54 protein-coding genes and 2 tRNA genes (1 of these 56 running past the window's edge) are annotated in these 57,536 nt (G+C 56.8%); 29 read left to right on the forward strand and 27 right to left on the reverse strand.

What is annotated here, in order from left to right; genetic code table 11:
- Positions 1 to 155 (reverse strand): transposase (locus tag G518_RS35910; RefSeq protein WP_036595315.1); only part of this gene is annotated, 155 nt, incomplete at its 3' end.
- Between the two features lie 119 nt (positions 156 to 274).
- Entirely contained in the window at positions 275 to 742 is a 468-nt protein-coding gene (locus G518_RS0119005; RefSeq protein WP_036595317.1) for an EVE domain-containing protein, read from the reverse strand.
- Positions 743 to 777: 35 nt separating this feature from the next.
- Here G518_RS0119005 and G518_RS0119010 point away from each other — a divergent pair, with 35 nt between their 5' ends.
- Positions 778 to 1,809, forward strand: coding sequence for a serine/threonine protein kinase (locus G518_RS0119010; protein WP_028603896.1), 1,032 nt, complete (start codon positions 778 to 780; stop codon positions 1,807 to 1,809).
- A gap of 414 nt (positions 1,810 to 2,223) precedes the next feature.
- Here G518_RS0119010 and ntrC read toward each other — a convergent pair whose 3' ends face one another.
- The 5 genes from ntrC to G518_RS0119035 form a co-directional block, all read right to left on the reverse strand.
- A complete protein-coding gene (gene ntrC / locus G518_RS0119015) occupies positions 2,224 to 3,762 on the reverse strand; it encodes a nitrogen regulation protein NR(I) (RefSeq protein WP_028603897.1) in 1,539 nt (512 codons plus the stop codon).
- Between the two features lie 30 nt (positions 3,763 to 3,792).
- Positions 3,793 to 4,881 (reverse strand): nitrogen regulation protein NR(II), encoded by a 1,089-nt coding sequence (glnL, locus tag G518_RS0119020; protein WP_028603898.1) that lies wholly within the window; start codon positions 4,879 to 4,881, stop codon positions 3,793 to 3,795.
- A 327-nt stretch (positions 4,882 to 5,208) separates the two neighbouring features.
- The gene (locus tag G518_RS0119025) at positions 5,209 to 5,730 is read right to left on the reverse strand and encodes a hypothetical protein (protein ID WP_028603899.1); all 522 of its coding nucleotides are present in this window, start codon (positions 5,728 to 5,730) and stop codon (positions 5,209 to 5,211) included.
- Positions 5,731 to 5,877: 147 nt separating this feature from the next.
- Positions 5,878 to 7,293: a type I glutamate--ammonia ligase gene (glnA, locus tag G518_RS0119030; RefSeq protein ID WP_028603900.1), complete on the reverse strand. Its 1,416-nt coding sequence runs from the start codon at positions 7,291 to 7,293 to the stop codon at positions 5,878 to 5,880.
- A gap of 250 nt (positions 7,294 to 7,543) precedes the next feature.
- Positions 7,544 to 8,362, reverse strand: a complete 819-nt coding sequence (locus tag G518_RS0119035) for a competence/damage-inducible protein A (RefSeq protein WP_028603901.1) — start codon at positions 8,360 to 8,362, stop codon at positions 7,544 to 7,546.
- Between the two features lie 161 nt (positions 8,363 to 8,523).
- Between G518_RS0119035 and G518_RS0119040 the strand changes: the two genes are divergently transcribed.
- From G518_RS0119040 to G518_RS0119075, 8 genes are all read left to right on the forward strand, one after another.
- On the forward strand, positions 8,524 to 9,657 hold the full coding sequence (locus tag G518_RS0119040) for an efflux RND transporter periplasmic adaptor subunit (RefSeq protein ID WP_028603902.1): 1,134 nt from the start codon (positions 8,524 to 8,526) through the stop codon (positions 9,655 to 9,657).
- 63 nt (positions 9,658 to 9,720) lie between these two features.
- Positions 9,721 to 12,918 (forward strand): efflux RND transporter permease subunit, encoded by a 3,198-nt coding sequence (locus tag G518_RS0119045; RefSeq protein ID WP_028603903.1) that lies wholly within the window; start codon positions 9,721 to 9,723, stop codon positions 12,916 to 12,918.
- Positions 12,919 to 13,150: 232 nt separating this feature from the next.
- On the forward strand, positions 13,151 to 13,828 hold the full coding sequence (locus G518_RS0119050; protein WP_028603904.1) for a protein-L-isoaspartate O-methyltransferase family protein: 678 nt from the start codon (positions 13,151 to 13,153) through the stop codon (positions 13,826 to 13,828).
- A 29-nt stretch (positions 13,829 to 13,857) separates the two neighbouring features.
- A complete protein-coding gene (locus tag G518_RS0119055; RefSeq protein WP_028603905.1) occupies positions 13,858 to 14,199 on the forward strand; it encodes a rhodanese-like domain-containing protein in 342 nt (113 codons plus the stop codon).
- Positions 14,200 to 14,227: 28 nt separating this feature from the next.
- The gene (locus G518_RS0119060) at positions 14,228 to 15,586 is read left to right on the forward strand and encodes a TolC family outer membrane protein (protein ID WP_028603906.1); all 1,359 of its coding nucleotides are present in this window, start codon (positions 14,228 to 14,230) and stop codon (positions 15,584 to 15,586) included.
- A gap of 167 nt (positions 15,587 to 15,753) precedes the next feature.
- On the forward strand, positions 15,754 to 16,308 hold the full coding sequence (locus tag G518_RS0119065; protein ID WP_028603907.1) for an Ig-like domain-containing protein: 555 nt from the start codon (positions 15,754 to 15,756) through the stop codon (positions 16,306 to 16,308).
- Between the two features lie 43 nt (positions 16,309 to 16,351).
- The gene (locus G518_RS0119070) at positions 16,352 to 17,548 is read left to right on the forward strand and encodes a glycosyltransferase family protein (protein WP_028603908.1); all 1,197 of its coding nucleotides are present in this window, start codon (positions 16,352 to 16,354) and stop codon (positions 17,546 to 17,548) included.
- Positions 17,541 to 18,425 carry a glycosyltransferase gene (locus G518_RS0119075; RefSeq protein WP_028603909.1) on the forward strand — a complete coding sequence of 295 codons (885 nt, stop codon included), beginning with the start codon at positions 17,541 to 17,543 and terminating at the stop codon, positions 18,423 to 18,425. The genes G518_RS0119070 and G518_RS0119075 overlap by 8 nt, the downstream gene beginning before the upstream one ends.
- On the opposite strand, the gene G518_RS0119080 is transcribed toward G518_RS0119075, so the two are convergent.
- Complete coding sequence (locus G518_RS0119080; RefSeq protein ID WP_028603910.1) at positions 18,415 to 19,185, reverse strand: glycosyltransferase family A protein; 771 nt, start codon at positions 19,183 to 19,185, stop codon at positions 18,415 to 18,417. The two genes, G518_RS0119075 and G518_RS0119080, sit on opposite strands and share 11 nt — an antisense overlap.
- Before the next feature lie 18 nt (positions 19,186 to 19,203).
- On the opposite strand from G518_RS0119080, the gene G518_RS0119085 reads away from it, so the two are divergent.
- Both G518_RS0119085 and G518_RS0119090 read left to right on the forward strand, forming a co-directional pair.
- Positions 19,204 to 20,004, forward strand: a complete 801-nt coding sequence (locus G518_RS0119085; RefSeq protein WP_028603911.1) for a glycosyltransferase family 2 protein — start codon at positions 19,204 to 19,206, stop codon at positions 20,002 to 20,004.
- A complete protein-coding gene (locus G518_RS0119090) occupies positions 20,001 to 20,645 on the forward strand; it encodes a Rossmann-fold NAD(P)-binding domain-containing protein (protein WP_028603912.1) in 645 nt (214 codons plus the stop codon). Before G518_RS0119085 ends, G518_RS0119090 begins: the two co-directional genes overlap by 4 nt.
- A gap of 21 nt (positions 20,646 to 20,666) precedes the next feature.
- Here the strand turns inward: G518_RS0119090 and G518_RS0119095 are convergent, their stop codons facing one another.
- From G518_RS0119095 to G518_RS0119110, 4 genes are all read right to left on the reverse strand, one after another.
- Positions 20,667 to 21,296: an exosortase H-associated membrane protein gene (locus tag G518_RS0119095; RefSeq protein ID WP_028603913.1), complete on the reverse strand. Its 630-nt coding sequence runs from the start codon at positions 21,294 to 21,296 to the stop codon at positions 20,667 to 20,669.
- The gene (gene xrtH / locus G518_RS0119100) at positions 21,296 to 21,805 is read right to left on the reverse strand and encodes an exosortase H (protein WP_028603914.1); all 510 of its coding nucleotides are present in this window, start codon (positions 21,803 to 21,805) and stop codon (positions 21,296 to 21,298) included. Before xrtH ends, G518_RS0119095 begins: the two co-directional genes overlap by 1 nt.
- A gap of 325 nt (positions 21,806 to 22,130) precedes the next feature.
- Entirely contained in the window at positions 22,131 to 23,390 is a 1,260-nt protein-coding gene (locus G518_RS0119105; RefSeq protein WP_028603915.1) for a 3-deoxy-D-manno-octulosonic acid transferase, read from the reverse strand.
- Positions 23,391 to 23,485: 95 nt separating this feature from the next.
- Entirely contained in the window at positions 23,486 to 24,874 is a 1,389-nt protein-coding gene (locus G518_RS0119110) for a phosphomannomutase/phosphoglucomutase (protein ID WP_028603916.1), read from the reverse strand.
- Between the two features lie 210 nt (positions 24,875 to 25,084).
- Here G518_RS0119110 and G518_RS0119115 point away from each other — a divergent pair, with 210 nt between their 5' ends.
- The gene (locus tag G518_RS0119115; RefSeq protein WP_028603917.1) at positions 25,085 to 26,002 is read left to right on the forward strand and encodes a DMT family transporter; all 918 of its coding nucleotides are present in this window, start codon (positions 25,085 to 25,087) and stop codon (positions 26,000 to 26,002) included.
- Positions 26,003 to 26,008: 6 nt separating this feature from the next.
- On the opposite strand, the gene G518_RS0119120 is transcribed toward G518_RS0119115, so the two are convergent.
- The 3 genes from G518_RS0119120 to G518_RS38655 form a co-directional block, all read right to left on the reverse strand.
- Complete coding sequence (locus G518_RS0119120) at positions 26,009 to 26,641, reverse strand: riboflavin synthase (protein WP_028603918.1); 633 nt, start codon at positions 26,639 to 26,641, stop codon at positions 26,009 to 26,011.
- 227 nt (positions 26,642 to 26,868) lie between these two features.
- Entirely contained in the window at positions 26,869 to 27,840 is a 972-nt protein-coding gene (locus G518_RS0119125) for a helix-turn-helix transcriptional regulator (RefSeq protein ID WP_028603919.1), read from the reverse strand.
- Positions 27,841 to 27,899: 59 nt separating this feature from the next.
- The gene (locus G518_RS38655) at positions 27,900 to 28,856 is read right to left on the reverse strand and encodes a helix-turn-helix domain-containing protein (RefSeq protein WP_169457970.1); all 957 of its coding nucleotides are present in this window, start codon (positions 28,854 to 28,856) and stop codon (positions 27,900 to 27,902) included.
- Positions 28,857 to 29,023: 167 nt separating this feature from the next.
- Here G518_RS38655 and G518_RS0119135 point away from each other — a divergent pair, with 167 nt between their 5' ends.
- From G518_RS0119135 to G518_RS0119155, 5 genes are all read left to right on the forward strand, one after another.
- Positions 29,024 to 31,222, forward strand: a complete 2,199-nt coding sequence (locus G518_RS0119135) for an IPTL-CTERM sorting domain-containing protein (RefSeq protein ID WP_028603920.1) — start codon at positions 29,024 to 29,026, stop codon at positions 31,220 to 31,222.
- Between the two features lie 92 nt (positions 31,223 to 31,314).
- Complete coding sequence (locus G518_RS35920; RefSeq protein ID WP_051237040.1) at positions 31,315 to 34,179, forward strand: IPTL-CTERM sorting domain-containing protein; 2,865 nt, start codon at positions 31,315 to 31,317, stop codon at positions 34,177 to 34,179.
- Between the two features lie 21 nt (positions 34,180 to 34,200).
- The gene (locus G518_RS0119145) at positions 34,201 to 34,950 is read left to right on the forward strand and encodes a hemerythrin domain-containing protein (RefSeq protein WP_051237042.1); all 750 of its coding nucleotides are present in this window, start codon (positions 34,201 to 34,203) and stop codon (positions 34,948 to 34,950) included.
- Positions 34,951 to 35,148: 198 nt separating this feature from the next.
- Positions 35,149 to 35,673: a pyridoxamine 5'-phosphate oxidase family protein gene (locus G518_RS0119150; protein ID WP_028603922.1), complete on the forward strand. Its 525-nt coding sequence runs from the start codon at positions 35,149 to 35,151 to the stop codon at positions 35,671 to 35,673.
- Positions 35,674 to 35,695: 22 nt separating this feature from the next.
- Positions 35,696 to 35,772: transfer RNA gene (locus G518_RS0119155), tRNA-Ile, on the forward strand.
- A 283-nt stretch (positions 35,773 to 36,055) separates the two neighbouring features.
- Here the strand turns inward: G518_RS0119155 and G518_RS0119160 are convergent.
- Positions 36,056 to 36,355 (reverse strand): addiction module antidote protein, encoded by a 300-nt coding sequence (locus G518_RS0119160; RefSeq protein ID WP_036595319.1) that lies wholly within the window; start codon positions 36,353 to 36,355, stop codon positions 36,056 to 36,058.
- 2 nt (positions 36,356 to 36,357) lie between these two features.
- Positions 36,358 to 36,510 carry a hypothetical protein gene (locus G518_RS41460; RefSeq protein WP_342663777.1) on the reverse strand — a complete coding sequence of 51 codons (153 nt, stop codon included), beginning with the start codon at positions 36,508 to 36,510 and terminating at the stop codon, positions 36,358 to 36,360.
- Between the two features lie 620 nt (positions 36,511 to 37,130).
- Between G518_RS41460 and G518_RS0119175 the strand changes: the two genes are divergently transcribed.
- From G518_RS0119175 to G518_RS0119230, 12 genes are all read left to right on the forward strand, one after another.
- Complete coding sequence (locus tag G518_RS0119175; RefSeq protein WP_036595320.1) at positions 37,131 to 37,511, forward strand: DUF1090 domain-containing protein; 381 nt, start codon at positions 37,131 to 37,133, stop codon at positions 37,509 to 37,511.
- A gap of 142 nt (positions 37,512 to 37,653) precedes the next feature.
- Positions 37,654 to 37,730: transfer RNA gene (locus G518_RS0119180), tRNA-Arg, on the forward strand.
- 203 nt (positions 37,731 to 37,933) lie between these two features.
- Positions 37,934 to 38,800 carry a hypothetical protein gene (locus G518_RS0119185; RefSeq protein WP_156909463.1) on the forward strand — a complete coding sequence of 289 codons (867 nt, stop codon included), beginning with the start codon at positions 37,934 to 37,936 and terminating at the stop codon, positions 38,798 to 38,800.
- Positions 38,801 to 38,849: 49 nt separating this feature from the next.
- Positions 38,850 to 39,203 carry a helix-turn-helix transcriptional regulator gene (locus tag G518_RS40705; protein ID WP_211231743.1) on the forward strand — a complete coding sequence of 118 codons (354 nt, stop codon included), beginning with the start codon at positions 38,850 to 38,852 and terminating at the stop codon, positions 39,201 to 39,203.
- Positions 39,200 to 40,189: a hypothetical protein gene (locus tag G518_RS0119195; RefSeq protein WP_028603926.1), complete on the forward strand. Its 990-nt coding sequence runs from the start codon at positions 39,200 to 39,202 to the stop codon at positions 40,187 to 40,189. Before G518_RS40705 ends, G518_RS0119195 begins: the two co-directional genes overlap by 4 nt.
- Positions 40,190 to 40,394: 205 nt before the next feature.
- Positions 40,395 to 41,267 (forward strand): DUF5131 family protein, encoded by an 873-nt coding sequence (locus tag G518_RS0119200; RefSeq protein ID WP_028603927.1) that lies wholly within the window; start codon positions 40,395 to 40,397, stop codon positions 41,265 to 41,267.
- A gap of 315 nt (positions 41,268 to 41,582) precedes the next feature.
- Entirely contained in the window at positions 41,583 to 42,950 is a 1,368-nt protein-coding gene (locus G518_RS0119205; protein ID WP_156909464.1) for a hypothetical protein, read from the forward strand.
- 298 nt (positions 42,951 to 43,248) lie between these two features.
- On the forward strand, positions 43,249 to 43,440 hold the full coding sequence (locus G518_RS0119210) for a hypothetical protein (RefSeq protein WP_028603929.1): 192 nt from the start codon (positions 43,249 to 43,251) through the stop codon (positions 43,438 to 43,440).
- A gap of 38 nt (positions 43,441 to 43,478) precedes the next feature.
- On the forward strand, positions 43,479 to 43,781 hold the full coding sequence (locus tag G518_RS0119215; RefSeq protein WP_028603930.1) for a type II toxin-antitoxin system MqsR family toxin: 303 nt from the start codon (positions 43,479 to 43,481) through the stop codon (positions 43,779 to 43,781).
- A 2-nt stretch (positions 43,782 to 43,783) separates the two neighbouring features.
- A complete protein-coding gene (locus G518_RS0119220) occupies positions 43,784 to 44,185 on the forward strand; it encodes a type II toxin-antitoxin system MqsA family antitoxin (RefSeq protein WP_028603931.1) in 402 nt (133 codons plus the stop codon).
- 35 nt (positions 44,186 to 44,220) lie between these two features.
- Complete coding sequence (locus G518_RS35935) at positions 44,221 to 44,508, forward strand: helix-turn-helix domain-containing protein (RefSeq protein ID WP_051237046.1); 288 nt, start codon at positions 44,221 to 44,223, stop codon at positions 44,506 to 44,508.
- 7 nt (positions 44,509 to 44,515) lie between these two features.
- The gene (locus G518_RS0119230) at positions 44,516 to 44,707 is read left to right on the forward strand and encodes a hypothetical protein (protein ID WP_028603932.1); all 192 of its coding nucleotides are present in this window, start codon (positions 44,516 to 44,518) and stop codon (positions 44,705 to 44,707) included.
- On the opposite strand, the gene G518_RS0119235 is transcribed toward G518_RS0119230, so the two are convergent.
- From G518_RS0119235 to hsdR, 10 genes are all read right to left on the reverse strand, one after another.
- Entirely contained in the window at positions 44,694 to 45,695 is a 1,002-nt protein-coding gene (locus G518_RS0119235) for a site-specific integrase (RefSeq protein WP_028603933.1), read from the reverse strand. The genes G518_RS0119230 and G518_RS0119235 overlap by 14 nt on opposite strands.
- 288 nt (positions 45,696 to 45,983) lie before the next feature.
- Complete coding sequence (locus tag G518_RS0119240) at positions 45,984 to 46,529, reverse strand: hypothetical protein (RefSeq protein WP_028603934.1); 546 nt, start codon at positions 46,527 to 46,529, stop codon at positions 45,984 to 45,986.
- On the reverse strand, positions 46,526 to 47,062 hold the full coding sequence (locus G518_RS35940) for a DUF6933 domain-containing protein (RefSeq protein WP_051237047.1): 537 nt from the start codon (positions 47,060 to 47,062) through the stop codon (positions 46,526 to 46,528). The genes G518_RS0119240 and G518_RS35940 overlap by 4 nt, the downstream gene beginning before the upstream one ends.
- A 12-nt stretch (positions 47,063 to 47,074) precedes the next feature.
- Positions 47,075 to 49,075, reverse strand: a complete 2,001-nt coding sequence (locus G518_RS0119250; RefSeq protein WP_028603935.1) for a hypothetical protein — start codon at positions 49,073 to 49,075, stop codon at positions 47,075 to 47,077.
- Between the two features lie 31 nt (positions 49,076 to 49,106).
- Positions 49,107 to 50,804 carry an ATP-binding protein gene (locus G518_RS0119255; RefSeq protein WP_028603936.1) on the reverse strand — a complete coding sequence of 566 codons (1,698 nt, stop codon included), beginning with the start codon at positions 50,802 to 50,804 and terminating at the stop codon, positions 49,107 to 49,109.
- Positions 50,801 to 52,078 (reverse strand): SIR2 family protein, encoded by a 1,278-nt coding sequence (locus tag G518_RS0119260; protein ID WP_028603937.1) that lies wholly within the window; start codon positions 52,076 to 52,078, stop codon positions 50,801 to 50,803. Before G518_RS0119260 ends, G518_RS0119255 begins: the two co-directional genes overlap by 4 nt.
- A 20-nt stretch (positions 52,079 to 52,098) precedes the next feature.
- Entirely contained in the window at positions 52,099 to 53,238 is a 1,140-nt protein-coding gene (locus G518_RS0119265; RefSeq protein WP_036595322.1) for a restriction endonuclease subunit S domain-containing protein, read from the reverse strand.
- On the reverse strand, positions 53,235 to 54,764 hold the full coding sequence (locus G518_RS0119270) for a class I SAM-dependent DNA methyltransferase (protein WP_028603939.1): 1,530 nt from the start codon (positions 54,762 to 54,764) through the stop codon (positions 53,235 to 53,237). The genes G518_RS0119265 and G518_RS0119270 overlap by 4 nt, the downstream gene beginning before the upstream one ends.
- Positions 54,765 to 54,774: 10 nt before the next feature.
- Entirely contained in the window at positions 54,775 to 55,794 is a 1,020-nt protein-coding gene (locus G518_RS0119275) for a restriction endonuclease (protein WP_028603940.1), read from the reverse strand.
- 7 nt (positions 55,795 to 55,801) lie between these two features.
- A protein-coding gene (gene hsdR, locus G518_RS0119280) for an EcoAI/FtnUII family type I restriction enzme subunit R (protein ID WP_051237052.1) crosses the window boundary here: on the reverse strand, positions 55,802 to 57,536 show its 3' portion. The gene runs 680 nt beyond the window's last position; only the last 1,735 of its 2,415 coding nucleotides appear in the window; its start codon lies beyond the right edge, outside the window; its stop codon occupies positions 55,802 to 55,804.

The following is a 57,536-nucleotide window of genomic DNA, read 5'->3' on the forward strand; positions in this document are numbered from 1 at the left end:
GCTTCATATTGATCGAGCCAGCGCCTGACGGCGCTATCAGTCAGCTCCATATCACGGCAGACCTGAGACACGCTCAGGTGCTGCTCTCGAATCATCTTGACGATCTGCAGCTTAAACGCCGCGTCGAACGATCGCCTAGTCTTGGCTTTGGTCATTTCTATTCCTGTGAGACATTGATTTCCCTCATCGGGATGTCTTTCGAAATTAGACCAGCACACAGACCCGACCGCTCCCAAGGGGAAGGAGCTCAGCCCCGCCTTGCGCAATTTCAGCACTACGCCAGTTGTGCCATAACCGCCTCCCACTCGTCCCCCGTCACAGGCGTAATGGACAAGCGATTCCCCCGTTGCAACACCCGCATGCTCTCAAGTGCGGGCACGTCGCGCATTTCGGCAAGACTAAGGAGACGAGTCTTGCGTAGTGCCTGCACGTCCAGAAGCAGCCAGCGCGGCGCCTCTCTTTTGGAGGCTTTATCGTAATAGGCCGACTGCGGATCAAACTGGGTGGGGTCCGTTCGTGTTGCGGATGCCACGCGGGCGATGCCTGCGATGCCTGGCTCCGGACAGCTCGAATGGTAAAAAATCACGCCATCGCCCACTCGCATGGCGTCACGCATGAAATTGCGCGCCTGGTAATTGCGCACACCGGTCCAAGGTACGGTCTGATCCGGCGCGGCGAGGGCATCATCGATAGAACAGTCTTCGGGTTCGGACTTCATCAGCCAGTATTGAGGTGCGGTCATGAGAGTGATTTTGCCTCTGCACCGACAATACGGGAATGCTCGATGTCATTCACCCCTTCGCCACGCTCACGCCTGATTTCGTACTCGACGCCCTCTCCTCTTTGGGGCTGGTTGGCGATGGCCGCCTGATGACGCTTAATTCCTATGAAAACCGCGTTTACCTTGCTCACTTGGAGTCTGGAACCCCGTTCGCTGATGAGCACCGTGCCGTGGTGCTCAAGTTCTATCGGCCGGGCCGCTGGACTATGGCGCAGATCAGCGAAGAGCATGACTTCACGTTGGAGTTGATTGCCGCGGAGGTGCCCGTGGTAGGGCCTCTCACCATGGATGGGCGTACCTTGCATGAATACGAAGGCTTTCATTTCAGCGTCAGCCCTAGGCGCGGCGGGCGCTCTCCAGAGCTAGGGGATGGTGAAACGCTGGAATGGATTGGCCGTTTTATGGCGCGACTTCATCAGGTTGGCTCGCGAGCCCCTTTTGTTCATCGGCCTGCGGTGGATATGGCCAGCTACGGCACCGAGCCACGCGAATGGTTGTTGGCGCAGAACCGGCTTCCGCTGGAAGTAGAGCGCGCTTGGGCGGATATCAGTCAGCAAGCCCTGGACGCAGTAGCAAGCTTTGATGGACTGGGTGGCGCGGGCGCCGGGCAGATAAGGTCGCTGCGCCTGCATGCGGATTGCCATGCGGGCAACATTCTTTGGACCCCCATTGACCAGCCGGGCGCTGGCCCCCACTTCGTGGATATGGACGACTGCCGCAGCGGGCCGGCAGTGCAAGATCTATGGATGCTGCTGAGCGGTGAGCGGTCTGAGCGACAGCAGCAACTCGGCGCCCTGATCGACGGATACGAGCAAATGCGTGAGTTCGATCGCCGCGAGCTGGCACTGATCGAGCCGCTTCGCACCCTGAGGCTGATTCATTACAGCGCATGGGTGGCCAGGCGCTGGGAAGACCCCGCGTTCCCGGCTGCTTTCAACGGCTTTGGCACTCCTGACTACTGGCGCGGACAGATCCACACACTGACCGAGCAGCTTGAGGCGATGGAGGAGACACCTTTGGTGGCCTAAAGGGGGAAAGAGCCCCCACGCTCCCCGCTTCGCGAGGTTCGCTGCCCCCCGAGGGGGTGCATTTTTGTTTTGGGGCGGCCCGGCAACAAAAACAAACGCCCCCACGCTCCCCGCTTCGCGAGGTTCGCTGCCCCCCGAGGGGGTGCATTTTTGTTTTGGGGCGGCCCGGCAACAAAAACAAACGCCCCCACGCTCCCCGCTTCGCGAGGTTCGCTACCCCCCGAGGGGGCGCATTTTTGTTTTGGGGCGGCCCGGCAACAAAAACAAACGCCCCCACGCTCCCCGCTTCGCGAGGTTCGCTGCCCCCCGAGGGGGTGCATTTTTGTTTTGGGGCGGCCCGGCAACAAAAACAAACGCCCCCACGCTCCCCGCTTCGCGAGGTTCTCTAGCCCCGCGCGCAGGCGAGGATCCGTCTCAGTTCAACCCCAGCTCCTGGATTTTCCGTGTGATGGTGTTGCGGCCAATACCTAGCTTTTGTGCGGCTTCTATGCGGCGCCCTCGCGTGTCAGCCAGGGCTGCCTTGATCAGCGAGATTTCAGCGCGGCCCATCAGCCTATCCCACACATCCTGCTGCCCAGAAGCCAATAGCGCGGTAGCTTCATCCTGAAGACCGCGTTCCCAGGCAGTTAGCTGGTGAGGTTGTTCAACGCCAGGGGCGGGCATCGCGGCATCTGATGGCGCCACGACCTCCACACCCAAGGCAGGTTCGAATACGTCCGGTTCGGCTTTGGAAAAAGCGACGGGAGCCGCAAGTACTCCAGGCAAAACAGACGATGTGGCCTCTTGCACCTCCGGCGGCAAATCCTTGGCCTCTATGACCTGCGCAGGCGCCATCACGGTGAGCCAGTGGCAAATGTTCTCCAATTGCCGCACATTGCCCGGAAAACTGAAATCGGTGAGTCTGGCCAGCGCGGGCTCGGAAATGCGCTTGGGCTCCACACCGAGCTGGCGCGCGCCAACCACGAGGAAGTGCCGCGTGAGATCAGGAATATCTTCCCGCCGCTCCCGCAGCGCAGGCAGCCGAAGGCGGATCACGTTCAGACGGTGAAACAAATCCTCCCGGAAAACGCCCTCGCGCACTCGCCGCTCCAGATCCTGGTGGGTGGCAGCCACCACGCGCACATTGGATTTAACAGCGCTGTGTCCGCCAACCCTGTAGAACTGCCCATCAGACAACACCCGCAAAAGGCGCGTCTGCAAATCGAACGGCATATCGCCGATCTCATCCAGAAACAGTGTCCCGCCATCAGCTTGCTCAAAACGCCCGCGCCGCGAGGTTTGCGCGCCTGTGAAGGCGCCGCGCTCGTGGCCGAACAATTCGCTTTCCAGCAGATCTTTGGGGATGGCAGCGGTGTTTATAGCCACGAATGGCCCCTTGGCACGAGGCGAATGCTTGTGCAAGGCACGCGCCACCAACTCCTTGCCGCTACCGGATTCGCCAGTGATCAGAACGGTGACATTGCTCTGCGACAGGCGGCCAATAGCGCGGAACACATCCTGCATAGCAGGTGCCTGGCCTAACATTTCGGGCGCTTGAGCATGCTGCAAGTCAGCGACCTCTTCCCTCACGCTTTCCTCTACGGCGCGGCGAATAAGCTCCACCGCCTTGGGAACGTCGAAAGGCTTTGGCAGGTACTCAAAGGCACGGCCTTGAAAAGCTGAAACCGCGCTATCCAGATCGGAGAACGCGGTCATGATGATCACCGGCAAGCCCGGCTGGCGCTCTTTGACTTTCTCCAGCAACTCGAGGCCAGAGCCTCCAGGCATGCGAATGTCGCTCACCAGAACCTGCGGGCCTTCGGAACCATCGCCAGCCGCAGCTTCGTTGTCCATGGCGGCGAGCACATCACGGGCATTGGTGAAGGAGCGTGTGGGCAGGTCCTCACGCGCGAGCGCTTTCTCCAGCACGAAGCGGATAGAGGGGTCATCATCAACAATCCAGATCGGCTTCATACATCGACTCCTCTTATTCATGCATTCGGTCTAAGGCAACGGAATCAAAATCTTGAAATCCGTGCGGCCCGGAACGCTTTCGAGTTCGATCAAGCCGTGGTGCTGCTGCACGAAAGTCTGTGCGAGCGTCAATCCCAATCCACTGCCACCGTCTCGTCCAGTCACCAGAGGAAGGAACACACGGTCCTTGATCGAATCCGGTACGCCCGGTCCGTTATCTATGACATGCAATTCCAGTGCCAACCGGTAGCGCTGCTTACCCACGGTCACCTGGCGCGCCACCCGAGTGCGCAGCACGATCTGGGCATCTCCACTGGTGACCATGCGCTCGGAGAGCACTTGAGCTGCATTGTGGGCAATGTTGAGCAATGCTTGAATCAACTGCTCCTGATCGCCCCGCAAACTGGGAATGGACGTGTCGTAGTCACGCACGACCGACAGCCCGTTGGGGAACTCGGCCACGATCAACGAGCGCACCCTCTCGCACACTTCGTGAATATTCACATCCCCCACCACTTGCGGGTGCCTGTGTGGTGCCAGTAGCCTATCTACCAGCGTCTGCAACCTATCTGCCTCACGGATGATGACCTGGGTGTATTCACTCAGTTCGGGCGCCGCCATCTCCATTTCCAGCAGTTGAGCCGCACCGCGGATGCCGCCTAATGGGTTCTTTATCTCATGCGCCAGGTTACGAAACAACTCCTTGTTGGCGCGCACCTGATCGGCTTGGCGCTCCTCCCGCTCCTGCCGAACCTGCAGTTCCTGGGGGAGCAATTGAGCAATCAGCTCGCCCTTGCGCTCAGTTGGCGCAACGATCACATGAACGGGCAGCATATCGGCGTGTGCCTTGCCGTGGCGCTTGAGCTGTGCGTCGTAGCGCAAAGCGGCGAAGGCGTTCTCCCGGGAACCCGCCAAAGCATGCTGCAGCGCAGAGGGCTCGGCAAAATAGTCCTGAAAAAACGTGCCCTCTATGCTGCGCCAGGAAAGGCCCACAGCGTCTTCAAGAGCAGCATTGGCAAACATGACCTGCCCATCATCCGACAGTACCGCCACCAAAATGGCGAGTTGGTCGAACGCCTGGAAGCGGGCGGGATGGGGTCTGTGAGAAGGGGCCGTCATGGTCTTGACTGATCTGGAGTTAGGGTTCCGTTCGGGAACAAGTTGTGCATTTGGGCCGAGGAGTCGGGATGATCTGCAAGGCGCTCATCGTGCGGTGTAGCCCAGCTACAGGAGCGATTTGCAACGCAGCAGATCGCCCGAATCCGATGGAGCAAATGTGCAATTTTTTCCGAATGAGCCCACAAAGCCTGTGAGATACCCAGCTAGCGGCCATGCCCGGCGAACACACCGGCACTCCCCCGCCCTAAAGCTGCAGGAAACGGCGTTCTTCATGCAGCCAGCGCTTTGTCGTGAGGTAATTAGACGCTTAGGCCTATTTTCCAGGCGCTATTTGAGCCGGCTGAGTTCGCGCTTCAAACCCTCTAAATCGCTCTGGTTTCTTTCCATGGAAGCCTTCATCTCTGCCACACGATCCAGGTATTTCTGGTAGTTACGCGCTTCACCGCCAATTTTTTCGGGTTCACCATTGTTGTACTCCTTGACCAACTCAGCCTGGCGCGCTTCAGTGCGACGAAGCTCTTGCTCAAGAATGACTTTGGCATCCGCATCTCTGGCCCTCTGCTCAGGCGAGGCTGTGCGAGAGGCGGCAGGCGGAGCACTCACCACGCGCGGGTTTGCCCCAGAGGCAGGGGGTGGCGCCGCGGGCGCTGGCGCGGGGGCCGCAGGTGCTGTGCCCATCACCACGGTGACGTTGCCACCCTCCACCACCTTGCAATCCTTGCGGTTGCCAATGCGGTTGGTGTATTCGTTGCCGCAGCGGTAAATGCGGTCTTGTGCCGAGGCGGGCGCCATAGCCAGCCAGCCAGTGGCAGCGACCACAACGGATGCCAGCAGCCAAGCAGTTTTCATTTCAAAATTTCCATTTCGCTCACAGGGAGGCCAAGGGAGCCTCAGTACAAGTATCCATCAATAGACCCAGTTGACCAAGCAGCGTTCCGCATACCAAAAAAAAAGGTGGCCTAGGCCACCTTTTTTATCCAAGCCGTGTCGAATCGATCACAGTGAATAATACATGTCGTACTCAACCGGGCTCACATTGGTGCGAATACGGGTGACTTCCGTCATCTTCAGCTCGATATAGGCGTCCAGCATGCCGTCGGTGAAAACGCCGCCTTTGGTCAGGAAGGCGCGGTCTTTATCCAGCTCTTCCAGTGCCTGATCGAGGCTGTGGCACACAGTAGGCACCAGTTTATCTTCCTCTGGAGGAAGATGGTACAGATCCTTCGTGGCGGCTTCGCCTGGATGGATTTTGTTCTCGATGCCATCCAGACCCGCCATCAGCAGTGCGGAGAAGCACAGGTATGGGTTGGCCATTGGATCAGGGAAACGGGCCTCGATGCGGCGCGCCTTGTCGCTCATCACGTGTGGAATACGGATTGAAGCGGAGCGGTTGCGGCTGGAGTAGGCCAGCTTGACCGGTGCTTCAAAGTGCGGAACCAAACGCTTGTAGCTGTTGGTGGAAGGGTTGGTAATGGCGTTGAGTGCGCGAGCGTGCTTGATGATGCCGCCAATGTAGTGAAGCGCAGTGTCAGACAAACCGGCGTAGCCTTTGCCTGCAAACAGGTTCTTGCCGCCCTTCCAGATGGACTGGTGCACGTGCATGCCGCTGCCGTTGTCGCCGTGATAAGGCTTTGGCATGAAAGTGGCGGTCTTGCCGTATGAATCGGCAACGTTCCACACCACGTATTTCAGCAATTGCGTCCAATCGGCACGTTGCACCAGGGTGGAGAATTTGGTGCCCAGCTCCATTTGGCCAGCGCCAGCTACCTCGTGGTGGAACACTTCTACGGGTACACCCAGGGCTTCCAGAACCAGCGACATCTCGGCGCGCATGTCGTGCGTGCTGTCAACCGGAGGTACGGGGAAATAGCCGCCTTTGGTGGTGGGGCGATGGCCGCGGTTGCCGCCTTCCAGTTCGCTACCGGAGTTCCAAGGAGCTTCGTATTCTTCGATCTTGAAGAAGCTGTGGCCTGGTTCAGTGCTCCAACGCACACCATCAAAAACGAAAAACTCAGGCTCAGGACCGAAATAGGCCGTGTCACCCACGCCAGATGCCTTCAGGTAGGCCTCTGCGCGCCGGGCAATGGAGCGTGGGTCGCGGTCGTAGGCTTTGCCGTCACCTGGTTCCAGAACGTCACACGTCAGGAGCAGCGTGGGTTCTTCGAAGAAAGGATCGATGTTGGCGGTGTTGGGATCGGGCATGAGCAACATGTCTGAAGCTTCAATACCTTTCCAGCCGGCAATGGAGGAGCCATCGAAAGCATGGCCATCGCTGAACTTTTCTTCGTCGAAATGCGAAACTGGCACTGTGACGTGCTGTTCCTTGCCACGGGTATCGGTGAAACGGAAGTCAACGAACTTGACTTCGTTTTCCTTCACCATTTTCATGACGTCTGCGACGGTCTTGGCCATCAGGCTCTCCTATTTGGGCTAGTGGTTGTAAAAAAAGCTAATCAGAGGGAACGCAGGTTCCATGCCAGTGCATTCGATGCACTGGATAAAGGCAGCATTGTGCCTTCGAGAAGGGAGGGACAGAGCCTTCTGCCCCTTCAGATTCGAAATAAACCGCCTGAAACCGGATGACTCAAAATGGGGCATAACCCAAAAATAATGCACCATTTTGGTGAATTCACGCAAACGCACAAATTTGGTGCAGTTTTCGTTATCGCACGATTTCTGGGCCGTAGCGCAAACCAAAGGGTGCGAGCCACTCCCTCAAGTCGGCATAAGCAGGGTCAACCGCATCCAGTGGACCCTTTACCCCCAAATCAATATGCGGCCCAAATTGAGGATGGTCCACACTGGGCAAACTGAATACCTTCACCAGCGGGTGGGCCGCTTCCACCCGCTCCATGACGGGCGTGAGGCTGGCTTCCATGGCACCAAAGATGATGACCGATTTTTCCTGCCAGCCGCCCAGGTGAAACCAGTCAGCGTAGTGGGTATCCAGGGCCCAAGCCATCATCGGCCAGGCCATGACGGGAAAGCCAGGTGTGAAATGGACTGTGCCGCCGCCCGGCCCATCGCAGCTGAAACCAGGGATCTTGTTATAGGGATTAGGGATGATGCGCGCACCGACTGGGAACACCCCCATGTTGAGCCGGTGGACGTTGTCGTCTCGCTCTGGCTCGTAGGCGATACCTTTTTCCAGCGCTGTGTCCCGCATGCGCTCCTGAATCAAGGCTTTTGCCTCGGGATGCAAGGCGAGTGGGACACCCAACGCCGCGGCAGCGCATTGGCGCGTGTGATCATCGGGCGTAGCCCCAATGCCGCCTGTGCTGAACACGACGTCAGCAGAAGTGAATGCACGCACAAGCGCTGCGGTGATGCGCTCACGCTCGTCACCCACGTACTCTGCCCACGCCAGATGAAGCCCGCGCTCACCCAGAAGTTCAATCAGCTTGGGCAGGTGTTTATCGACACGTTTGCCGGAGAGAATTTCGTCACCGATGACGATAAGGCCAATTTTGCGAGGAGTCATGGCATGCATTATGGAAGTTTGTGGTGGCCGCGCGCCAGGGATTCATAATCGCGGCTATCTCCGGAGCATTCGGGCTTGTACACCATGCATATTTCAATCATTGCCCCAGCGGCGATGGCCAAGAGTTGGCACGTAGACCATCACATGCAGATTCACTCCCTATGACGCGGCGCGGACGTTGGGTGCTAGCAGCCGTTCTGCTGGCGGTACTGGTGATGCTCGCACTGGGTTGGCGTGGATGGGCGGCCCGGCAGGCTACCAAGCAGCAAGCGCAGGCGGCCATCGTCAAAGAACCGGTGATTGATCTGACAGCTGTCGATATAGCAACGGCACGCATGCGCGAGATCAGCACCGGCGTGCCAGTGTCTGGTGCACTCAAGGCGGTCAAAACCGCCGTGGTCAAGGCACGCGTTCCGGGCGAATTGCAAGGGCTCACCGTGCGTGAAGGCGACACCGTGACCGCAGGCCAGGTCATAGCCCGGATCGAGCCGGGCGAATACTCCCAAAGAGTGCGCCAGGCAGAGCAACAGGCCGATGCGGCGCGCGCTCAGGTAGACATTACTCAGCGACAGTACGACAACAATGCCGCTTTGGTGAACCAGGGGTTTATCTCCCGAACCGCGCTGGACACCTCTATGGCCAACCTCAATGCGGCCAAATCCAGCCATGGAGCGGCCTTGGCCGCCGCAGAAGTGGCTCGCAAGTCCGTCTCCGACACCGTGTTGCGCGCGCCGATAAGTGGCCAGGTCTCCCAGCGGCTGGCACAGCCCGGCGAACGGGTCGCCCCGGAAGCGCGCATTGTGGAGATCGTTGATGTGAGTCAGCTTGAACTCGAAGCTGCTTTGAGCCCCGCCGATTCCGTAGCCGTGCGCATGGGCCAGACGGCCAGCCTGGCGATAGAGGGCGTTGCCCATTCCGTGCAGGCCACGGTAGCGCGCATCAACCCCTCCACTCAGGCAGGTAGCCGCAGCGTCCTGATCTACCTGAAAGTGCAGCCCACACCGGGATTGCGCCAGGGACTCTTCGCACAGGGGCAGTTGGCGACTGAGCTCCAAACCGTATTGGCGGTTCCTCTCTCCGCAGTGCGCACGGACAAGCCATTGCCATACGTGCAAATGGTGGAGAACGAGCGGATCGCGCACCGCACCGTGGAAACCGGCGCACGTGGTGCGGTCGATAAAGAAACAGTGGTGGCGGTCAAGGGCTTGGCTGAGGGGGCCCTGGTGCTGCGAGGCGCGGCTGGTGCGCTTCGTGAGGGCACCGCAGTTCGTATGGCGGCAAGCGCACGACCATGAGTCTGGTGCAAAAAAGGCCTGGCGGCGCCCATTTCCCGCCCATGTTCTAGAAACGCTTGATTCATGTGGTTCACCAAAGTCAGCCTTAAGAACCCGGTATTTGCCACCATGGTGATGCTGGCGTTTGTGGTGATGGGCCTGTTCGCACTCCAGCGTCTACAGGTCGATCAATTTCCAAACATTGATTTCCCGGTGGTGGTGGTCACCACCGAGTATCCGGGCGCCTCTCCCGCCATCATCGAGAGCGAGGTCACCAAGAAAATCGAGGAGAGCGTCAACTCGATTGCCGGCATTAATGCGCTCACTTCGCGCAGCTACGAGGGGCTGTCGGTGGTGATCATCGAGTTCCAGCTGCATATTGAAGGGCGCAAGGCTGCGGACGACGTACGAGAAAAAATTGGCCAGGTTCGGCCGCTACTGCGCGACGAAGTGAAAGAGCCGCGCGTGCTGCGTTTCGATCCCGCGAGCCGGGCCATTTGGTCGCTGGCCGTACTCCCTGATGCCAAGGACGGACAGCGTGCGCCCTCCCCTGTGGAGCTGACCAACTGGGCCGATCAGGTACTGAAAAAACGCCTGGAGAATGTTCGCGGGGTCGGTGCGGTGAGTATCGTGGGCGGAGCCAAGCGCGAGATCAACATCTACCTTAACCCACGAGCGATGGAGTCGTTCGGAATTACCGCTGATCAGGTCAGCGCCGCAGTTCGCGGGGAAAACCAGGATCTCCCGCTAGGGGCGCTTCGCTCGTCTGCCCAGGAAATCACAGTACAGCTCGATGGCCGCATGCAGAGGCCGGAAGACTTCGGCCGCATCATCGTGGCACGCCGTGGTGGCGCCGCAGGTCAAACTGGTGGGGGTTCACCGGTTTTCCTGAATCAAGTCGCGTCCGTGCACGACGGCGCACAGGAACTGGAAACACTGGCGCTCTACAACGGCCAGCGCACTCTGCTCATGTCAGTGCAGAAAGCGCAAGACGAAAACACCATTCGAGTGGTGGACGGGCTCTACCAGACCGTGGCGGCCATGAAGGGGGAAATACCGCCCGGAGTGCGGCTGGAACCCATTAGCGATGCCTCGCGCCCTATCAGGGTGGCAGTGGAAAACGTACGCCAAACCTTGATAGAAGGCGCGGTGCTGACCGTGCTGATCGTGTTCCTGTTCCTCAACTCCTGGCGATCCACCGTGATCACGGGGCTGACCCTGCCGATCTCGATCATTGGCACGTTCTTCTTCATGCAAGCCTTCGGGTTCACGTTGAACATGATTACGCTGATGGCGCTGAGCCTCTGCGTGGGCCTGCTCATAGATGACGCCATTGTGGTGCGCGAGAACATCGTGCGGCACGTTCAGATGGGCAAGGACTCCTTTACGGCGTCTATGGAAGGTACGCAGGAAATTGGCTTGGCGGTATTGGCCACTACGCTCTCGATCGTGGCGGTTTTCCTGCCTATAGGTTTCATGGGCGGGATCATCGGCAAGTTTTTCCACGAGTTTGGACTCACCATCGTGGCCGCTGTGATGATCTCCATGTTCGTCAGCTTCACGCTCGACCCCATGCTTTCCAGCATTTGGCATGACCCGAGCATCCATGGACACGGAAAAGCGAAAGAACGACCTGCCACCTTCTACGACAAGACCATTGGCCGCGTGACCGGTTGGTTCGATCGTGCAACAGACCGCCTGATCGAGCTCTATCAGCACATACTGCGCTGGTCGCTGCACCACAAACTGATGACCTTGCTGCTAGGAGTCGGGATTTTTGTTGGCAGTGTGGTTCTGGTGCCCATGCTGGGCACTGAGTTCGTGCCCAAAGCCGACTTCTCTGAAACCACCGTCGCTTTCTACACGCCTCAAGGCTCCTCCCTGGAAGCCACCGAGGCCAAGACCCGGCAAGTAGTGGAAATTGTGCAAAGTTTCCCTGAGGTGCGCTATACGCTCGCCACACTCAATACGGGTGCAGCTCAAGGAAAGACCAATGCCAGCGTCTACATACGGCTGACGAACCGCGATCAGCGCCAGCGAAGCGCGGAGCAGATCGCTGCCGCTTTGCGTGAGCGTCTGCGGCAAGTACCGGGCATAACGGTCACGCAAGCAGGGCTGCTGGAGCCGGTGGGTGGGCAAAAGCAGATCGAATTTTCGCTGCAGGGGCCAGATCAGGCCGAATTGGAGCGGCTGGCTGCACCGGTTTTGGCCAAGCTGCGCGCCATCCCGGGCTTGGTCGATCTGGATTCCAGCGTGAAGCCCAACAAGCCCACCGTTGATGTGCAAGTACGGCGCGAAGCTGCGTCCGAACTGGGCGTGAGCCTGGCTCAACTTGCCGGCCCCCTGCGCACACTGGTCGCTGGCCAGACGGTTGGCAACTGGCGTGCGCCAAACGATCAGACTTACGACGTCAACGTGCGCTTGGCACCGGACGCGCGCACGACCCCCCAGGATCTGGAGCGCATGCCGCTTGTCATTGGCACCAACGCGGATGGCACCGCCCGCATCGTGAGGCTGAACCAGGTAGCCAACCTGCGCGAAGCCACCGGCACCAACCAGATCAACCGGCGCGACATGATGCGTGAGGTACAGATCACCGCCAACGTTTACGGCAGATCCGCCGGTGAAGTGTCTGGGGATATCCGCACTGTTCTGGATGCCACAGCCTTCGCACCAGGCTACCGCTATCAGTTCGGTGGTTCCACCAAAAATATGCAGGAGTCGTTCACCTATGCCGTGCAAGCCCTCGCGATGGCGGTCATCTTCATCTACATGATCCTGGCCAGCCAATTCAAGAGCTTCCTGCAACCCGTCGCCTTGATGACCGCGCTCCCCATGACGCTGATTGGCGTGGTTCTAGCGCTCATGCTGTTCGGCTCCACCATGTCGATGTTCTCCATCATTGGCATCGTCATGCTGATGGGCCTGGTGACCAAGAACGCGATCTTGCTGGTGGATTTCGCCATCCGTGCACGCGCCGGCGAGGTAGGTGAGGCCGGCGAGCGCGGTGATCCGCTGCCTCGCAACGAGGCCTTGCTCATGGCTGCCCGCGTTCGCCTGCGCCCTATTCTGATGACCACCCTGGCGATGGTCTTCGGCATGCTGCCCCTGGCTTTTGCTTCCAGCGAGGGAGCGGAGCAGCGCGCCCCCATGGGCCAGGCGGTCATTGGCGGCGTCATCACCTCCTCGCTTTTGACCCTGGTAGTGGTGCCTGTGATGTATTGCTATCTGGACGATCTGGCAGCCTGGATGAAGCGCAAGTGGTCACGCGAGAGTGAGTAGACCCCCACGCTCCCTCGCTTCGCGTAGTGCGCTGCCCCCCGAGGGGGCTTTTTTTTCTTGGGACGGCCCGGCGAAAAAAAGCTCCACCTCCACGGTCCCCTCGTCATTCAGAACTCTCTCCGAAGCGCTTTTTGAACTGGTGATGGCCCTCTTCAGACGACAACGGTCGTATGAGATTCCCAACCACCGGTAAAATTGGTTGTTTGCCCCCTAATAACTCCTTGGAACCGCGATGAATCTGGAACAGGCCCGCTTCAACATGATTGAGCAGCAGATACGTCCCTGGGACGTGCTCGACGCCCATGTGCTGGATCTGCTTTCCGTGGTGCGACGCGAAGAATTCGTACCGCAAGTGCACCGTGCGCTGGCCTTCGCGGACCTGGAAATTCCCCTCAAGGACGACGAAACCGCCATTGCCCAAGGCCAGGTCATGCTCGCGCCGCGCGTGGAAGCGCGCATGCTCCAGGACCTCAACGTACAAAAACACGAAAAAGTCCTGGAGATCGGCACCGGCTCTGGCTTCATGGCAGCTTTGCTTGGTCATCGCGCGCAGCGCGTGCTTTCGCTTGAGATTGACTCGGGCTTGGCCGCCACGGCGCATGCCAATCTTCAGCGCGCTGGCGTCATGAACGTGGAGGTAAGGGTCGCAGATGGCGCCCAAGCCAACCTCTCGGCAGACGGCCCCTTCGATGCCATCGTGCTCTCGGGCTCAGTCGCCCAGCTGCCAGAATCGATGCTGGAATTGCTCAAACCTGGTGGCCGATTGATGGCTATCGTCGGTGACGAACCCATGATGCGGGCCACGCTGGCGCGCCGCGCTGAAGCCGGTGGCTGGGTTACCACACAGCCTTGGGATGTCGTTGCATCGCGTTTGCTCCACTTCCCAGAGCCAACTCGCTTTCGGTTCTAAGAAAATCAGCTCCACCTCAGCTTAGACCCATGATCGAGCAAATCAATCCGGACCAGTTGCCCGCCTGGTTCGATGCTATACGCGAGCATGGCGAGCCCTTGCTGCTCGATGTGCGCGAACCCGCTGAATGGAATGCTGCCAGTGTGTCACTCCCTGGCGCAGAACTCCTGCAGATGTCCATGCAAACCATTCCATCACGGCTGGCCGAGTTTGACCCTGATCGCCCGGTGGCCGTGCTGTGCCACCATGGTGCGCGCAGCATGAATGTGGCTGTGTTCCTGACACGCCAGGGCTTCGCCCACGTGGTCAATATTGCGGGTGGCATCGACGCCTGGTCGCTGCAATTCGACCCCTCGGTGCCGCGCTACTAGTCACTGATTTTTCCGAAAGCCCCCCCGGATGCGCGTGCCATCTCGCCGCTCCTCGCCTGTATGGCTGGCATGCGCCCTCTTCACCACCGCCCTCATGAGCCCTGCGGCCTGGGGCCAGTCGCTGATGGAGCTCTACTCGGTTGCGTCCGGCTTTGACGCGGCATTTCAGTCAGCCCGCTCCCAGGCGGAGGCCAGCGCGGCACGCGCCGATCAGGCTCAGGCGGGCCTCTTGCCTCAACTGGGGCTGCAAGCCGGAGCAAACCGCAACTGGACCAAAACCGAGGTTGGGCCCAATTCCATCCAACAAGGCACTGACGTTTTCAATGGGTCCCTGGTGGGTTCTCAGCCGCTTTACCGGCCTGCCAACCGCATCACCTGGGATCAAGGCAAGAAACAGGCGGAGGTGGCGCGTCAGCAGGTCGATGCATCTGGCCAGGACTTGATCATTCGCCTAAGCCAGGCTTACTTCGATGTATTGGGTGCCCAGGATTCACTTACGTTCGTGCGGGCGCTGAAGGCATCGGTCGCGGAACAGCTCGAATCTGCCAAACGGAATTTTGATGTCGGCAACGCCACCATCACCGACAGCCGTGAAGCGCAAGCTCGCTTTGACCTCATCCGGGCGCAAGAAATTGCCGCAGAGAACGACCAACACGTCAAACAGCTGGCTCTTGATCAATTGGTAGGGCGTGTTGGCGTCACACCGAAGGCGTTGGCCCAACCCATCCAACTGCCACCGCTGAGTCCACCCGATATCAACGCCTGGGTAGCCCTCGCCACGGAGCAACACCCCGCCGTCATGCAAGCCCGCTTGGCCCTTGACGTGGCCCGACTGGAAACTGCCAAGGCCAAGACCGGGCATCTGCCCACAGTGGACCTGCAAGCCAATGTGGGCCTCACCCACTACCCGAAAGGCAACCCCGCCATTGCAGCCGCACCCTCTAGCGACTATCGCAATCGCGTCGCCGGCGTCGGCGTAGTGCTGAACTGGCCACTTTTCGCTGGCTTTTCCGTGCAAAACCGTATTCGTGAAACGCTGGCGTTAGAAGACAAGGCACGCTCCGATCTCGACAATGCACAACGGGCATGGGCTCAGGCCACGCGGGCAGCGTTCTTTGGAGTGCAATCAGGTGCCGGACAGGTGATGGCTCTTGAAGCGGCAGAAAAATCGAGCCAGACAGCTTTAGAAGCCAATCTCCTGGGCTATCAGGTGGGAGTGCGCATCAATATTGACGTATTGAACGCGCAAAGCCAGCTCTATCAAACCAAACGGGATCTGGCCAAGGCGCGCTATGACGTTCTGGTTGGCCTGTTGCGCCTGAAGCAAGCAAGCGGAGCACTCACGCCAGACGATCTGGCTCCAATCAATCAAATGCTGGTTCGTTAATAGCCAGAGCGCGGATAACACCTGATTCGTAGCGAAAAGTAATCGAATTGATGAAGATGCTTTTGAAACCTTGAGATCGAGGTGATCGGCAGTGCTGTTTTTTTGCCACTTGCGCAACTACGAACCAACACCTACCATCTGGTTAACTGCGCGTGATGGAAGTGAAAATGGAAAACTCTGACAAGAATCTGCTGAATAGTGGTGCTGCCGAGACCGCCAAACCTACTGGGCTTGCTGCTGGAGGCTTGAGAGTGGTTAAACCGGCCGTTCTTGTAGGGCTAGGCCTGCTCGCTGCGGGTGCCGGTGCACCTGTCTTGGCTGCCCCTGCGACCAACGACTCCTACACGACACCCCTAAATACCCCGTTGAGCGGTGTTAATGTCACCGATAACGATTCCATCACGCCGGGCAATACCTATACGGTTGTCATGCTCACGGAGCCTCCAGCTTCCGCAGGCGTCGCCAACTTGAACTATGACGGCCTGCTAACTTTTTTCCCGGCTCCGGGATTTAGCGGCACCACCACGCTGACCTACAACCTGGACGACGTGGTCGCCGGTTCAAACACCACGGCCACTGTCACTATTACTGTGGGTGCACCGCCGCCCCCACCACCGGCACCAGTCACGGCAGTGCCGACCTTGGCTCCACTTGCTATTGGAGGCCTGGGTGCACTGGTTGCACTGCTTGGCGCGAGACGCCGGCCCAAAAAAGAAGATTGAGTAGTTTCAACAAAAATTGGGATCACGCCCCGACTAGCTGCGAATGAGTTATGGCGTCAAGTTTTACTCCTATTTTGACTCCTCTGGATATGGCAGTTCAGGGTTAGCGTATTTGCGCGGCCTGCTGAATGCAGGGTGGCAGGTTCACTGGGTACCACTCGCCTACAACGGTAAGCACTTCGTTCCCCTGCAGCCCACAGATACTCCGCCTCTGCTGAATTTGGCGCGAGACGATACCGCTCTTCAAGATCTTTCCGCTATCCGGGCAGCCACCTCTAGGCCGCTCGACTACTCCACGGTTTTCGCCCACACCGGGCCTGACCAATGGCCCCAATTTTTCGAGGGCGGCAAAAGGAACGTGGGCTACACGACCTGGGAAGCTGACGCTCTGCCACCGCACTGGAAGCCTTGGCTCGATCTGGCCGATGCCATCTGCGTGCCCTGCCAGCTCAATGAGCAGACATTCAGCAAGGCGTATCTCCGCCCTCCCGTACACGTCATTCCACATATCCGGCGCCACGCCTGGAATGATTTCACTGTGACGGAACTCAATGCCATGCGTGCATCGCTGGGTATTCCACCTGATCACTTCATTTTCTATTCGATCAATAGTTGGGACCCGCGTAAAAATAACATTGGGCTGCTGCGAAGCTACCTTGAGGCATTCTCGGCGGATTCTCCAGTCACGCTGATACTGAAAACAAGCGAGCAAGGCTACGGAGCAGCCCCTTTCTACCCATGGCAGGACACTTCAGCACTTGCCAATGACGCTATTGCGGATATCACTTCTGCCAGCGGCGGCGCGCAAGCGCAGATTTGTCTGCTGCCTTACGAGTTATCAGGCCGAGGGATAGATATGCTGCACGCCCTGGGGGATTGCTATGTCTCTGCTTCGCGCGGTGAAGGTTGGGGAATGGGAATCTTCGACGCTGCCACACGTGGTACCCCAGTACTCGCCACAGGATGGGGCGGTCAACTAGATTACCTCGGCTCCGATTGGCCCGGTGCTATCCCCTTCAGCATGCGCGCAGTGCCCGTTTGGCCCCCTTCTGCACCTTTATTCTGGCCTCCCCAGCGTTGGGCCGAGCCTGATTTTGAAGGGATGGTCAAAGCATGGCAAAACGCTATGACCGACGCTCAGCACCGAAGAACGGCGGCGCAGGCCATCGCCGCCGATATTGCCAACCGCTTTGCAGAGCCTGTGATCACTGCGCAGTTAGGCGCCGTTCTTCATGCCTGAAAACCTGCCCGCAGAACCGCCAGCGTTTCATTTTGTTTTTGGGTTGAAGCCCCAGGACGATCCCTTCCATTTGATGCACTACTTGTGCCTGCGTTCATGCCGGCGTGTGCACCCAGCAAGCAAGATACATCTTCATTACCGAAATTTGCCGTATGGCGCGTGGTGGGACCGCATTGCACCAGAATTGATCTTGCATCAAGTGGACGAGCACACCCCCGGGTTTGATCCAGCGCGATATCAAGAAACGGGGGAAGGCCGCTTTATTGCTAGTGCAGGCCTTAGCTATGCTCACGAGGCAGACTTCATACGTTTGCGCGCCTTGGTGGAGCATGGCGGGGTTTATGCCGATATGGACACCCTCTTCGTGCGCCCCTATCCCAGCACGCTATACCAACACGATTGTGTGCTCGGCGAAGAATCTCCAACGCGTGACCCACTAACCGGCATTCAGCGGCCATCCCTATGCAATGCCGTGATCATTGCGCGCCCAGGGGCGAAATTCCTGAGTGACTGGCTAGGCAACGCCGTAGATACCTTTGACGGCACCTGGAGCCGTCACTCGTGCCAGGCCGCCAGCCTTTTGTGGTCCCGTTCGCCAGCGAATCTGCGTGTGGCACCCTGGTGGTGGTTCTATGGATTTCCGGCTAATCGTCAGGGCATCGCGAGTCTTTTCGAGGAAGACGCACCCGTGCCGCCAGGTCTGTGCAGCATTCATTTGTGGGCGCATCTTTGGTGGAGCCCTGATCGCACCGATTTCAGCGCGTTCCACGAAGGCTTGCTGAATGAGTCTTATGTGCGCACGGCGAACTCCACCTACGCCAAGCTGGCCTTGCCGTTTCTGGAGCCTGGCGTTATCCAGGAGGCGTCTACCGAATAGGAAATGCCATGCTGCCCGACCGATCCTTCAGCGCCAACGCCTGGACGGGTGGAGCATATTCAGCCAAGCGCTCACGCACGCCCCCTAGCCGAGCCATGAGCCTGGCTGCTGAAAGCGCATTGCCTTGTGAGATGGCCCGGTGATGCGTGTCAGGCCATGCATTGCTGCCATGGTGCACATACACATAGCACCATCCATGGTCTCGCAGCCTGCAAATCTTATGACCTGATCTGAGAATATCGAGGCAAGCCCCGGTATCTTCTCCACGCACAAGATCAGGGTAGACCGGCATTTTCTCGCGCCGCCCCATCAGGGTGCCCTGGATGAAGTTGAGTGGGTAGGGCTGAGCATGCCAGTCATCCCAAAACAAATCCCCCGAATCTCTATAGAGGTGCAACTGGTCGCTCAGAAAACAAAAATCTGCGCTCTCACGACACAACGCCTCCTGCTGCACCTGAAGCCTTTGCGGATGGAACCGGTCGTCGTCATCCCACTGGCAGATGAGATCGCCGCGCGCGAATGCACCCGCTGCGTTGCGTAACGCGCCCAGTGGCATGGGCGACACCGCATGCACACTGATGCTGTCAGGGCGACTCTGCTGCGCCGCAATCTCCCGCACTTCCTGGTCAAACGCTAAATCGCCATCGTGCAAGATGATCAACTCTTTCGCCTGATACGTTTGCCGGGCAAAATCGCCCACAGACTCCCGCAACAGATGTAGCCGACCTGGCTGGGTGATGGTGAGGCAGGAAATAAGCATGCGTAGCAAATACTCTCTATGTCAGCAAACATCATTTTGACCTATCGAGGCGACCCGAGCGGCGTTCGCCATGCCAACCTGCTCACGGTCCTGGCCTTCCTGGCTGAAACGCCCGAGTGGCCCGTCTTAATCGTGGAGCAAGATGGTTTGCCCAGCCTGGGAGGGCCTCTCCCGCATCCCAATTGCGCTGTGCTTTTTGCCTACAACGCGGGCTCCTTTAACAAAGCCTGGGGACTGAACATAGGCGTACGGCGCTCCAACGCTCCGGTCATCGTGTTCACGGATGCCGATCTGCTGATCCCTGATATGTTGCCGCGCTCGGTCGAGCATTGCCTGCGGAACACCCAAATGGTGAAGCCTTATCGCCAAGTGCTCGATCTTTCTCCCGAGACAACGGCGCATCTGCGCGCTGGTGACCAAACTGCCTTGCAGCGGATGCCCGGCACGGCGAGCACCCGGCAGATGCAAGGTGAGACTGCCCCTCTGTGCGGCGGCGCATTCGCCATCCGCCGCGACGCTTTTCTCAAACTGGGTGGATGGGACGAGCGCTTCGTAGGCTGGGGCGGTGAAGACGACGCCTTCTCATACAAAGTTCAACGCGCCCGGCTTGCAACGCTCGAATTTGACGATGCAATTGCATTGCACTTGCATCACCCCCGGTCAAGAGACCGCGAAACCCACGCTGCCCAGTACGCATCCAACCTTGCTCTGCTGGAACGCTATCACCGCTACGACCAGCCCCAGCTTGAGCGCCTGCAGGAAGTCCAGTCGCAGATCATGGGCAGATCCGAGAAATATCGTCCGCAGAGTGCCTCATGAGCGAAACACACATCATGATAGGAACGCCTGCGTATGCAGGCATGATGCATATGGATTTCGTGCACTCGCTGCTCGATTATCAAAAGGCGGGGATTCGCTTTGCGCTCGCCACACTGGGCAATGAAAGCCTGATCACGCGGGCCCGAAACACCATACTATCGATGTTCCATCATCGGACCGACCTGACCCACCTTCTGTTCCTGGACGCTGATGTCTCGCTTTCCGCAGCCAGCCTCCAGATGATGCTGTCGGAGCAGCGGGATGTCATTGGTGCCCCCGTAGCGCTGAAGGGACGAAATGCCGAAGGTGCTCGCATTTTCAACATCGGACGTGTGGTTGGCGAGAGCGGCCCCACCCTGCTGGTGGACCGCATTGGCACCGCAGCGCTGATGCTTTCACGCCAAGCCGTCACGGCACTGGTGGAAGACGCCATTGCACAGGGCCGGGTCTATCAACGCATGAAGACACTGCGCGGCGACGGTGGCTCAGCCATTCACTACGATGTGTTTGGCGTGGGCGTACACGAAGGTGAATATCTTTCAGAAGATTTCTGGGCCTGCATGACACTGCGCCGCCTGGGCTTTGATATCTGCGTGTTGCCAGACATCGTCACCCACCACCACGGCACTATGGCCGCGTGAGGGGTTTGTTCTACACGTTCTCTAATCCATCCGCGCGCGCTCGCGCGCAGGTTTTGGCTTATCTGACAACGCGGCCTCAAGCCATAGAGCTGCCACAAACTGCTTATCGAACATGAGCCAAAGCAAAATGGGAGCGACTGGTGTCAGCATCAGGAAGCCAAACTGATACCCGTAGACCACGACTTCGTTTGCCCAACCCGGATACTTCAGATAGGCCGCACCGGAGGCACCGGAATAAATCACCACATCTCGTAGCCACTGAAAACAAAGGCAAAAAGCCTGAGCGGGCACCAGTAACAGGCTGCCAAACAAGCCCTTGAGCCACCAGCGGCGGGGGCGGGAAGCTATCAACATAGCCCACAGAAGCACCAGACCATAGCCGTAGGTGGGGTAACTGGCCTCAGGCGTCAACTCACCCAGCACATCGCCCTGGGGGCCTTTCATCCGCACCTGCACCAATGTGTGGAGCACCCCCATGACCCCCTTCTGCTCAAAGCTGTCTGCCCAGGGAAAAAGGTTCGTCATCACGGTGCCAGCCAGCCAGATAGGGGCCGCTGCCAGCCAAGGTGCTGCCCAGTACCACAGAGGCAGCAACACCATGAGGCCAATAATGGCCAGCAGCAGGAAGCGCCCGATCAGCGTTGCTCGCATTACGCCGCCACCGGTTGAGCCGGAGAACGGTCATGCCTTGCGACCACCCGCATCCAGAGCAGCCATACCACCAAGACATCAAGCATGATCAGCGCTTGCCACATATACAAATGGGCAAACTCGAATACCTCCAGATTCCACTGGCCGATAAAGAACAAGCTCACTACGCGCAGCAGATTGACGAACTGTACGGCGATAAAACCCAGGCCAATTCCCCAGGCTTTCATTTTCCAGCTTGACGGAAAAGCCAGCATGGCCGCCACCAGCACGATGGTCGCTTCCACCCCGTTGCACCCCGGCTCAATGGAAACGCCAAAGCCGGTCTTCGCACTTTGCAGCACACGCCCATAAGAAATAACGGTGGGATCAAACATATGAACCACCACTGCACTTCCCTTGGCGACCAAACCCGTCCAGGGATCGACGATCGCCTGCTGCACCGGGTGCAACATCTCAACGCCAAACAGCGTGGCCTGAACGGCGAGAAATATCAGAAAAAAACGAAGCACGTGACCATCCAGTCCAGTTAATGGGCAAAGAGTGTCCTATTCAGGCTCGCTCCAAAAAAAGATCGCTGTGCGGTCTCAATCCATTTCTACTCATAACGCACGCTGCTCGCTTATTTTTAGAGCATTCCTAGCAAGGGAATGTATGCAGATGATATAGAGCTTCAAGGTTTATTGGCCCTTTCTCGTAGCGCAACGAGGGGGAATTCCCTATTTTTTTGGACGTGCACGTTTGAATTAACGCGCATTGTTTTGCAAAAATATAGAAGGGAATCCCCTAGGCTCGGCGAAGCCCCATGTTTAGCGTCCCGAGGGACGCCTCAGGGACCTATTTTTCGCTAAGCAGCAGGGCCACCGCATCAGCCATGTGGACTGCAGCACCCCGATGCTCGGCGGCAAATGCCAATCCAGCATCTCGCATGGCAGCGTTAGCCGCCACATCTCCAACCAGATACCTCGCAGCGCTTAGGGCCGCGGAAATATCAGGTACGCGTTTCGCAGCGCCGGCGTTTTCTGCCAAATGCGCAGCTTCATGGAAATTAAAGGTGTGCGGCCCCATCAACACCGGACAACCGCAGGCGGCAGCTTCAATCAGGTTCTGACCGCCCAAGGGCTCAAAGCTGCCACCGAGCAAGGCCACATCGGCCAGTGAGTAGTACGCAGCCATCTCGCCCAAGCTGTCACCCAGCCATACATCTGCTGACGAGGGCGTGTCCGCTTCTCCCCAGGAAGAACGGCGGCTCAAGCTGAGCCCATGGGCGCGAACCAACTCCGCCACTTCGTCAAAGCGCTGGGGGTGACGCGGAACAATGAGCCACTGAACAGGAGCCTGCCCAAGGTTCTTTAAAAACTCAGCCTCCTCGCCCTCTCGCGAACTGGCCAGCATGACCACCGGCTTGGACGCCGCAGCGCGCCAGGCTCGGCCTCGCGCAATCAGCGCGTGATCGGGCTGGGCATCGAATTTCAGGTTTCCCAAGACGCTGACCCGATTGGCACCAATGGCACGCAGGCGCTTCGCATCATCTTCGGTCTGTGCCCATGCAGCAGCCAGGGCACCATACGCTGGACGCATCAGCCAAGCCCCGCGTTCTGCTGCCCGCAGTGATTTCTCAGAAAGCCGAGCATTGGCCAGCGCCACCGGAATGCCCTGTTCGGAGCTTTCAAATAGAAGATTGGGCCAGATTTCAGTTTCCATGAGAACACCCATGTCAGGCCGAAAGTGCGCGAAAAAGCGCCTGACCGCACCACGCTCGTCCCAAGGTTGCCAGACCTGTAAATCGCCCGGCCGGAGAAGTTTTTCCCCTTCAGCGCGCCCGGTTGCCGTGCCGTTTGTCAGCAACAGTCGCATGCCCGGAACACGCTCGCGAAGCGCAGTCAGCAATATGGCAGCGGCACGTGTCTCCCCAAGTGACACTGCATGGATCCACACCAGTGGCCCGTCGCCATCGGGCCGCGCCACTTCATACTGACCAAAGCGTTCATTGACATGTTGGCCATAGCCCGGCTCCGCCTGCGCTCGCCGCAGAAGCTTGCGGCGCAGCAGCGGCTGCGCCAGCCAGGCTACAAGGTTGTAAGTGGCACGAAGCATCCGGTGCGTGGGTAGATAGGAAAAGTGTTTCGGAGTGGTGGGGCTGCACGTGGGCCGCTATTTTTTCGAACTCCCCACGCGCAAGCCGCGAGACACTAGTGCGCTGAGAGCCCGACCTTCGCTCCTGGCTTCACCCGCTGCAGCAAGGCCAGCATTTCACCTTCGATGCGAGTCAGTGCTTCTGAGGTTTGCCCCTCAAAGCGAAGCACCAGCATCGGCGTGGTGTTGCTGGCGCGGATCAGCCCAAACCCATCGGGCCAATCAACCCGCAAGCCATCGATGGTGCTCACGATGGCCGGTGCAGAAAAAGTGCCTTCGGCCAAGCCCTGCAATTGCGCTGCGAGCAGATGCGGTTCGCCTTCCGCGCAAGCCACATTGAGCTCTGGCGTCGAAAAACTGCTTGGCAACCCATTCAACACGGCGCTTGGATCCACGTGGCGGCTCAGAATTTCCAGTAAACGACCGGCAGCGTAGGTGCCGTCATCAAAGCCATACCAGCGTTCCTTGAAGAAGATATGGCCACTCATCTCACCGCCCAGAGGAGCGCCCACCTCCTTCATCTTCGCCTTGATGAGCGAATGGCCGGTGCGGAACATCATGGGCACGCCACCCGCAGCGGCAATCGCTGGCCCCAGGCGTTGCGTGCATTTGACGTCAAACAAGATGGTGCCTCCTGGCACGCGCGAGAGCACATCTTCCGCGAACAGCATCATCTGGCGATCAGGAAAAATGTTCTCACCGTCTTTGGTGACGATGCCCAAGCGATCACCATCGCCATCAAAGGCCAGGCCCAACTCGGCGTCACTGGTTTGAAGAGCGGCGATCACATCACGCAGGTTGTCTGGCTTGCTGGGATCAGGATGGTGGTTGGGGAAATTCCCGTCCACTTCGCAGAACAATTCGGTGACTTCGCAACCAATCGCACGCAAGATGCCAGGAGCGGTGGCGCCCGCCACGCCATTGCCCGCATCAACGATGATTTTCATGGGCCGAGTCAAGCGTATGTCCTGAACGATGCGCGCCTGGTAGTCAGGCAGCACATCGTGCTGCTTGACAGCCCCGCCATCGCGCAGTTGCCAGCTCTGCTCTTCAATCATCTTGCGCAGTGCCTGGATATCTTCCCCATAAATGGCCCTTCCAGCCAGCACCATCTTGAAACCGTTGTCGTCTCGCGGATTGTGGCTGCCGGTCACCTGAATGCCGCTGCTGCAAAGCGTGCTGGCTGCAAAGTAAAGCATGGGCGTGGTGGCCATGCCAATGTCAATGACCTCCACCCCGGCGGCCATCAGCCCCCGTATCAGCGCGGCGGAGAGCGCCGGGCCTGACAGGCGTCCGTCGCGGCCTACCGCCACAGTACGCTCGCCCAAGGCCATAGCCTGCGTGCCGAATGCACGGCCAAGCGCTTCGGCCACGGGTTCGTTCAATGTCGTCGGCGTGGTGCCTCGAATGTCGTAGGCCTTGAAAATGGGGGAATGCAGGAGCATGGAGTAAGGCCGCGCGCAACGGTCCGAATAGCTGGATAGGTGGATTGTAGGCAGGGGCCGAGCCCGCTCTGCGCGTCGCAACAACTCATACAAGGGTCATCGATAGGTATCTGATCGCCCATTAATGGGGAATACGCATGAAATCGGCAGAAATTCAGCATCAATTCGCGGCTGATCCTGCTCATATGCGGGCGCATACTCACCTTCGCTATGACATCAGCCCCCGCCACCGCCAGCCTGACCCCTTTCACGCCCACTGTTGTGCTGGAGTTCGTGCTCCTGGCGGCCATCTGGGGCGCTTCTTTCATGTTCATGCGCCAGGCAGCTGTGGAATTCGGGGCACTTCCAACCGCCGCCCTGCGCGTCACCGTGGCCGCACTATGTCTTTTGCCCATCATGCTGGCACGCGGGCAGTGGCTGGAGCTCAAAAAACACTGGCGGCCAGTTTTCGTGTGCGGAGTACTTAACTCTGCAGTTCCGTTTGCCTGTTTCAGCTTTGCTTTGTTGCACATCACGACGGGCCTGTCTGCCATTCTGAACGCCACAGTGCCACTATTTGGCGCCCTGGTAGCCTGGACATGGCTGAAAGAGCCGCCCGGCCGCTCGCGCATGATCGGCCTGATGATCGGCTTTGGCGGAGTGGCCATGCTGGCCTGGGATAAAGCCAGCTTCAAGCCAGCGGCCTCTGGCGTGGCCAGTGGCTGGGCCGTGCTGGCATGCCTGCTTGCAACCCTGAGTTACGCGGTGGCCGCCAGCTACACCAAGAAATTTCTCACGGGCGTACCCGCGCTGACCTTAGCCACAGGCAGCCAGATTGGGGCCGCCCTGGGTTTGGCGCTGCCAGCGCTCTGGTACCGGCCCGCCGTGATGCCCAGTCTCACCGCCTGGGGATCCTTATTGGCGCTGGGAGCCTTGTGCACAGGCGTGGCGTATGTACTGTACTTTCGCCTGATCGAGCACCTGGGCCCGGCGCGCGCGCTCACCGTCACGTTCACTATTCCAGTATTCGCCTTGCTTTATGGCGCCACCTTACTGGGCGAGGCCGTCACCCCCTGGATGTTGCTCTGCGGCGGCGTGGTGATCTGCGGGACCATATTGTCCACGGGGCTTGTCAAGCTGAGGGTGTAGAAGCTTTTAGCCTTTCTGGCCAGAATCGATGGAAAGCATTCTTTCAACGTAGCGCGCAATCGTGTCGATCTCAAGATTGACCTGATCGCCCTTGGCCAGCACGTGTAGCGCTGTGTTTTGCACAGTATGGGGAATCAAGTTGATGCTGATGGCGCAGCCCTGGGGTAGATCTTCGACCTGATTGACCGTGAGGCTGACGCCGTTGATGGTGATGGAGCCCTTGTACGCGAAATACTTGGCCAAACCCACTGGCGCCAAAATGCACAGCAGCCAGCTCTCACCCACTGGCTCAAACTGAGACACCGTTCCAATGCCATCCACGTGGCCTGACACAATGTGCCCGCCAAGCCGGTCATTGGCGCGCAGCGCTTTCTCCAGGTTCACCGGGCCTGGGCGTTCCAGCCCACTGGTTCGCGCCAGCGATTCGGCGGAAATATCTATGGCAAAGCTTCCGGCGGATGCATCGATCGCCGTAGCTGTCATGCAGGCGCCGTTGATGGCAATGCTGTCACCCAGTGCCACGTCATCCAGATAGCCGGCCGGGGTATGAACGAGCAACTGTTTGCCATGAGCACTGGTAGCGCCCAGATCGCGGACTTCGCTAATGCGGCCAACTGCGGTGATGATGCCTGTGAACATGGAGCCTCGTTTCTCTATGAGAAAAGCCTCGCAAATTCTGGCTTGCAAGGCTTTTAAATATCTTAAATATCGACACCCGGGCGGATCCGGGTGATCTCCATCATTCTATAGACAGCAGCGTGCCACTATGGGCATGTGGGCTTCTCCATTTTTGCCTTCAGCTTGGGCGTGGTCAAAGTCCGCAGCCACTCTGCATGCTGATTTACAGCAATGAATTGCAGAATGGATTACAGCCGCGTCTGCGCATTCACCGCAAGTTCTCGAATCTGGGTGGGAGGAACCCCAAAGCGCTGCTTGAACAGGCGATTGAACGCAGCGAGATCAGAAAACCCTGCCTCGTAGGCAATGGTGGCAATCAGTTGGCGCGCGCGCGTAGGATCAGCCAGGGCGCGGCGCACATGCTCCAGGCGGCATTGCTGCAAGTAGAGCGTAAAGGTGCTGCCATCTTCTTCAAACATCCTCTGCACTTGCCGCACGCTCATGTGGTGGTGCTTGGCCAGATCAACTACGGATAGCTGCGGGTCGCGGTAGCTGCGCGCCACCTGTGCGCGCAAAGCCGCCAACCGGGCTGCCCGCTCGCCACGCTGGTGCGCTTGATCTGCATCGTCGCCGCGTGCGCCCAAGGCCAGCGTGAGCAGATCGGCCAGGTGCGTGGCGGCGAGGTGGGCCAGGGGCTCATCCAGCACCTCCTGGCGCTGAATGCTGGCCGCGTAGCCGAATAACAAGTCCAACTGCGGATTGTTCCCAAGGCGGGATGCCGGGCGATCCAGCAGCCCGCCCACTGCTGCGCGCTGCATCCAAACGGTTTGAACGATACCGGTGGTGGGGTAGAGGCACTCGAATGGTTCGTCCATCGGTGCCAGCAGCGTGTCGCCCGGCGCAAACTCAGTCTGCACCAATGGGCCACAAGTGTATTGGTAGGGCTGTGAAAAACGCGTAATCCACACGGCATCCATGCCTGCACGTGCAGCCATCGCCCGGCTTCTTCCGGATATATAGGGGCTGAAAAAGCCGCCACCCAAGCTCGTACTGGAGTTCAGCCGGGTGCTGGTCAGGTCCAGGCGAAAAGCGCGCTCGTCCTCAAGCGGCTCCAAGTCCACAGCCATGTCCAGACGTGCGTAGCTCTCCCGGATCTGCTCCATACGGGTGACGGCAGGCAAGACATCGGTGCAAAAGCGCTGAGAAATGACGGAAGACATGGTTGTGGAAGCCGTATAACCGGAGTTTTGACCATTCCAGCATGAGCTACCCCAGTCAGTCAACTGAAAGGCGCGCTCTCCCTTACTTGCCCCGGGGTTGCCCCATAGCGCCGTTTAAAGAGGCGATTGAACGCCGCCAAATCCGAAAAACCCGCTTTATAGGCCAAGGTGGCGATCAGCATGCCTGCTTGCGCCGGGTCGGTCAGCGCGCGGCGCACATGATCCAGCCGGTGGTTTTGCAAGCAGGTGGTGAAGGTGGTACCCGCATCCTCGAATAGCCGTTGCACTTGACGCACGCTCATGTGGTGGCGTTGACTCAAATGGGCTACCGATAGCTGCGGGTCGCTGTAGCGGTGGCCCATATAAGCGCGCATGTCGGCCAGCCGCACGCTGCGTTCACCGCGCTGATGGGCAAGATCGGCCATACCGCCGCGCGCACCGAACGCCAAAGCCAGCAAGTCGGTGAGATGGCGTGCGGCCTGCGAGGCCAATGCAGGCTCCAGGGCGTCAACCAACGCTTGACGCTGGATGCTGGCGGCGTAGCTAAACAGCAGATCCAGATGCGGGCTATTCGCCATGCGCTGCGCCGGACCGTTCAGCAGCGCAGGCAGCGCTGCTCGCTGTATCCACAGTGTTTGCATGGCGCCAGCGCTGGGGTGAACACATTCGAACGCCGCGTCCATGGGTGCAACCAGGGTGTCGCCTGGCGTAAAGGCGACTTGCGTCAACGAGCCGGAGGTATAGGCAAAGGGACGTGAGGAGCGCGCGAGCAACACCGCGTCGACGCCCTCGCGAGCGGCCATAACGGGGCTGCGCCGGGCCATGTGAGGCGTCGCGTTTCCGCTACCCAGGCCAATGTTGGCGCTCAAGGGGATGCTCTTCAGGTCAACACGGAATACGCGCGCATCGCCCAACGGGTCTATATCCACCGCCATACCTTGGCGTGCGTAGCACTCGCGCACTTGCTCAATTCGAGCAGACGGAGGTGAGTAAGGAAGGAGAGAACGTTCGTTCATAGGGGCCAGTATCCGGGCGTTGTGGAGCCAGCGGGAGGGCGCACGTGGGACTTGTCGTTTGCGGCAAAGGGTCCGTCGTTTTCTGCAAGTCCAGTGTCGCTTTTCGCCAAGACGCGTCAGGGGCGTCCCAGAACAATCACCGGGATTCTTTGTAAAGGACGATTCCCGTGCCCCTCTCCATCCCATTCACCGCCCGCACCCCCCGCAGCCGAACCGCACTTGCGCTGGGGCTGGCGCTCTCGGCCGCACTGGCTGGCGCGCCCGCGCTGGCAGCCATTCCCGCGGCAGAACGAACAGCCTTGCTCGCCTTGTACAACAGCGCAGGCGGCGCCAACTGGTCCAACACCACCAGCAACACCAATCCGTGGACGGGCGCATCCGGCACCGAATGCAGCTGGCACGGCGTCACCTGCACCGGCCCGGCGGGCAGTGAGCGCGTCACCGCTCTGAGGCTCAATTTCAACAACCTCACCGGTACGGTGTCATCGTCCCTGGGGAATCTGAGCGAACTCACCACCCTCAACCTGTTTCAGAACGCGTTGACCGGCCCCATTCCGCCACTGGCAGGGATGACCAAGCTAGTGACCGTCAGCCTGGGGCAAAACCAGCTAAGCGGCTCGATTCCACCCCTCACGGGCCTCACCCAGTTGGAGAGCTTCGAAGTCAGGGGCAGCAACCTCACAGGCTCCACGCCCGCCCTCACCGGCTTGACCCGCCTCAAGGTTTTCCACGTGGGAGGCAACGACCTAGACGGGACCATTGGCCCGGTGGCGGGCGCAACGGCGCTGGAGACCTTCAACATCAACGGCAACAAGCTGACAGGCCCCATCCCCGATCTCACAAGCCTTGCTGCATTGCAGTTGTTCGATGCGGGCAATAACCGGCTCACCTCCATCACCGCGTTGGCAAGCCTCGCGAACCTGGACAGTTTCCTCGCCCCGTCCAACCAACTGAGCGGCCCGATTCCGTCGCTGACGGGCCTGGGCAAGCTGCGGAGTTTCCATGTCGAGTACAACCAGCTGAGCGGCCCCATCCCGTCTCTGAGCGGCTTGGCCAGCATAGAAAATTTCTACGTGCGCGACAACCAGCTCACCGGACAGATTCCTCCCTCCCTGGCCACCCTCAGCACGCTGCGCTTCTTCCAGGTGCAAAACAACCGACTCGTCGGCTCGCCTCCCATGCCGCCCAACAACACCATCTCGGCGATCATGTGCCCCAACCCACTGCGCAATAGTGCCGACGCGGCCATCAACGCCGCCTGGGACCCACGTGTGGGCAACGGCAACAATCCCTGGGCGACTGGCTGCACCGGCAGCTGGGACGTGACCCCCACCGTGCGCGACGCCTTCAGTGGCGAGATCATTACCGACGGCCATACCGGCACCATCTCGCCAAGCAGTGTGCAGATCCTGCCCGCTGGCGGCGGTACGCAGTTCACCCTGACACCAGCCCCTGGCTACCGCCTGCGCAACCAGATCGACGCCAACTGCCCCGGTAGTCTCAACGGCAACACCTACACCGTTGCTGGCATCACCGCCAATTGCTACATCAACGCCTCCTTCGTCCCCGATGTCGCGCCTGGCAACGGTGCCTGCGGAAGCGACCACGGCAAGATCCTGGCCATCGCCCCCACCAACCTGTGTAGCGCGGGCAACGCCAGCGCGGTCACCGGCACCGGGCCGTGGAACTGGTCGTGCGCTGGCACGGGCGGCGGCACCACTGCACAATGCACGGCGCAAAAAGCCGCGCAAACCTGGGTTGTCACTGCAGCCGTCAACGGCCCCGGCGGAAGCGCCGCCCCCACCACGCAAACCGTAGTGGGCGGCAGCCGCGCCACCGTCACCGCCACGCCCGCACCCAGCTACATGCTGACAGAGGCCAGCGGCTGCGGCGCCACCTTCTCGGGCAACACCGTCACTACGGCGGCGGTCACTGCGGACTGCACGGTCACGCTGCGCTTTGCGCTGGCAACCACCACCACCACTCGCTTCATCAGCCTGACGCCACCCGCCCCTCGCGTAGGTGAAGAGGTGGCCGTGCGTGTGGCTGTTGATGTGGGCGACACGCCCTTGTCTAGCGGCATCGTCAACGTGAGCGGTGGTGGCGCCAGCTGCGTTGCCACCACGGATACCACTGGCCAAGGCCAATGCAGTCTACGTTTCCCCACCGCTGGCACGCATCAACTGACAGCCGCTTACCCCGGCGACCCGGCGCAGCTCTACTTGCCATCCAGCGCCGTGCAAGACATCACCGTTGCCGCCTCACCCACAGCTATGCATGTCGTACCCACGCTGGGTCAATGGACGCTGGCCCTGCTGGCCGCGCTGACTGGTCTGCTGAGCGCACTGCGCCTGCGCCGCGCCTGAAAACTTGACTTGAAAAATCCAGCACTGCTAGCTCCACCGCTAGCAGCGCTCGCCATCAGAAGCTATTTATTCAATAGCACAAGGACTCCTCAATGACCACCACTGCATGGGCCTACGCGGCTCGTCGCATCCTGCGCACTACGGCGTTATGCCTAGGCGTTGCCAGCATCGCACACGCTGCGGACTGGCGGGCTGCAGACGGCTTCACCGGCGCCCGTTACCAGCACACCGCCACCCAACTGGCTGATGGCCGCGTGCTCCTCGCCGGGGGGCGTGGCGGCGGCGTACTCACCAGCACACAACTCTACGATACCGCCACAGGCCGTTGGAGCAGCGGCCCTGCTCTGCCAGGCGCGCGCGCGAGCCACACAGCTACGCCCCTACGCGACGGATCAGTGCTGATCGTGGGCGGCGACAGCGGCAGCGCTTCGGTGAATACCGCCGTCACCTTCGACCCGCAGACCAGCGCCTTCACCGCCACCACAGAACCCATGTCGCTGCGCCGGCGCCAACACACCGCCACGTTACTGCTGGATGGCCGCGTGCTCGTCGTTGGTGGGCGTGGCATTGCGGGCCAGGACGGATTGCGGTCCGCTGAAATCTACGACCCCGCCACCCGCACCTGGGACAGCACCGGCACCATGCCTGGCATGGGCGCACGCCAGCACACGGCCACGCTGCTCGCAGATGGTCGCGTGCTCGTCGCGGGTGGCATCGACAACGGCAACGGCACCACCAACACCGCAGCTATTTGGAGCCCCGCCACCGGAGTCTGGTCCGCCGCCGCCCCCCTACCCGCGCGCCGCGTGAACCACACCGCCACACTACTGCCCGATGGTCGTGTGCTCCTGGCCGGCGGCAACGACGGCGGCGGCGCACTGGACGCTACGCTGCTGTACGACCCTGCCGCCAACACCTGGACCGCCGCTGCGGCGCTGCACCTTGCGCGTACGCAGCACAGCGCTGCGCTGTTGCCTGACGGACGCGTGCTGCTGGCGGGCGGCGCGGACAATGCCGGTGGAACGCCCACGGCGGCAGTGGAAATCTTCAATCCCACTGCCGGCCTTAGCAGCGTCTACGCCCCTATGGTGCAGCCACGCGGGCAGCACAGCGCGCTTTTACTACACACTGGCGAGCTGCTGGTAACTGGCGGGGAAGGCGAAGGTGGCGCGCTGGCGAGTGCGGAGCGCTTGACTCTGCATGCGCTGGAAGCGGCCACCACCGGCCCGCTACCTACACGGCGCGAAGCGCACCGAGCCACAGCGCTACGCGACGGCTCTGTGCTCGTCACTGGCGGCAACGTGCCCAGCGGCGGCTCGGCCGACCCGTCCGCAACCACGCTGCGCTACAACATCGTTACCGGACTGTGGCAAAACGCAGCCCCCATGAACGAGCTGCGCGTGTTTCACACGCAAACTCTGCTAACCGATGGCCGCGTGCTGGTCACCGGAGGCTCGCAGGCGAATGACAGCGCCGAGCTGTACGACCCCGTAGCCAACCAGTGGATCCCCACACCAACGCTGCTGCAGGGTCGCTCTGCCCACACCGCCACATTGCTGCCCAGCGGCAGCGTGCTGCTGGCTGGTGGCACCAACACTCAGAGCGCCAACGTCGGCGTGAACGAGATCTACCGCCCCGGCACCAACCAGTGGCTGTCCGCCGGAACTATGGTGGATCCTCGCAATGGCCACACAGCCACGTTGCTGGCCGATGGTCGGGTGCTTGTAGCAGGTGGCAACATCGCCAATGGCCGGGGCACGGCCAGTGCAGAGTTCTACACGCCCGCCACCGGCACTTGGGCGGCCGGGCCTAACATGCAGCAGGCCCGAAACCTGCACACCGCCACACTGCTGCCCGACGGACGTGTGCTGGTAACCGGCGGCCACACCCTCGCCGCAGGCTATATCGCCAGCGTCGAGATTTACGACCCCTCCACCAACACCTGGCAGGCCACAGCGCCCATGCAACAGCGCCGCGTCGCGCACACCGCCACGCTACTGCCCGATGGCCGTGTTCTTGTCACCGGAGGCACTTACAACGGCGCAAGCGTTGCCACCACTGAGGTTTATGACCCCGGCTCCGGCATATGGCAAGCGAGCGGCCCTCTGCCCCAGGGGCGCAGCGCCCATAGCGCCACGCTGTTGGCCAGCGGGCAGGTGCTGATAGCGGGCGGGCTCGCGCCGAGCGCAACGACCGCATTGTTGTACGGCCGCCAGATCGGCGTGCCGGATGCGCGCCGTCCGCACATTACGTCCTTCCCTTCGCAGCTTGCTCACGGTGCCGCGCTGCAGTTGTTGGGTCAGCGCTTCACCGGCGAGAGCGAGGCCAGCGGCGGCGGTACCGGCCAGTCGGCCACCAACTCCCCGCTGCTGCGTTTGCAGCGTGTGGACAACGGCGCCGTGGCATGGCTGCCCGCTGCGGCCTCTGAAACAACCAGCTTTCTTACGCGCGCACTGCCACCAACCACAACCCCTGGTCCCTACCTGGCCACACTGTTCATGAGCGGTATGGCATCCGACGCTGTGCCTCTTCTAGTGGTGTCTGCAGGCATGCCCAACCCACCCGTCAACGTCACAGCCACACCGGGTAACGCACAGGTCACCTTGCGCTGGGAAGCGCCGGTGGGCGGCACCGCACCCACGTCTTACACCGTGACAACCCACCCCGGCGGCGCGAGTTGCACCGTGCAGGCGCCCGCCACCACCTGCACCGTGACGGGCCTTACCAACGGCACCATCTACGCCTTCATCGTTACGGCCAACAACGCCGGCGGCAGCGCATCTGCCCCGCCCACTAGCGGCGTGGCGCCCACACCTGCGCCGGTCCCGGTGGTCAACCCGGCAGCCGCCAAGCCCATCCCCACTTTAGGCGAGTGGGGCGTGCTGCTAATGGCTGGGCTAATGCTGCTGGCCGGTGCTTGGCACACACGCCGGAGGCGGTCCTGGCACACCGCCTAACTGCGGCACAAGATCACTTTCATGCTTTCCTACGAGACCATTCCCATGCATCACCACGACATATCCCCTGGCCGCATCACCCCTGCGCCCCGTCTCAACATCTACGCCAATATTCACAAGGGCCTACGCGCCATGATGATGGACACATTGGCCTGTGTCGGCAGCGTAGATATCCATGACAGTACTCAACTGCCTGCCGTGTGCGAACGTGTCTTGGAGCTATGCGACATCTGCACCAGCCATATGGGACATGAGCACGAATTTGTACACGCGGCGATGCAAGCGTGCCAACCCGGATCCGCCGCCCAGATCGCCGCAGAGCATCAAGAGCACCTGGCTGTGATTGCTGAACTGCGCGAGACCGTGTCCAGACCGTACTCAGGCTGCAGCGGCCCCATGCAGGAACAAGCTGCGTTGGAGTTGTACCGCAAGCTGGCGCTGTTCGTGGCAGAGAATTTCGTGCACATGCATGCAGAAGAGGTCGAACACGTCAAAGTTCTATGGGCCTGCTACAACGATGAAGAACTGCACGCACTGGAAGAACGCATCGTGGCATCCATGCCCCCAGCAGACACGTTGATGCACATGCGCTGGATGATTCCTGCAATGGCGCCTGTTGAGCGCGCCGCGCTACTGTCCGGCATGCAAGCTGTGGCTCCGGCGCGGGTATTTTCAACGGTACTCGATACGGTACAGCCACACTTAAGCCATAACGACTGGAGCAAACTAACCCGCGCTCTGGCATCCACTCGCGCAAGCATGTCTGTATAAATCGTTCAGCCTTGGTTTCGCGCTGAAATCGTGGAATTCTTCCAATCCATGCAAGTCCACGCAAGTCCTGGCATCCATGCCAACTATCCGACATGCGAATTTCTTGCGTTCCAAGGTGAAGACTTCCTACAGACTTTTGTATTCCTGGCCTTGAGGATGAGGGATCAAACCCCTCAGACCTCAATCAAAGGAATCGCAATGGCCGACATCGACAATCAACCCCAACAGGATCTCTCTGGAGCAGAGGCTGGCAAAAAAATCCGTGAAATTGCCAAAGACACCGGAACCTGCATGTTCCAGACTGGCTTCGAAACCTTTCCGGGCGACACGAGGCCCATGGCCATTCAGGAGGTAGATGACGATGGCACCTTCTGGTTCTTGAGCTCCACAGAGAGCGAAAAAAATCGTGACATCGCCCGTGACCCTCGTGTGGTGCTCACCTGCCAAGACCAAGGAAAGACGGCCTACTTGGCAGTGACAGGCCAAGCCAGCATCCACACTGACCGCCCCATGATTGAAAAATATTGGACTTCGTTCGCCAACGCCTGGTTCGAAGGAAAGGATGATCCACGCGTGACAGTGATCAAGGTCGTTGCAAGCGACGGCCACTATTGGGAAACCAAAAACGGCAAGATCATCGCGTTCGCCAAGATGAGCTTTGCGGCTCTCACAGGCGCAAAAATGGACGATGGCGGCGTCAGCGGGGATTTACGACCTCTTTAGCCGCTAGAATCCCTCCCTTGGCGGGGCGTTAGCTCAGTTGGTTAGAGCAGAGGACTCATAATCCTTTGGTCGTAGGTTCAAGTCCTACACGCCCTACCACGCCGATTATGAAGAGCCCGCTATCAATATGGTAGTGGGCTTTTTTATTTCCAGTTCATGTAGCGAGAGTACGGGGTGTACGGGCAGATCCGCCAATCCTTGCGAGCAAAAAAATAAGTCCAAAAAAAATACCTCTTGGGGCCTGATTGGGCATTTATGGCTAGGTGGCATCGATTTCCACCTCTTCTACTTAACTGCTATACAGCCATTGACATCGCACCACCATAAAAGCGGGTGAGAATCTCGCGCTTTTCGGTTCGCGGGCCTAGTAGGAGCAAAACGGTTATGCGCGCTCAGGCGTCACGCTCAAGCGTAACCCTACAGCGTGCAATACCTTGTGCAGTGTGGATATAGTCGGGTTTCCGTTTTCGCTCAGCGCCCGGAATAGGGATTTTTCTCCCACATCGGCACGTCGTGCCACCTCGGCCATGCCATGCGCTTTGGCCACCTGTCTCAGCGCCACCAGCAGCGCAGCAGGGTCGTCTAACTCCAATACCGCTTCCACATAGGCGGCGGCCTCCTGAGGATCTTTCAGGGATTCGGTCAAATAGCTTTGGTAGCTCACATCGCGCGGTGCAATCATGTTTAGCCCCTTTCTTTCCAGTCCTTTAGGTACTCGATGGCCTGCGCAATAGTTCGGCCTTGGTCGGCCTTGTCGCTGCCACACAGTAGCAGCACCAGCACAGGCCCTTGGCGGCTCAAATACACGCGGTAGCCCGGCCCCTTGTCGATTCGCAACTCTTGGACGCCATCGCGCAGAGGTTTGCAGTCACCAAAGTTTCCAGCCTCCAGCCTCTATTCGCAGTAACCGTGCTTTGATAGCTGCACGGCCTTGCCTGTCTGCTAACGCCTCCAGCCACTGCAAAAAAGGCACACGTCCCGCACTATCGGCGTACATTTGAATTCCCATGATGGTATCTTAAACGATACTTTCATGCAATTACTCACAACTTACCTGGCTCGGCCTGGGCGTCGAACTGCGCAACAGCCTACCCCAGAATCCAATCCTCGATGTGCTCATGGTGAACCCGCAACAGGTCGAGTGCTAGATCATCTTTGAACCGCTCATCGTGAGTGGTAACGATGTTCTCAATTTATGAGCTGCCCATCGCGGCCTGCGGATCCAAGGCGTTCATCAGAATGGTTTGGTCAGAAATGGATGCCACGATAGAGTGCATAAGAAGACGGCTCGCCCACTACGCACTCATCTGAAGAACGCATGACTAAATTAGTGGTACCTTTCGCAGCAACTCTTCAATTGCCAAGGCGCGGGGGCTTCTCACCTTTGAGAGTCGGCAACGGATTCGAGCCCGCTTGCCAATCTGTGCGGCACAACACCATTCACTCCAGGAGCAATCATGAAGCGCATCTTATTTTTGGCACTTCTCATCGGCTCAGCCGCCGCACCTGCCATGGCGGCAGAACCTTCAGCCGCTTGCGCCGCCAAACGCGCCAACATAGAGGCTCAGTTGCAAGAGGCCACAGCACGCGGTCGCAAGCAGGAGATTGCTGGATTGCAGAAGGCCCTCAAGGCCAATAAGGCCCGATGCACGGACGAGCTGCTTGCCAAAGAGCGCGAGAAGGATATCAAGCAGGCTCAGAAAAAACTGGCCGAGCGGGAACGAGATCTCTCCGCAGCTCAGCTAAAGGGCGATGCCAAGAAAATTGAAGAAAGGCAGCGTAAGCTTGATGAGGCGCGCAGTCAGCTAGAGGCAGCTCAAAAGCCTATCGGCTCGTAATGGAATGCCTCATGACGATTGAAAACCATGAGCGCGCCGCGAATTCCGAGCGCGCGCTAATGAGTTCAAACCCCGAAATATAAAAATCTGCAATCCGAGCCTTCAAACCCCAAAAATACCGTGCTATACTGCATGGCTTCGGGCGGCTGTAGCTCAGTTGGATAGAGTACTTGGCTACGAACCAAGGGGTCGTGGGTTCAATTCCTGCCAGCCGCACCACTTAATTTGTTAAGTAGATCAATAGCTTAGAGGCCGAAAGCCCCTAGGCTATTTTTCTTTGTGCGTTTGATTTATGCCCTCGTGTCCGAGCAGTGTCCGAAAACAACTTGTTTTCCGATGGATGGCGTTAGGCGATGCTGGACAGTCGGCGAGTACAAGAATGTCTAAGATGGTGGGCATTCTTGGAAGAGAGAGCAAGTAGCATGGCAACATCAAAGACACCAAACCGTTCGACTCCCTCGGCAAAAGCTGCGGAAAAGACGCCTGCCCAGGGTCGCGAAGCAACGGCGTCAACACGCTCACGGTCACGCAAAGCGTTGCCAGCCTCTGTCGTAAGCGATGGTACGGACGCTCTTCACGTCGATCTGGCGTTTGCAAAGCCAGACTGGGACAAGCAAACAGATAATGCTGTGCGCCCACTCTGGGAAATCGCCGCATTGGCAATGGGCATAGACCCCGTCTCTAAGGGCGTCACGGCCAGACGAAAGCTTGATTCAGAATGGGCAGCCGCGTACCTTAGGCTGGTAACGGCCATGTGCGATGCGCTTTCACCGAAGCGTGGTGGCGGCATTTACTATGACCCTACCAAGCCAGCCAACATTTCCCGCATAGGCAATAAGAAGGACTTGAAATTCGTTCGCGTCGATGCCGCAAGCGCCACTGCATTCGTGGTGAACGTTCGTAAACATACACCTCAACCACCAGAGTTTGCCCAACTGCAAACGTTGCTGGCGCATGCGGCAACTCCAGAAAATACCTCAATCCCAAAATTCGAGGCAAGTGAGCAATCAACACCTCCTAAAAAATCGCAAGAACAAGCCAATGAAACAAAGGCCAGCAAAATCTTGATGACTTTGCTGTACATCGTCGTGGAGCAAGAGATGGGAGGCTGGGCTGACGCGGATACCGCACAGCGAGGGATCGTTGTCAACAAGATACTCAAACATCTTGATCGTCACGAGATTCGTTCAACACGCGGCATGAGTCCTGATGCTATCGAAGACTTACTTGACATGGGTATGGGCCTTGCACCTTTGCGCTTGCCACCCTCTGTCAACGTGCATAAATAGCGCACCACAGTAGTGCCTGCCGCCCTCATGGATTCATCGGGAATCCATGATGAATCCATCGGCCCTAGCTCAAATTCAGCCAGAAACTCGCTTCATCGTTCAGGGAAATCTGACGAGGTTTTCCACGATGCAGGCGAGTCTGACGAGGCTCTCCGAAAGCTTAAGTAACTTTTTGGAGCCCACTATGGAGCAAATTCTGAATGATGCGCTTATCCGTAAGCGCGAGGTGCTGAAAATGACCGGCTGGTCGAACAGTACACTTTACAACCGTATTGCTGCGAAGCAGTTTAAGGTTGGTGTCAAGATTGGCCCACGCATGGTCGCGTGGCCCCTGAGCGAGGTGCAGAACCACATTACTCAGCTTATCAACCAACGCGACCAGAAGCAAGGAGAGTTGGCATGAAAAACCGCTTTCCTCAACACATGGCTGTGTCGTCCGGTTTCATCATCTTTGGCGCAAACAATCAGGACATCGCTGCCGACGCTCGTTTGGTAGCAGTTGATCTGGTGATGAACGACAGCGACGCTCTCGGGCCAAGCTTCGGTGGCCGCAATAAAGTCATTTCTATGTATCCCGGAAATCGCTATCAACAGAATAGCATTCAGGCGTACCGCAATTTCTGCGGGGCACCGCCAGAAGGGGTTGAACATGAAATTGTGATGGTCGATAGTCGCAAGAGCAACTTCAATTTTTGTAGCGATGAAGCGTCAGGAATTTTGACTAGCAAGATTCGTGAGGCAGGAAAAACTGGTCAAAAGACAGCCATCGTTTTTGGTCAGCCTGTTACCAATACCAACAGCATGTTGTTTGCAGATACGCTCGGCCATTTCCGGCAGGAGGCAGCAGCTTCAGATGTGCTGTTGATTGCAATTTTTACCAACCCCGATGGGTTTGACGATACCGAACTCCCTAATGTGTGTGAGGAATATTTTGGCATTCGGGAAGCAGTACCAGACTTTGACCAAGACACTGCCATGGTGTTTGAGTGTGAAAGTCTGAAGGGGTTGCGCCGCTTCGGCATGGGGCAAACCATGTGCAGTATCAGCTATGCGAATCGACGCATCCAACACAAGTTCACTGCTTTTGTAAGTACCGAACCTCGGGATCGGGCCATGTGGTACTTGCAATGTGCAGGCCGTGCCAATGTGGATATTGCCAAAGCCTTGAAAGTTCACCCGTCAACAGTGACACGGACATTGCAAAAGCTGCCGCGCAATGAACCAGTGGTGAAGTCGGAGGACTGGCTGGAAAAAATGCTTACACACCTGCGATGCCTTGAAGATGGTGGGGCTGCATCGCGTGACACCCATTCGCCTAAATCTATGTGGGTAGACAATGACGACGAGCTTGATGACGCTGAGTGTGATGACGACGATGAGGAATGTTGATCTGAACAAGTCAACATAAATCATTGCAACAGGGCATCGCAACTTGCGCAATCGACGCAACGCTCGCGATGCCCTGAATGATTCCGGTGCCAATAAACGGCATCTGATTTAGTAACCCATAGACCACGGCAAAAGCGGATAGAACAAGTCCGCCGGGCGGAGCTTTGTCCGCTTGCCTTGGTCAGTAACCAAACAGGAAATCAATATGGCTGAATTTACAAAAATCGAGTGGACGGGAAAGGCTGGAAAAACTTTTAATCCATGGTGGGGCTGCGTCAAGGTCAGCGCAGGTTGCGACCACTGCTACGCCAACTCATGGGCAAACCGCATGGGGCACGATGTTTGGGGGCCGCATGCAGATCGTCGCCTTTTAAGTGAAAGCAACTGGAAGCAGCCACTCAAGTGGAACAAGAAAGCTGAAGAAGCCGGAGAACGCCATAAGGTGTTCTGCGCTTCGATGGCTGATGTGTTTGAAAACCGTCCTGACTTGATCGAACCGCGCCAACGGGTCTTCGACCTCATCGACGAGACGCCTGCATTGGACTGGTTGGTGCTGACCAAACGCCCGCAGAACATCAAGAAGCTTATTCCCAAAAACTACGACTACCCGCCCAACCTGTGGCTGGGTACAAGCGTGGAAAACCAAGATGCAGCAGACAAGCGTATTCGCTACCTGTTGGAACATGGCCGTGCTGCGGTACGCTTCCTTTCGTGTGAACCGCTCTTGGGGCCAGTGGACATTCGCAAGTACCTTCAGCCAGCGGCCAACGGTGCCAAGATTGATTGGGTCATTGCCGGTGGTGAAGCTGGTGGTCATTCACGCCCCATGAATCCGCTGTGGGCGAAAAGCCTGATTGAGCAATGCCAAGACACCGGAACACCAGTGTTCTACAAGCAATGGGGCGATTACGTGCCCTTGAAGCGTGTTAGCGGTGATGGAAAGACCTATCGCACGATTCCGGTATTCAAGGCTAATGGTGATGAGATTCCGATGGCACGGGTTGGCAAAAAAGCCGCTGGCCGCGCAATCCTTGGGCGCGAATGGAGTGAGTTCCCGGTCACGTCGCTTTCCGCCTGATGTAGGTGCCCCCGGATGCTGGCGAGATGCTGGTGTTCGGGGTCACAACCTTTTGGGAATTCAAAAGCCATATTGCGGTGGCTAATTTCAGAAAGTGCCAACGACCGCTAGCTTGGTGTTCAAAGTCGCTGTAAAACATCGCCTTTGGCAATACGTCAATGCAGTTTTTGTCAATGTCCCTCTGAATTGGTTGTTCCGGCATCACAAACGCCAACGACCGCTAGGTCAACAGGCAATCGACAAGCAACTTTGTGCAGTTGAGGCTCACAACACAGTCAACGGGTGCCTCAACTGCCCAATTTAATGGATTTCAACATGAAGAAGACCGTGACAAAACACACCAATAAGAACACTATACGTAGTAGTAATGGGAGTAGATTCATTGGCAGTCATAACCTAGATGTTGATGATTACTTCAAGGATCTAGATGAGACAGATGAACCAGCAGGCAAGACCAGTAGCTCAATGCACGATGGCACCATCAAAGCCAAGAGCAGCAAGGTCACACCAGCCTGCATTGCGGGCTACCCGCTGCATGTGCTGGACGCGGATGGTCAACGCCCCGTCAAGGCGCTTCGCCGGAGTCGTGTAGCGGCAGGCAAAACATCTAGTACCAGCAAATTGCAGCGGGAGCCTGCGCCCAATATCAGCAGCAACAAGCCTGTGGTGGTCGGTACTGACAAGCTGCATTTCTCTGTGCCCGTATCCAAGTCTCAATTAGACCGCGCTGTGGAAGTGGCCTTGCTTATGGTGAAGCTGAAGGAGAAGCCTCTAACGCACCGCAGCGTCAAGGCTGAATGGTTCCGTCACAAGTTTGTCTACACCTTTGGCAGTCATACTTATGCCAAGCCCTGCCAGGCTGTGCTGAAAATGGAAGCCACGAACCCCAAAGTGAAACTGGCGATGGAAGTGGACATTAACCCTAACCGGATGACTGCCTCTGACGTATCGGAGTGGATTGCCCTGTGGAAAGAACTGTTTGCTTTGCATCCCCGTGAACTCGCCCAACAGATTGGAGTCATGCGTATCGACCATAACGCGGATTGCCCGTTCCGCACAGATGACCTCATCATTGATTTTGACGGTGCAAGGATGGGCGAAAAATACTACGTCAAAACCGACACCGGAGCCAAGATTCAAACAAGTTACGCAGGTGGCGCAAAGTCCGCTGAACGCTTGTCAGTTTACGACCAAGATGGCCGTGAAGCCTTCTTAGAAGCGCAGGCTCGTGCTGCTGGTCATCACCAAGATGAGGCGCACGCAGACGATGCGCTCATCCATTTGAAGAAGGTAGCAGGCGGCGAACGTACCCGTGTTGAAGTGCGCCGGGTGTTTGAAGGCAACCACCCCAAAGTATCCGAGCTAGGTGCTATCGCTGATCCGTTTGGCAGCGTCAGCGTCTATCACGTTGATCGTAGCAAGGCAAAGCGTCTTGACGTTGAGTTCGTTGCCTTCCTCGACAGTGTGCGTGTGCGCGGTGTCAACGGTGCGGGTCGGTACTTGGTCAAAGCATGTGGCAACACCAAGGAAGCCAAGACCAAAGTTCAGGCATTTGAGCGCCAGCTTGCTCGCCTTGCAGCGCCGTGGTGGCCTCCGCAGGACTTCAACGCTAGCGCCTTGGATTTGCTGAAGTCTTTGCCAATTTGGGAGTTTTTGAGCCCGACAAATGGTCGTAAAAAATAGCGCCTTATGACATCAAAAAAGACGTTGATGGCATCTACACATGGTGACGATTTGACCCCCTCAACGACCATCTCAGCAGACCAGTTGATGGCCTCAATGGGGTGGTTTGCCGGGGCAAACAGCAACGTAGCCTGAACGGCAGTCATTGCGTGATTGACATCAATTTGGCCACTGCATCTGATGATGCATTGCACAGGCCATCCGCAATCCGTGCAACTTACGCAATCCGCGCAACGCCGGCCCAGAAACGTGCCGCCTCGGCTAATTTGAGCGCATCGTAACCAAGCTTGTAACAACCATGACCACAGTCAACAACAAAACGCCGTATCCGAAACAGAAGACGACACCCCCGTCAGAAGCTTATCGACGCAGCCCGTACCGTGAAGCCACCACGGTTGTTCGTGTCCCTGAAAGTCTGCTGCCCACTGTGTACCAACTCCTTGACCAAGCGCGGCAGGATGTTGAAGACGCTGCATGGCTTGAACGTTAACCTACTTGCAAAATAAACCAACTTGGTTATAATTCGTTATGGAGAAAAGTACCCCTCACTGTAAGCTGGCCGTTGTTCAGTCGCTGGTCGAAGGCGGTAATGTCAGGGCGACAGCAAGCGCGTTCGGTGGGGCTCTTGAGCTTGGCATCAATGACTTGACCGGCATGTGTGCAGTGGTCATGTCTCTGACCACTGCCAACTTCTACAAAAGCATGACGACCCATGCGGATCACCGTGTTTGGCAGGACGTGTACCAAGCCAAGACCGCCAGCGGCGCTGAGGTGTATCTCAAGCTGACTGTCATCGACGACGTTTTGATTGTTTCATTCAAGGAGCTGTGACCATGAAATGCCCATGCTGTGGAGCGGCTGAACTGATCCACGATACCCGCGACATGCCCTATGTCTACAAGGGCGAAAGCACCACCATCCCCACCGTGACAGGAGACTTCTGTCCTGCCTGCGGCGAAGTCGTCTTGAACCGCGAACATGGTGACCGATACAGCGAATTACTTGGGGCGTTTCAGCGACAAGTGAACGCAGCTTACGTTGACCCCGGCTACATCGCCAAGGTTCGCAAGAAGCTCGACCTTGACCAACGTGAAGCTGCCGATATTTTCGGCGGCGGCGTGAACGCTTTTTCCCGCTACGAAAACGGCAAGACCAAACCACCGCTGGCACTGGTCAAGCTGTTGAAGGTGCTGGATAGGCACCCCGATTTGCTGAGCGAAGTCAGAGCGGCGTAGAGCGCCCCCAGTGATCTGACAAAGGCGTTGCGGAAATGAAAACCCGACTTGTTGACGGCGTTGAAGTTCATCGTGGTTCCGGCAACGTGTTTGCTGACCTTGGCCTAGCTGATGCTGAAAAACTCAAGATCAAAACTGGCTTGGTGATCGAAATCAGGAAAGCCATGAAAAGCTTTGGCCTGAGCCAACAAGAAGCTGCAAAACGGATGGGCATCATTCAGCCCAAGGTCTCTGACATGATGAGTGGTGACTTCACCAACCTGTCTGAGCGTAAGCTGATGGACTGCCTAACGCGGCTAGTTGAAATAGAACATTCAAGTTGACAGCCCCATGAGTAAAACTGACCATCGTATTCAGCCTGTTTCTACTGGCGCTGACCTGGCTGCTTTGCGTGAAGCAAGCAGTTCATTGGATATGCTGCTGCAGGAGAATGGCGCTGACGTTGAGAATCTGGTCGCGGAATTTGATGCCATGCGCAAGGCCGATTCGTCATTAAGCGTGCCGACGACTACAACAGGCTAGGGATTTTTCTTCGCGCCACCGGGCGGATGTACTTCGCCAAAGTCACGTCGGACTTGTGCCCGGTTTGCTCACGTATCTGCCACGGCTGTAAACCTTTTTCCGCTGCGCTCGTGCAGTAGCCAGCCCTCAAGCTGTGGCCGCTGACTTTTTTGGAGTCGCCGCCCACACTCGCCACTGATGCCTTCACCACCAGCGCCACCGATTGTGGTGATAACCCATGCCGTGCAATGCGGTCATGGCGGGTGACGGCACGAAAAACATACCCCTCTTTGATACCTGCGATTTCCAGCCAGTTCACCAAGGCACGCACCGGGCAGCGGTCGCCGTTGGCATGGGGAATGAACACGGTTCGGCCTTGACGCTCTTGGTCAGTCTTTGAGGATGGCAAGAAAATTTCTAAACCATTGGGCAGGTGCGTAATGTGCTCCACCATCACGCCGACAAGTTCTGACCTGCGCATGGCTGATGCAAACCCCACCAACAAAAGTGCGCGATCCCGTGCCGCTTTGACTGGCATCTTTTGGCGGTCGATCATCACCAGCGCGGCCAACAAGTCGTCTTTGACCATTGGCTGTACTTGCCGTTGCTTGGTGCCCAACGTGCGGCGAATGCCCTGCATCACACGTTTGACGGTTTCGCTTTGGGCTGGGGATTCGAGATTTTTCTCAAGGTGAGCCTTGTGAATGGCGGTCAGTCGGCGCTCGATGGTCGCCACGGATAATTTTTCTGCACACGAGGCCAGGTATTCGGCCAAAACAGCAGGGCTGGCCGGAATGGCCCCGCCATTGGCGGAAAAATGTTTCAAGTCTGAGGCGTATGCGCGTTTTGTTGCGCTTGACTGACTGGCAGCAATGAAGCGGTCAGCAGTGGCAGAAAAACCGTCTAAAACGGCCTCTGGCGGCTTTGCTGGCACTCGGTTGGTAGTTGCTGTGGTCTTGGTCGCTTTGGTGGCTGTAGCGCCTGCTTTTTGCGTGGAAATTTTGGTCATTTTGAAGGGCTTTCTGGCAGTCGATAACTGTGTCTTATCGCTACCTGAGGTTTGAGAAAAATTCCCCGCACCCATAGGCGTGCAGACGTGCGAAATCAGCACGCGCCAAGGGCATGACAAGAAAAAAACAAGTGGGGAATTAGGGAGAAAACCAAACCAACGCAGGGCGCGTCAGTTCATTAACCTCGCTATTGCGGCGAAATATTCAGTGAGTGTTGCAGGTTTTTCATCGAGAAGCAACAGTAAATTTTTACCGCTAGGCCTAATTTGTGGAGTGAATCGCCACCATCATCCTCTAACCGTACCGCGAAACTCGTCAGTCGTGCCCACTGCTTCGGCGCAGAGTTGGCCAGCCCCTTTTCCAGTTAATGAACGATCACCGATTACAGGACCTTGCGATAGTCCGGCTCTGATAACTGAGGGTGGCTTTGGTTTTTTTGCATCTTCTTTTGCTTTGTATTCATCAAGCATTTCTCTGGCTTTGGCCTTCATGGCCGTCAGCGTTTTGTTTTTTGCTTCAAGTTCCTCGGCTTTACTGGCTAGCGGCCAAAGGCATTCAATTTCACGCAGAAGCTTGGTAATACGGCCTTTAAGTCCTCCGATTTCACGGTTGTTTCTTGTACTGATTGCCTTGATCTGCTCAAGCGTGAGGGCATAGAGGGTAGTGGCTTCTCCGTCAGCCTTGCTTCTCCAAACTTGGAAGGAATGAAAGTCCGTGTTGCCAATTACCTGTTCAAACGCATCACGGTCGGTATGTCCACCTTTGTTGGCTCCAGCAGGGGTGTAAATTTCGTACAGAGTTTTCCCCCTGATTTGTTTCACGGCATGCTTCAAGGTTGACCTCCAATGCGTTCATCATCCGCTGCGGTGCGCGGATGCAAAATCGAAACCAGCCTCCGCAATTCACGGTCAGGCGAAATGGCACCTTTGTACAGCGGACTGCATGGCGTTTCAGACAACCTGAGCGACAGCGCCAGCAAGTCTTTCGTTTCAAGGTATTCGCGGTAGCCTTCTGCCAGATACGAGAACTGGTTCATGATGCCGACAACGCTGCGATTTGAAGTCTTGGCGTATTGGACTTTATTCATCTGGGCAAGCTCTTGCTCAACGAACGGTCGGGGTATACCGTGAACGGCCAAAACACCAGCCAGATATTCAGGAAAGCGCGTTACCAAATCTGTCGCCGGAGCCAAAGGCATCAGTACGGGTAAAAGAGTTTTTTCATTGACCAGCAGGGCAACTTGCGGCTTCCAGAACAAGGCCGTGGCATACCAGTTGCCAAGCAACGTGCCAGACGCACCATCGGGTGCGATGGCCGATGGTTTGATGCGATCAAGCAATTTTTTGGTGCAGTGCAACTGATACAAAACGCGTGAGATTCAGTGCTTGTGCAAGCCCAGCTTGTCGAACAAGATTCGGTTTCGTCGCCCCGCGTCCTTTACCAGCTTGTCGTAAGAAATAATTTCTATGCATCCATTGCCAGCCGCTAGATTGAAAAAGTACCCTTCGTTATCCGCTGTGCGGTGGTAACGGCCATAGACCTGTTTGTGCAACGATGGTTTTAGGTCCGCTATGAGGTATCCGGTGTACCGAAGATTCGCGGGGTTTATTTGGCGCCCTTCAATGTCGTTCACATTACCGTCGCTGATTTCCCTGAATCGCTGAATGATTTGGTCGGCGGGGTCTTTGTCATAGTCGTCTCGTCCTGGGCGTTTGAATTCGATGATGATGACACCACCGCTGGGCAAGTTGTCAGACTCAGCCACTCCAATGGGTGTGTCGTAAAAGAACGCGAAAATATCAGGCTCTTTGCCAGACGTGCCTTTTAGCCCTGGAACGCTATTGAGTTTTTTGTCTGATGTCAGCAGGGTGTGATAGCAGAGTCGTTCATCAATAACCCACAGATTTTGCTGTTCAAAGAAAATATCTTTTGAAGTGGCCCCCATCGGAAAAATCATCTTGTGAAGTACGCGCTCGAACGGGTATTTGTCGTCGGTGCGAACCCTCTTCAAGCTTTGGCTTACAAGGTCGAGTATGGTTCTGCGGTGGGCAACGTAAGCCGCCAGTTGCGCCTTCCCAATTTCATTGGCTTGCTCGGCAACAATCTGAAATCGTTCTTGATACTGCTCGAAGGTTTCGGTTTCAAAAAGCGCGGCTACATGACGCACCTCTTTGCGAACTGAGTCTTCAACATCACGTTTGACATGCAGTAGTGCCTCGTCAAGCTTTTCTGTGGTTAAGCCGGGCTGAATTCGTTGCTCGATCAGCTCCTTGTAGCGGGGATGGGTAAGGGCGCGATACTCAGGCGCTTGCTCTACAAATTTTTCAATCTGTGACCGCTTTTCTTCGTTTGTAGATTGCAGGTCATCTGCAAGGAGAGGTCGTAGTGTGTCGGTTATTCCTCGATTGAGCGATTGTCGAGAAACGAGGGTTTCATCAATATCGGGTTCATCGTCTGATTGAAATGAAATTCTGGTGCGCTCCTGATTAGCATGGTCGTCGAGGTATTCGCCAGTAACCAGGACAATCAGCGTGTAAGGCTCTTGGTCAGCGTCCAGTAACTTTTCAGGCAACTCGGGCAACAAGTCACGTAATTTGTTCGTTGTAACCTCCCGCCCATTTGCGCACAAATGCAGGTCGTGCCGTGAACGGCCATCCCGATGCCTATAGGCTTGCAGAGCAAAGGTGTGCCCAAGCACATCAAACAACCTTTCCTCAATATGAGTCAAGACAGTAGTTTCAAAAAGCTTGTGTAAGTCAATAGGCGCGTGTCCCGGAGACTCCAACGTGATTGGGGGACAAGAGCGTGCCGCAAACCGGATTAGAAAGTGCGCAAGAATTCTCTCGGCAATGATGGCAGGGTCATGCGGCCAGCCACCTTTGAATTTACCTTCCATCCCCCGCATTGACAGTGCAGTGCCCCGTGTCTCTTTAACTGGCGTAACTTTGTCGGCACCCTTCAACTCGTCAGCGATGGAGAAGTCAAATTCACGCAGTAGGGTTTCACCTTGTCGCTGAAATACGCTGCGAATGTGGACGTTGGAAAAGACTTTCAAGAAGGTAAAACGACCAACACCTTTGCCGCCAACTTTGACTTTGGACAGGGTATGAGCCTCTTGAAACGAAGCAAGATTTCCATCATCAAAACCAACACCATCATCGGAAATATCGAAGCCATCCAATACGAACACTTCATCACCACCTTGATGAGCGAGGTCGTGCGTTGCGACCAACCGTATGCGTATGGCGTGGTTGAGGAAACCGTCTTTATGTTCTTCGATAGCATCAATCGCATTGGAAATCGCCTCGAATAACGGCATCATTGCTTTGGCCTGAGACAGTTCTAGTCGATCTACTAATCCTTTGATGTTTGCCAGCATTGTGTTCCCCTTGATTTGACAATTTTGTAATTTAGACTGGTATCCAATGGGATGAGTATTGCGGGCCCTCAGACTGGGGTGTTGCCTTTGGTGCAATGATCTGTACAGGCAACGGCATCGGCGAATCGACTCCAACAAGGATTGCTTCGCCTTGGCCTAATGTAGGCAAGAACGCAGCAGCGGAAGCATCCATGTTTCCACAGGCCCTCTCAACAACTTGCCTGTCTTTTTCGTTAATTAGACGATGGACAATAAACATCCCCATTTGACTGAGCACATCTTCAGGAATATCTCTCGGACGTTGGGTTGCCAGCACTGCGGTCAATCCATATTTTCGTCCCTCTTTGGCAATCACACCGAATGACTCCAGAGACACCCTGCTGTATTCATCCCCCAGTGATTTGTCCAAGAACTGGTGAGCTTCATCAAGAATTACTACAGTTGGGTTGGCTCGGAAAGACCCTGTCCGCGCCAGTTTTAATAGATAACGACCGATGGCATTGGTTACTAATTCCCGTGTATTGTGTTCAAAGGGCAAATCCTCCATTGAAATTCTAAGAACTGCATCCTTGGAACTCAAAAATTCAGTAATTACATTAGGCAATGCGGTTAGTGAATCAGGCTTGAATATGCACGCCATAAATGGAGACTTCAAGGTTGTTTCAATCCGTGCAATTAGACTGATGCAATAGGTGAGTTCGTTGCTCGCATCGCCCCATTTGGAATGATCTTTACCGAAATTTGCGGACGGATAAACACACTCCTCTTGAATTTGTCTTGCCAACAAATGAATCGCATAGGACGTATTCTCAGCATCTAACTGGGCAGCATTTGCAGTCAAAGCATCTTCGACTGGCTTTTTGCTTTGATTGATCTTGGGCAAATAGCCATTTGGTGCAAGTTGTGGGCATAGTGAAGCTAGCTTTAGACTGCGCAGTGCCTCGCGCAATTTCGGTGCTTGGGAAGCACCTGTTGGATTAAAAAGTACGAACACGTCGGACTCGTTCAGTTGATTGAAGGGGTATCCGACGAATTCACGCTTGTCATCCGCGTTGACAGACTGGCCTCCTAAATGGACGTGGCGAACGCCATCCTTCAATGCTTTGAATTCGCCAGTCGCGTCGAACAGGATGGCTTTTCCATTGAGACGAACAATTTCCTCAGCAATCCTTGCTACTGTCCAACTTTTCCCGCCTCCCGTTGTGCCTAAGACAGCACAATGCCTACCGAATAGTGCTTCGGGTGCAAGCGATACCATCGTATTCAATGAATCAGGTAGAAATGCAAGCCGGACACTCCGGTCAGACTCGTGACCTTGCTCGACAGCATGTTTGATAAGTAAAGGGTGCGCGGAAAATACGTGTTGTGCGATGCGGGGATGTGCTGGAATTCCGCGAACGGCCTTACCCGTGGCGAGTTCAAGTGACGTGAGTAACTGAATTAGGCCAACTGGATTGGCATCACTGTCAGTATCGGCGGTTGGCTCCACCGACAATCTATCGCGTTCCGGTAGCTTTACTTCGGTGATGCGTCCGACAATAGCGTGCTCTTCACTTTCGATCAGAACGAATTCGCCGACTTGCCCCGCTGGCATGGAATAACCAGCATGATGGTCGGAAACGGGAGATGTGGCGTGAGGTAAATTTACCCTAACGGTGCTCGGGTCAACTTGACAAACTGTACCAATGTAACGAGCCGGGTCAAATGGCGCTATTGGAAGCCCGCTCACTTTGAGCCTCCTTCAATCATGCGCATTCGAGCCATATGTTTCTCAAGGTCGGTTTCAGCAGCCATGTCTGGAATTTCTCTGGTGACATCTTCAAATGTCCCGTTCAGAAATGTCAGCCTAGCATCGCCCTGATCCATCATTTGAATAATCTTTTTGAGAAATGGATTGTTATTTGCTGAACCTGGATTTGTCTTTAGTTCATCATCTTCATTCAATTCATTTTTTTCGCCACCATCTTGAATGTGTTTGTGGGCATCAATCTGCCTGACCAGAACGGGATCAACCACCACAACTTTCAAACCGAGATTAGACCGAATTGCAGACAAAATGGGTTCAGCTATGTGGTTGTCGTTGAATCCAAACCCGACAATTACCAATCCTGTATTCGGTTCACGTAATGCTGTTTGGAAAGCCGCCATCATTTCAAGATAGGGCTGTGAAAATGCTTGCTCATACTTGCTGCTGCGGGGATAAATCAGCAAGGGTTTGTCTGTGTCGTGCTTCTTTTCAATGTCACCTTCGCATCGCTCCCAATCAATAGAGCCATGTAATTTGTAGAGGTGAAAAACATTCGGAATAAAGGCGGATGCATCACCTTCAGAACCTCGTCTCACAATGTCGTAAGTGAAATATACAGGGTCGAACGTCGGTGGCAATGTGGGCGAAAAACCATCAATCACGACAAAGCGCCCGTCTTTGGCCGCACGCTCAAAGCAAAGATCGTAATTTGTAGTGAAGATTTTTGCTCGACCTTTGCCTGACGAACGACGTGCAATTCTCTGAAGAAATGCGCTGTGTACTGGCAGGGCATCAGCGGGGGTTAAAAAGTTGACGGCTGTACGTATTTCCTTTTCAGCCAATGTAATGAAGTCCTGAAGTGCTTTCAGTTCAGCATCACGCAGGAAGTTTTCAGCGACTTTGCATTCAGACAGCAGTTCCTCAATGTTTTCACTACCAGTCGTGTGCCGCACACTTGCTAGGAGTTTCGTCCATAGACCGTTATCTGTTGGGTCGTATGCGACCTTGACACGCTTCCACAGGTCGGGCATCGTCGGAGCTTTTCGCGTAGTTGGATTTGAGTCGTCCATAACGCATAGCGATGTGCCAAGGCCTGATAAGACTACTAGATTCTGGCAACGGATAACCTCAGACAGCGCACGCTGAATTTGTTCTGTTGCAACATCACGATCTGGTTTCTTTTCCTCCATATTCAAAAGGCTGGGAGTCTTTGGAGAGAGCCAAGATTTATTGGTGTAGGCAGACCTAATTTTCATGATGTTTTCTTTCGCCTCGATTACGTCATCAGTTTTTGGACGAGGGATGGCAATATGGCATCCGATATGGGGCTTTGTTCAGCGCGTTTTTCTGCCGATTTTTCTAGTGCATTTTTAAGTTCGACAAACTGGCGTTGAACTGCAAGCGTTGGAGCAGGTACTGTCAGCCCCATCAATGCATCTGCTGTCAATGTTCTATTCCGTGCAGCCGTACCGGGCGATGCGGCATACACTTTGGCGAAGCCTTCGTCAGTCGTGAAGTAGTAGTGCAGATAGGCAGAAAGCGCCAAAATTGGGTTCGCTTCGCACGTCAGCATTCGATGATTTCCAACGCACTCGTTATGACCAGTATTTGCTATAGCGATACCTTTTTCCCACGCCATGATGTTGCTAAAAATAAGATCATCGGCATTGACTTGATAGAGCTTTTGCCAAGTGAACTCTGCACCTGTGACCGTTCGGCGAATGAATGCCCCTTTGAAGAAGCTACGCACTCCAAGCTCTGAGTAGTTTGATTCTGGGTTGATTTTTACCTCGCGCCTGACCAAAGGAGCAACCTCGCTCATGGGCAACCATCGTGCCTTTGCTAACGTTTCCTGAAATCGAACAGCAAGCAGGCTGGCAATGTCACGGTCAATAGACGAGCGCAGCTTGTCGGCTGCCTGTAATTGCTGCTGTACCGTGTCAATCTGGATAACGATTCTTTGCTGCTCTTTCGTTTCAGGAATTTGAATTTCAAGCCGTAAGAATTCATCCTCCTTCAAGCGAACACGGTTGGTGGTGCCCTCACTTGCTCGGGCGCACAAGTCAACGAAGGCTGGTGTACGGCAAAGCCAGCCCATGTATTGCGGCAGGATGTGTTCATGATTGACTTCGAACAACGGAAAGTCGTTCGTCACGAGTGCGCCGTCAAGGGACTCTGGGACAATGCCCATTGCGCCATTCCGGGCATCAATACGTGATGCAATGAACTGATTTTTTCGAGCAATAAATCGTCGCCCATTGACCGCCGCCCCGCTTATTCGACCGCGCTCTAAAACGCCTTTTCCCCATAGTCGAATGGTGATCTCCTTGTACTCAGCATCAGCGGCGGGTTGTGCCGCTTCACCTGAGCGAGTGAGCAGGTCGCCCAACTTATGTTGTTGCCAAGCCTTGGTCATACAGGAGCCTTCAACAATGCCTGTACCTGTTCCATGATTCCAATGATTTGCCGCTCTTTGTCCAGGATGCTGGCAACAAGCAGTTCAGGCGGCAGGTGCGTGATGTCTTCTTTTGCCGTGGGATTCTTGCGGTCAAGGTTGCAACCGTTTGCCAGAATATCTTTGGCAGGAATTTGCCATGCCTGTGCATTCACTTCGCGCTGTTTCCACCATGCCAGCAGTCCGCCAAATTCTTCAAATTGGAGCGGCTGGGTCTTGGTGTAGTTCTTGCGGCCCTCTGGCAATGGTTGCTCATAGAACCAAACATCTTTGGTAGCGCCGCTACGCTCAAAGAACAGCAGGTTGGCAGGGATGTTGGTGTAGGGGGCAAAAACACCGTTGGGCAAGCGCACGATGGTGTGCAAGTTGAATTCGGTCAGCAGCTCCTGCTTGATGCGGCCACAGATGCCGTCTGCAAACAGTGTTCCATTGGGCACGACGACGGCGGCACGGCCAGCAGGTCGCTTACGCAACTTGCGCATGATGAGTTGCAGGAACAGCAAGGCGGTTTCGGCGGTCTGTTTGTCATCGGGGAAGTTGCCCAAGATGCCGCGCTCTTCTTCGCCACCAAACGGTGGGTTCGACAGAATCACATCCACCCGTTCGCGGTCGCCGATTTCTTTGAGTGGAAAGCGCAGGGCGTTGCCAGGGTCGATGTCGGGGGACTCCAAGCCATGCAGCAGCAGATTCATATTCACCAGCAGGTAGGGCAGTGGCTTCGCTTCGCAGCCTTGGATGCTGCTTTGCTGTAGCTGTTTGCGCTTCTGCACCGTGGTGGCTTGTTTGGCGAGATGGGTGTAGCTTTCCACCAAAAAACCGCCCGTGCCGCAGGCTGGGTCAAGTACCACTTCACCCAACTGCGGGTTGACCAGTTCCACCATCAAGCGAACCACGGGGCGCGGGGTGTAGAACTCACCCGCATCCCCAGCCGCATCGCGCATTTCGCGCAGCAGGGTTTCATAGGTGCGGCCAAGCACTTCCAGTTCCTCGCTGGCGTTGAAGTGAATGCCGTCCAGTTTGGTCAGCACATCCCGCAGCAGGTAGCCGTTAATCATGCGGTTGACCATGCCGCGAAACACGGCGGCAATGGTGTCGCGTCGGTCATGCGACTTGGTGCCTTGCAGTTCGCGCAGGTACTTGAACAAGCCGGGGCCGCGTGAGCCGTCTGGGCGCATGGCTTCATCTTGGTTGATGAAGGCAATCAGCGTGTCGCCCGTCAAACCCTCTTTGGTGGCACCCCAGTCACGCCAGCGGTAGGGCGCTTCAATGGCAGGTTTGAACTTTTCGCCAGCGAGTTGGCTTTCGGCTTCACGCACCTGCTCATGGTCGTCCAGAAATTTCAGGAACATCATCCATGTGAGCATGGGCAGACGGTCGCCATCGCCATTCAATCCCTTGTCCTTGCGCATGATGTCGCGTGCGGACTTGATGATGGAGCCGAGTTGCTGGGCTGTGGTTTGCGGTTGGGTGGTCTTCTTGGTCGCCATCAGTTCGTTCTTATTCTTGGTCGGAACCAGCAGTTTCAGGGATATACACGCGACGCAAAGGGATCAGCCCTTTGTACTTGGAGTCGAGTTGTTCGTAGTGTTCAAGAATCAGTTGAACGAGGGATTCACCGTCAATCAGGCGCAGATTGGATTTGGCGCGTGCAAATTGGACAGCTTGATTGGTGAACGTGCCCAACGTAACGAAAAGCCCAAACTCGGTTGGCGCGACCTTGCCGTAAAGCTGAGAAATCACAGGATCACCGATGCTGCCAACAGAGCTTTTCACTTGCACTTTAATGATGGGCGGCTCGAAACCAAGCTCATCCTTGTGCGCCACGATGTCAATACCACCATCGACACCGGGCGGTGAAACGCGGGTGCGGTAGCCCATCGTTTGCAATAGGTTGCCTACAAAGTCCGCGAACGGGTGTCCCTTGGTTTCTTGTGCCAGCACCTTGAGAATGAAGTCGCTCGTCGTTTCTTCAACATCGTGCTTTACTTCAGCAACTGTCTGATCTTCTATGGCTGGAACTGGCTTTGAAGCTGTTTTTGAATCCAAGGCAGACAAAAACTCGTCGGCATATGTCTTAACAGTGAACAAGGAAAGTGCGGAACCAATTTCGTACAAAGCACCTTGAGAAAAATGGGTGCGTGGAACCTCCTTTATCCATTCCACCGTCCGCTGTTGGGGATAGCCATTGGACTGGGACGAAACATACTTGTATTCGCCAGTGATCTTGCCAAGATGTATCGTGCGCGACCGCTTTGCAGGAAACGCAACCAAATCACCGACCTTCATTTCATGAACGAAGCGGAAAAGTTGCCCCGCTGATGCTGGAATGCTGGTCGGTTTTACGTCAGGGTATTTACTGGCGTAGTAGGCTTTGAATGCTTCTCGGTTGTCCCCAATTGCCTTTAGGTCACCAATGGCTTCCCAGCCAAGTGCGATCACTTTTTTGTTTAGAAACAGGGATTCAGCTTCACCGGAGCGACCAGCATGAATTCCCCAAAGCGTGATGTTGTCGTCCATTGTTGTCCTATGCGTAAAGTAGTTGACTCAGGCCATTCACGGCATTGCGCAGTTCGTCTGCACCACCAAACTTGGCCGCAATTTCCATCGCGTTACCGTGGTCAGAAATAGGCGCAATGCGCAACGCATCAGGCAAGCGCAACTGGTCGGTGCCGTTTTCGGTGTACCTGTCCAGTAGCTCATTCAAAATCTGCCGTGCCTCTTCGCCGTACTGGTCAAAGAAGTCTGACTTGTCACGGCGCAGCTTTTCAGCACGCTGGCGGCGTGTCAGTAGCGGGGCGTTGAAAGCCACATGGCACAGCAAGTCCAGCAGATCGGCATCAGGCTGGTTGGTTTGCTCGACCAGTTGGGAGAGGTCAATGCCACGGTCGGCCAGTTGAGCGATCAGTGCGTCGCGTGTGGCGGGGTCTTTCCAGTGGGTTGCCAAGTCTTCAGGCGAGCGGTACAGCACGCGCACTTTTTCAGCGGTGTAGTCCGAGAACTGCACCATGCGCAAGTTGTTGCCGTCGGCATCCAGTTCGTAAACGAGGTGGGCGGCAATTTCAACAAGGCCACCATCCACATAGAACTTGCGTCGTTCATCCAGCGCCGGGTCGTTCACGCCTTGCGGTTGACCGGGTTCGATGGGCGGGTACTCTTCGTTTTGCTGCTGGTCAAACTCGACCACATGCTCAGGCTTCACCACTTGCCCTGCTTCATTGGCAGCTTCTTCCATGACTTGGGCGGCATGGCCATCAAAGTCGGGGTCGGCAAACATTCGGGTGGCTGACCCGGTGTAATCGAGGATGTCGAAGAACAACTTGTTGTAGTCCTCTCGCACCCGTGTACCGCGCCCGATGATCTGTTTGAATTCGCTCATGGAGCCGATGACGCGCACCAGCACCACATTCTTGACCGTGGGGGCATCCACACCCGTGGTCAGCATCTGTGATGAAGTCAAAATTGTCGGCGTGGACTGATTCGTTTCCAAGTCCTGAAAACGTGACAGGTGGCCACGACCAATATCACCCTCAGCAGCCGTCACGCGGCACACATAATTTGGGTTCTGCGCCACCAAATCAGCATTCAGGTTGGACAGGGCACGGCGCATTTCATCGGCGTGTTCCTGATCGACGCAAAACACAATGGTCTTGGCAAAGCGGTCGGTGCGCTTGAGGTAATCGGTCAAGTGCTGCGCCACGGCTTCGGTACGCGCCTTCAGACTGACCAGCCGCTCAAAGTCTTTGGTGTGGTATTCCTCGTCCGGTATCTCGTTGCCATAGCGGTCAAGCTGGCCGCGTGTGGGTCGCCAACCCGCTGCATCAAAGGTGGTGATGACGCGATGCACACGGTACGGTGCCAAGAAGCCGTCTTCAATACCCTGCTTGAGCGAGTATTCGTACAACGGTTGGCCGAAGTAGGCGTAGGTATCACGCGACTCTTCACGCAAGGGGGTGGCCGTAAGCCCAAGCTGAAAGGCTGGCTCAAACCACTCCAGAATCTCGCGCCAGGTTGAATCCGCTCGGCTGGAACCACGATGGCACTCGTCAATGATGATGAGGTCGAAGTAATCTGGCGAATACTCTTTGTACAGGCCGGGGCGGCGTTCATCTTCGGCAATGGCCTGATAGGTCGAGAAGTAGATTTCACGGCCTTTGACGGCATCGCCGTTTTCGATCTTCCAGCGGGCATCACCAAAGATGGCAAAGGTCTTGTCTTTCGGGTCGTCCACCAAGATGTTGCGGTCTGCCAGAAACAGCACC

The sequence above is a fragment of the Ottowia thiooxydans DSM 14619 genome (assembly GCF_000422885.1).
Lineage (GTDB): Bacteria > Pseudomonadota > Gammaproteobacteria > Burkholderiales > Burkholderiaceae_C > Ottowia > Ottowia thiooxydans.

Coding starts and splice junctions, on each gene's coding strand:
- G518_RS0119005 (WP_036595317.1), bottom strand. CDS start 742: ATGACCGCACCTCAATACTGGCTGATGAAGTCCGAACCCGAAGACTGT.
- G518_RS0119010 (WP_028603896.1), top strand. CDS start 778: ATGCTCGATGTCATTCACCCCTTCGCCACGCTCACGCCTGATTTCGTA.
- ntrC (WP_028603897.1), bottom strand. CDS start 3,762: ATGAAGCCGATCTGGATTGTTGATGATGACCCCTCTATCCGCTTCGTG.
- glnL (WP_028603898.1), bottom strand. CDS start 4,881: ATGACGGCCCCTTCTCACAGACCCCATCCCGCCCGCTTCCAGGCGTTC.
- G518_RS0119025 (WP_028603899.1), bottom strand. CDS start 5,730: ATGAAAACTGCTTGGCTGCTGGCATCCGTTGTGGTCGCTGCCACTGGC.
- glnA (WP_028603900.1), bottom strand. CDS start 7,293: ATGGCCAAGACCGTCGCAGACGTCATGAAAATGGTGAAGGAAAACGAA.
- G518_RS0119035 (WP_028603901.1), bottom strand. CDS start 8,362: ATGACTCCTCGCAAAATTGGCCTTATCGTCATCGGTGACGAAATTCTC.
- G518_RS0119040 (WP_028603902.1), top strand. CDS start 8,524: ATGACGCGGCGCGGACGTTGGGTGCTAGCAGCCGTTCTGCTGGCGGTA.
- G518_RS0119045 (WP_028603903.1), top strand. CDS start 9,721: ATGTGGTTCACCAAAGTCAGCCTTAAGAACCCGGTATTTGCCACCATG.
- G518_RS0119050 (WP_028603904.1), top strand. CDS start 13,151: ATGAATCTGGAACAGGCCCGCTTCAACATGATTGAGCAGCAGATACGT.
- G518_RS0119055 (WP_028603905.1), top strand. CDS start 13,858: ATGATCGAGCAAATCAATCCGGACCAGTTGCCCGCCTGGTTCGATGCT.
- G518_RS0119060 (WP_028603906.1), top strand. CDS start 14,228: ATGCGCGTGCCATCTCGCCGCTCCTCGCCTGTATGGCTGGCATGCGCC.
- G518_RS0119065 (WP_028603907.1), top strand. CDS start 15,754: ATGGAAAACTCTGACAAGAATCTGCTGAATAGTGGTGCTGCCGAGACC.
- G518_RS0119070 (WP_028603908.1), top strand. CDS start 16,352: ATGAGTTATGGCGTCAAGTTTTACTCCTATTTTGACTCCTCTGGATAT.
- G518_RS0119075 (WP_028603909.1), top strand. CDS start 17,541: ATGCCTGAAAACCTGCCCGCAGAACCGCCAGCGTTTCATTTTGTTTTT.
- G518_RS0119080 (WP_028603910.1), bottom strand. CDS start 19,185: ATGCTTATTTCCTGCCTCACCATCACCCAGCCAGGTCGGCTACATCTG.
- G518_RS0119085 (WP_028603911.1), top strand. CDS start 19,204: ATGTCAGCAAACATCATTTTGACCTATCGAGGCGACCCGAGCGGCGTT.
- G518_RS0119090 (WP_028603912.1), top strand. CDS start 20,001: ATGAGCGAAACACACATCATGATAGGAACGCCTGCGTATGCAGGCATG.
- G518_RS0119095 (WP_028603913.1), bottom strand. CDS start 21,296: ATGCGAGCAACGCTGATCGGGCGCTTCCTGCTGCTGGCCATTATTGGC.
- G518_RS0119105 (WP_028603915.1), bottom strand. CDS start 23,390: ATGCTTCGTGCCACTTACAACCTTGTAGCCTGGCTGGCGCAGCCGCTG.
- G518_RS0119110 (WP_028603916.1), bottom strand. CDS start 24,874: ATGCTCCTGCATTCCCCCATTTTCAAGGCCTACGACATTCGAGGCACC.
- G518_RS0119115 (WP_028603917.1), top strand. CDS start 25,085: ATGACATCAGCCCCCGCCACCGCCAGCCTGACCCCTTTCACGCCCACT.
- G518_RS0119120 (WP_028603918.1), bottom strand. CDS start 26,641: ATGTTCACAGGCATCATCACCGCAGTTGGCCGCATTAGCGAAGTCCGC.
- G518_RS0119125 (WP_028603919.1), bottom strand. CDS start 27,840: ATGTCTTCCGTCATTTCTCAGCGCTTTTGCACCGATGTCTTGCCTGCC.
- G518_RS38655 (WP_169457970.1), bottom strand. CDS start 28,856: ATGAACGAACGTTCTCTCCTTCCTTACTCACCTCCGTCTGCTCGAATT.
- G518_RS35920 (WP_051237040.1), top strand. CDS start 31,315: ATGACCACCACTGCATGGGCCTACGCGGCTCGTCGCATCCTGCGCACT.
- G518_RS0119145 (WP_051237042.1), top strand. CDS start 34,201: ATGCTTTCCTACGAGACCATTCCCATGCATCACCACGACATATCCCCT.
- G518_RS0119150 (WP_028603922.1), top strand. CDS start 35,149: ATGGCCGACATCGACAATCAACCCCAACAGGATCTCTCTGGAGCAGAG.
- G518_RS0119160 (WP_036595319.1), bottom strand. CDS start 36,355: ATGATTGCACCGCGCGATGTGAGCTACCAAAGCTATTTGACCGAATCC.
- G518_RS0119175 (WP_036595320.1), top strand. CDS start 37,131: ATGAAGCGCATCTTATTTTTGGCACTTCTCATCGGCTCAGCCGCCGCA.
- G518_RS0119185 (WP_156909463.1), top strand. CDS start 37,934: ATGGCAACATCAAAGACACCAAACCGTTCGACTCCCTCGGCAAAAGCT.
- G518_RS40705 (WP_211231743.1), top strand. CDS start 38,850: ATGAATCCATCGGCCCTAGCTCAAATTCAGCCAGAAACTCGCTTCATC.
- G518_RS0119195 (WP_028603926.1), top strand. CDS start 39,200: ATGAAAAACCGCTTTCCTCAACACATGGCTGTGTCGTCCGGTTTCATC.
- G518_RS0119200 (WP_028603927.1), top strand. CDS start 40,395: ATGGCTGAATTTACAAAAATCGAGTGGACGGGAAAGGCTGGAAAAACT.
- G518_RS0119205 (WP_156909464.1), top strand. CDS start 41,583: ATGAAGAAGACCGTGACAAAACACACCAATAAGAACACTATACGTAGT.
- G518_RS0119210 (WP_028603929.1), top strand. CDS start 43,249: ATGACCACAGTCAACAACAAAACGCCGTATCCGAAACAGAAGACGACA.
- G518_RS0119215 (WP_028603930.1), top strand. CDS start 43,479: ATGGAGAAAAGTACCCCTCACTGTAAGCTGGCCGTTGTTCAGTCGCTG.
- G518_RS0119220 (WP_028603931.1), top strand. CDS start 43,784: ATGAAATGCCCATGCTGTGGAGCGGCTGAACTGATCCACGATACCCGC.
- G518_RS35935 (WP_051237046.1), top strand. CDS start 44,221: ATGAAAACCCGACTTGTTGACGGCGTTGAAGTTCATCGTGGTTCCGGC.
- G518_RS0119230 (WP_028603932.1), top strand. CDS start 44,516: ATGAGTAAAACTGACCATCGTATTCAGCCTGTTTCTACTGGCGCTGAC.
- G518_RS0119235 (WP_028603933.1), bottom strand. CDS start 45,695: ATGACCAAAATTTCCACGCAAAAAGCAGGCGCTACAGCCACCAAAGCG.
- G518_RS0119250 (WP_028603935.1), bottom strand. CDS start 49,075: ATGCTGGCAAACATCAAAGGATTAGTAGATCGACTAGAACTGTCTCAG.
- G518_RS0119260 (WP_028603937.1), bottom strand. CDS start 52,078: ATGAAAATTAGGTCTGCCTACACCAATAAATCTTGGCTCTCTCCAAAG.
- G518_RS0119265 (WP_036595322.1), bottom strand. CDS start 53,238: ATGACCAAGGCTTGGCAACAACATAAGTTGGGCGACCTGCTCACTCGC.
- G518_RS0119270 (WP_028603939.1), bottom strand. CDS start 54,764: ATGGCGACCAAGAAGACCACCCAACCGCAAACCACAGCCCAGCAACTC.
- G518_RS0119275 (WP_028603940.1), bottom strand. CDS start 55,794: ATGGACGACAACATCACGCTTTGGGGAATTCATGCTGGTCGCTCCGGT.